This window comes from Winogradskyella aquimaris (assembly GCF_042676105.1).
In the GTDB taxonomy this organism is placed as follows: domain Bacteria; phylum Bacteroidota; class Bacteroidia; order Flavobacteriales; family Flavobacteriaceae; genus Winogradskyella; species Winogradskyella aquimaris.
Genome location: NZ_JBHTJQ010000007.1, coordinates 1 through 57,671, shown reverse-complemented (window position 1 = coordinate 57,671; position 57,671 = coordinate 1). Strand labels below are relative to the sequence as shown.

The window sequence follows — 57,671 nt, the reverse complement described above, 5'->3', positions numbered from 1 at the left end:
GTTAACGATAGTATTACCGTAAAAGGAAAAGCCATTGCTTTTGCTGGCGGCAACATTACGGATGCTAAAGTAGTGTATCGTGTAAAACGCCAAGTACAATACCCAAGTTGGTGGTATTGGAGACGACCAGGCTATTACAATGCTAAAGCCCAAGAAATAACCTTTGGAGAAAGCACAACAAATAATAAAGGTGAGTTTGAAATTACCTTTAAGGCCATACCAGATGAAAGCGTTTCAAAAGACAACCTTCCGATTTTTAATTATGAAGTCACTGCGGATATTACGGATGTCAATGGAGAAACGCGTTCTACATCAACAGTTGTAAACGTAGGGTATCATGCAATGACCTTACAAATTTCTGTTCTAAACCAGATTGAGAAATCTCAAAAGGAAGTAGAACTCACTTTAAATTCCCAAAACCTTAATGGTGAATTTGTTCCTGCACAAGGAACCTTAAAGATTTACAAACTTAGAGCACCAACTAACGTGTTTAGAAACAGACCTTGGAATGCCCCAGATTTTCAGGTAATTTCTAAAGAAGAATTTAAACGTCTATTTCCTCACGACCCATACAACGACGAGCATTTATCCACCAATTGGGATAAAGGCGAAGAAGTTTTCTCAACAGATTTCGATACTGAAAAGGGAAAAACCATCATGTTAAAAAAACTGAAAAAGTGGAACTCTGGTCAGTACATTATGATTGCAGAAAGCAAGGATAAATTCGGAGAAGACGTAAAAGCTGAAGCCTATACAAACCTATTTAGCGATAACGATAAAACCGTTGCCGATAATCAACTTTTTGAAATCTCCTTAGACAAAGACAGTTACAAGATTGGAGACACTGTTAAACTCACCATTGGATCAGCGGCGAATGACATCACAATTACTGTAGAGGTTGAAAAAGACAACCAGGTTGTTTCAACGCAATTGGTAACATTGAACAACGCTAAACAAACCATTAGCATTCCTGTTTTAGAAGGTGATTTAGGTGGTTTTGAAGTCCATACGAGCTTTGCGGCTTACAACAGTTATGTATATCAAAGCTTTAACGTTAATGTCCCTTACCCTAAAACAGACTTAGAGATTGAAACCACAACCTTTAGAGACAAGTTACAACCAGGACAAGATGAAACCTGGAGTTTTAAAATCAAAGGCCCAAAAGGAGATAAAGTCTCTGCTGAACTTTTAGCAAGTATGTACGATGCGTCTTTAGATGAATTTAGAGCACACAACTGGAGTTTCAATCCTATACAGCAACCACATTACTACAGTAGAATAAACAAGAATGGTGGACGCAGTTTTGGCACTATTAACTTTAGATTATTTAATCATTTTAATTATCCAATGTCTTATACGACAAAAAGTTATGACCAATTAAATTGGTTTGGGTTTTATTTTGGGTTTGGCAGAACTAAATATCTTTTAAGAGGCAGAGCATCTGGAATGGAGTTAAATGAACTTGCAAGCAGTGCTTTTGAAGCAGATGACGAATTAGAATCTGTTGTTGTAATGGATTCAACAAACAAAAAAGCTCTTGTTTATAATAGTGTTACAGAGCAAAGTGGAGGAACAATTATTGCTGAAAGAATTGAAAAACAAAAGGAAAATCTAAATTCTAACTCTATCCAAATCCGCAAAAACCTCCACGAAACTGCTTTTTTCTTTCCGCAATTACAAACCAATGAACAGGGCAATGTAAGTTTTAACTTTAAAGCACCTGAAGCGTTGACCAAATGGAAATTGCAATTATTGGCACATACCAAAACCTTAGAAAGTTCGGTAATGCAACTAGAAACGGTTACTCAAAAAGAGTTAATGGTCATTCCAAATGCACCACGTTTTTTACGAGAAGGAGATCAAATTACTATCAGTACTAAAATTGCGAATCTTACGGAGAAAGAACTATCTGGTTTGGCAAGATTGGAATTGACCAATCCTGTTACTGGTGAATTTCTATCACAAATCTTTCAAGGTGAAATAGGCAGAAACTATACCTTAACAAGTGATTTAACCGATAAAGACTTTACAGTTAATGCAAAAGGCAACACGCAAGTGTCTTGGAAACTCAATATTCCAGAGGGTCTACAAGCTGTTCAATATAAAATAATTGCTATTTCAATAGATCCTGAAAACGGTGATCAATTTAGCGATGGTGAGCAAAACGCGTTACCAGTACTATCCAACAGAATGTTGGTAACTGAAACACTACCTATGTGGATTCGCTCTAACGAAACGAAGACGTTTACGTTAGACAAGCTAAAAGACAACACCTCAACAACGTTAACCAATCATAAGTTGACTTTAGAGATGACGTCCAATCCTGCGTGGTATGCTGTACAAGCTTTACCATACCTAATGGAATATCCTTATGATTGCAATGAGCAGACCTTTTCAAGATATTATGCCAATGCTTTGGCGCGGCACATTGTAAAATCCAATCCTAAGATTGAAGCGGTTTTCAATCAATGGAAATCCTCAGATGCATTACTTTCAAATCTTGAAAAAAATCAAGAGTTAAAATCACTTTTACTACAAGAAACTCCTTGGTTGCGTGATGCGCAATCTGAAACGGATCAAAAAAAACGTATTGGCTTGTTATTCGACCTCAACAAAATGAATAATGAGCTCAATTCAGCTTTAAATAAACTAAAACAAAACCAACTACCATCTGGTGCTTGGCCTTGGTTTAATGGTGGCTATGCCAATCGTTTTATCACGCAACATATTATTTCTGGGTTTGGACATTTAAAGCAACTTAATGTCATTCAGAGCGACAGCGAGGAATCTATGATTAAAAACGCCATCCAATACCTAGATACTGAATTCGTTAAAGAATATAAAGACATCAAAAAGTACAATAAGGATGCAGATTTAAGCAAAGACCATTTGTCTTACACGCAGTTGCATTATCTATATGTGCGTAGTTTCTATCCAGAGCTTAAACCATCAAAAGAGGTCGAGGCTATAATGGAGTATTACAAATCCCAAATGCAAACGTATTGGTTAAATCGTTCATTATATGCCAAAGGCTTAATGACCTTAACATTACACCGAATGAATGATGACGGAACAGCAGGAAAAATTTTAAAATCCTTAAAAGAAAATAGCATCACATCAGACGAATTAGGCATGTATTGGAAAGCGAACACGAGTTCTTGGTATTGGCACCAAGCTCCGATAGAAACCCAAGCATTATTGATTGAAGCATTTTCTGAAGTTGGAACTGTCATACAAAGCGAAGCCAAGAAACTAGAAGACATCGACAACCTAAAAATCTGGTTACTCAAAAATAAGCAGACTAATAAATGGGAAACCACCAAAGCCACTACAGAAGCTGTTTATGCCTTATTACTTCAAGGGAGTTCTTGGTTAGACGTCACCGAAATGGTTGATGTAAAAGTTGGTAATGATACTATAAATCCTTCAATATTAGATAATGTTAAGGTTGAAGCCGGAACAGGTTACTACAAGACGTCTTGGACAGGTAATGAAATTACACCAGAACAAGCCAATGTTACCGTTTCCAAGAAAGGAGATGGCATTGCTTGGGGAGCATTATACTGGCAATATTTTGAAGATTTAGACAAGATTACTTCAGCTGAAACGCCTTTAAAGCTGAGTAAAAAACTCTTTTTAAAAAGTAATACTGATAAAGGTGAAGAACTATCAGATATCATCAAAGACACTAAATTAAATGTTGGTGATTTAGTTCGCGTTCGTATCGAATTACGCTCCGATAGAGATATGGAATTTGTACACCTAAAAGATATGCGTGCTGCAGGTTTTGAACCTATCAACGTATTATCGCAATACAAATGGCAAGATGGTTTAGGCTATTACGAAAGTACTAAAGATGCAGCGACCAATTTCTTTATGGATTATTTACCAAAAGGCGTTTATGTGTTTGAATATGATTTACGTGTCAATAATGCTGGCGATATGAGTAACGGGATTAGTACTATTCAATCAATGTATGCACCGGAGTTTAGTAGCCATAGTGAAGGGGTGAGAATAACTATAGAATAAAAAAAGCTTCCGAAATGGAAGCTTCTTAATCTTATTTGCTGCTTGGCGGTGTGGTTGGTCTAACCTCAATTTTACTTGGTAGAGTTCTTGGATTCATTTTTAATAAATCCACAACCAATTCACCTATATCTTCTATCTGAATTTTCCAAGCACCAGCTTCACTTGGCTCATTGCCATTAAAATATGTTGATACTGAACCTGGCATAATAGTACTAACCTTTATACCATATTTACGCAAGTCTAACATTACTGCTTGGGTAAAGCCAGTAACACCAAATTTACTAGCGTTATAAGCAGAACCACCTGCAAAGAAATTGGTTCCTGCTAAACTTGAAATGGTAATATAATAGCCTTTGGATTTTTTTAGCGCCTCTACACTTGCTTTTATTGAGTTAAAAACGCCTGTTAAATTGGTGTCTATAACGGCATTCCATTGTTCTACTGTCAAATCTTCAATACTCCCAAAATGTCCCAATCCTGCATTGGCAACAACCAAGTCCAGTTGACCAAAAGCATCAAGTGTTGCTTTTACTGCCCTTTCTTGACTATCTAAATGTCTAACATCAGCTTCAAGTCCGATTACTGCGTTTTCAGAATTTGTTTTAGAAGCTAATTCTTTTGCCTTGTCTTCTGCGGCTTGTTTAGTTCTGCTCGTAATGGCAACTTTGAAACCTTGGTCAAGTAATGCCACTGCAATTCCATAACCAATACCTTTTGTTCCACCTGTTATAAGAGCGACTTTGCCCTGTAAATTGTTCATCGTTTTGTTGTTCTTTTGAATTCAATCAAAATTACAAAACCGATTCACCAAGATGAAGTTTAAAGTGTTAGGAAAATGATAAAGTTTATTTCTTTGGTGGATACTTGGAAAAAATCTTTTCTATGAGTGCATCAAAATAAGCCTCACGCTTTTCAGGTGACGCATTTTCGCGATAATTACTTTCGCTAACCGCCTGCCAAAATAGACGCTCGTTTTGTTTTTTATCCACAAAATCAATAACTATTTGGCGTGTGTTTTGGTTATTCCCTATTGGAATACCTACGGACACACCTCCAAAGCTACCTCCACCACCACCTCCTGCGCCGACGCCTACTGTAGAGTTATTCATATTCATGATATCTTGACTTAGAATATCTATATAGAAATCAGGATCATCAGAACGTGTTAAACCCATGGTAGCTAACTTGGCATCAATAGATTGAATGATGCGTTTGGTATCTAATTGACTAAGTCCCGTCTGCATATCACCAAAATAATCGTAAGTCTTGTATTGTGTAAAGTCAGTAGATTTCTCGTAATCGTAATTAATCACCGTACCACAAGAAGCCACTAACAAAAAGAGGAAAATATATTTTACAGCTTTCATTTTTTATTTTAAAGGTACTTAAAATAAGATTCTGTATCAAGTATGGTATTACAGAATTTAAACTTTAACTATTCTTCATCAGAATCTGGCTCAACAACTTTGGTAAGTGAAGAAGAAATAATTCCTGTTGGTATCGCCACAATACCTAATCCAATAAGTAATATAAAAAACGTAAAAATTCTTCCACCAACCGTAATCGGATATACATCACCATAACCTACTGTGGTTAAAGTAACAATAGACCACCAAAGACTGTCAAAAATAGAAGAAAAATGCTCTGGCTGCGCTTCGTTTTCGAAATAGTAAATCCCAATAGCTGCAAAATAAATCAACACCAAGGTAACTCCCATGAACAGAATAATTTGTTCTTTAGCCAACATCATAGCTTTTGCAAAATGACTCATGGCTTTATTATATCTCACTAACTTTAAAAGTCTAAACAACCTGAACATTCTCAACACTCTTAAAGAGCGTAAGTCTAATCCAAATGACAAATAAAACGGTAAGATGGCAAACAAATCTATAAGTCCAAAAAAGCTAAAAATAAATTTCAGATTACGATCTGAAACATAAATTCTTGCTAGGTATTCTGCAGTAAACACTATAACACAAAACAATTCTATAGAATTGAGAATAGCTTTAGTTTGTGGTTTTAAGTCTGGTAGTGTTTCTAAGGAAAATGTAATTACAGAAAGAACAATTAAAAACTGAATAAAAAATGCAAAACTCCTACTTAGCCTGTTGTTGTTATATTCTACTATGTTTTTAATAGCCTCTTTCATAACTCAATCAGGTATTCAACATATTCCAAAGTTTATCTTTCAATTCAGTAAGACCTTGTTGGGCTACAGAAGAAATAAACATGTAATCACACTCTAAATCTTTATCCAAAATATTTGCCATTTCAGATTTTAATTCGTCATCTAACATATCCGACTTTGAAATACACACAAAACGTTCTTTATCCAACATTTCAGGATTGTAACGTCTCAATTCATCAACGAGAATTTCGTATTGCTCAACGATATCCTTAGCATCTGCCGGAATTAAGAACAGTAAAATAGAGTTACGTTCTATATGTCTTAAAAAGTAATAGCCCAGTCCTTTCCCTTCAGCCGCACCTTCAATAATTCCAGGAATATCAGCCATAACAAACGATTGGAAATCGCGATACTTTACAATACCCAAATTAGGCTTCAGTGTCGTAAATTCATAATCGGCTATTTTTGGTTTTGCTGAAGTCAACACAGACAGCAACGTAGATTTTCCAGCATTTGGAAAGCCAACCAAGCCGACATCTGCGAGTACTTTTAGTTCTAAGGTAATATCCTTCTCTTCAAGTGGAATACCAGGTTGTGCATAACGTGGTGTTTGATTGGTAGAGCTTTTGAAATGCCAGTTACCGCGTCCACCCTTACCGCCTTCTACCACTATTTTTTCTTCTCCTTCTTCTGTTATTTCAAATAGAATCTTATTTGTTTCGGTATCCCTAACAACGGTTCCTAGTGGGACTTCAATAATGGCATCTTCACCGTCGGCCCCAGTACTTCTGCCAGAACTACCATGCTCTCCATGACCAGCACGAATATGTCGTTTAAATTTTAGGTGCAATAGGGTCCAGAGGTTTTCATTACCTCGGATAATAACATGACCACCACGACCACCATCACCACCATCAGGCCCACCTTTAGCGATATACTTTTCACGATGTAAATGTGCAGAACCTTTACCTCCATTTCCGGAAGCAACATGCATTTTTACGTAGTCTACAAAATTTCCTTCTGTCATAACGGAGTTTAAAGTTCTAAGTTTAAATTTGAGAGTTTAAACTCACTTGTAAGTTTTATAGCTTATCGATTACGGCACTTAAACGCTCCGTAATCTCCTCGATACTGCCAACACCATCCACACCGAAATACTTATTCTGATCAGAGTAGTAATCCTTCAATATGGCAGTTTTGCTGTAATATTCTTTAATTCGGTTTCTAATGATATTCTCATCTGCATCGTCTGCTCTTCCGCTGGTTTCACCTCGTTTTAATAAACGCTCAACTAAAATCTCATCATCTACTTCTAGGGCGACCATAGCATTAATTTGAGAGTCTTTGCTATCCATTAATTCATCCAATGCTTTGGCTTGGGCATTGGTTCTTGGGAAACCATCAAAAATAAATCCTTTGGCATCGGTATTTTTTTCAACTTCTTTGTTCAACATATCAATCGTAACCTGATCAGGTACTAGTTCACCTTTATCCATGTAAGATTTAGCTAACATACCTAAAGCAGTTTCATTTTTGATATTGTATCTAAAGACATCTCCCGTAGAGATGTGTACCAAATCGTATTTTTCCTTTAAAAAATTAGCCTGTGTTCCTTTTCCCGCACCTGGAGGGCCAAATAGCACGATATTTGTCATGTGTTGTGTTGTTTTTAATTGATAGACGTCTGGTAAATCCCTCCCCAATCCATCGTAGTCTAATCCGTAGCCAACAATAAATTTATTCGGAATTTCTTTACCAACATAATGAAGTTTAAAATCCTTATCGTAAGCTTCAGGTTTGTGAAATAAAGTTGCAATAAGTAACTGCTTTACATTTTCATTTTTAAAAATGCGATGCACTTCTTCCAAGGTATTACCTGAGTCTATGATATCTTCTAAAATAACGACGGTCCTTGCTGTTAAATCTTGAGTTAAGCCAATAAGTCTCTGGATATCTTCTGTAGATTTCACCCCTTCGTAAGAAGCTAATTTTATAAATGTAACCTCACATGGTTTGGGATACTTTTTTACAAAGTCACTAACAAACATAAATGACCCATTCATAATCCCTACAAAAACAGGGATTTCATCTTTTATATCTGCAGCAATATCATTGACCATTCGCTGGACGACAACATCAATCTCATCTGCATTTATAAAAGGTTTAAAATATAAATCATGAAGCTTAACAACCATGGTATTATTTTAGAAACGCAAAGATAATGAATTGATTGAGGATTGCCGATTTTTTGAATTATGAATTTAAGGGTATCTGCTATAATTAGCTTATTTTTGCAAAGAATTTATGTTGAATCTTTTAAAAATTTTCCATTTACCTAGGAAGTAAATATGAACTATTTTTCTTCAGACTTTAAACTCGGTATTCTTGGCGGTGGCCAACTTGGCAAAATGATTTTATATCACACACGAAAATACGATATCCACACATGTATAATCGATCCAAGTAAAGATGCACCAGCAAGACTGGCATGTGACGAGTTTTTTGTAGGTGATTTATTAGATTATGACACTGTTATTGATTTCGGAAAAAAAGTGGATGTACTCACTATTGAAATTGAAAACGTTAACGTAGAAGCTTTAGAAACTCTCGAAAAGCAAGGTATAAAAGTATATCCATCGTCAAAAACCTTGCGAACTATACAAAATAAGGCCACTCAAAAATTATTTTACCGCGATCATGATATTCCAACCGCAGATTTCTCGCGATTTGCACACACCTCTGAAATTGAAGATGCCGTTGAGAATGGCGGTTTAAAATATCCTTTTGTTTGGAAGAGCGCTAGGTTTGGGTATGATGGCCAAGGTGTAAAAGTAGTGAGACGTTACACAGATTTGGTAGATTTACCAAATGTTGAATGTATAGCAGAACATTTAATTCCGTTTAAAAATGAGCTTGCCGTTATTGTAGCCAGAAATTCTAAAGGGCATTTAAAAACATATCCAGTCGTTGAGATGGAATTTCACCCTGAAGCCAATCAGGTCGAGTATGTTATTTGTCCGGCAAGAATTCCGAATGACATTGCAAAGAAAGCAGAGCTTGTAGCTCTAAAAACAGCTGCAGCTTTTGAACATGTTGGGCTATTGGCGGTAGAAATGTTTCAAACTAAGGACGATCAAATTCTGGTAAATGAGGTCGCTCCAAGACCGCACAACTCAGGACATTATAGTATAGAGGCAAGTTATACAGACCAGTTTGAGCAACATCTGAGATGTATATTGGGTTTACCCCTTGGTAATACAGACAGTAAAGTTGCGGGTGTTATGGTAAATTTGGTTGGTTCAGAAGGCTACACTGGCAATGTACTATACAGAAACATTGAAGAGATTATGGCAATGGATGGAGTAACGCCACATATTTATGGTAAGAAACAAACACGACCTTTCCGGAAAATGGGTCATGTGACCATCGTAAATAAAGATGTTGACATGGCGCGAGAAATTGCAGAAAATGTAAAACGAACTATTGAAGTAATAAGCGAATAAGATATGAGTAAAGTAGGAGTTATCATGGGAAGTAAAAGCGATTTGCCAGTTATGCAAGACGCTATTGATATTTTAAAGGGATTTGATATTGAGGTTGAGGTTGATATTGTTTCAGCCCACCGTACACCAGATAAACTATTCGATTACGGAAAAAATGCTCATCATAGAGGAATTAAAGTAATTATAGCTGGAGCCGGTGGTGCAGCTCACCTACCAGGTATGGTAGCTTCACTATCACCATTACCAGTAATTGGAGTGCCTGTTAAGAGCAGTAATTCTATTGACGGTTGGGATTCTGTGTTATCAATTTTACAAATGCCAGGAGGTGTACCTGTAGCAACAGTTGCACTCAATGGCGCAAAAAATGCAGGTATCTTGGCTGCTCAAATTTTAGGAAGTGGCGATCAGTGTGTTTTAGATAAGATTAGCGTATACAAAGAAGGATTAAAGGCAAAGGTTATTGAGTCTGCAAAAGACCTATAAAAAAGCCTCAACTTCCGTCAAGGCTTTTTTTGCTATTAACCAATCCTTAAGAACAAAAAGATCTTGTTCGTCAAAGATGGCGCAAAGGTAATTAAACTTATCAAACCCCAAAATAGACCCATCATAAAATACCGTTAAAATTCACATTATCAACAACATACGTAAGAAAAATTAGACGATTAAAATGACTATTCTTAATAAATCTTTTGATACTCAATACAATACAGCCCCTTTTTCGAAAATAAAAAACGAAGATTTTTTACCAGCTATTAAGTTAGCAATAAACAAGGCGAAGAACGAAATTGATGCTATCGTCACAAACACCGAATCACCAACTTTTGAAAACACTATAGAAGCCTTAGACTACTCTGGTCAAGAGCTAGATAGAATATCTAGTATTTTCTTTAATTTAAATTCAGCGGAGACAAATGATGAGATTCAAAAAATTGCTCAAGAAGTTTCACCATTATTGTCTGAGTTCAGTAATGACATTACTCTAAACGAAGATCTGTTTAAACGCGTTAAAGCGGTTTACGATTCTAAATCCAACTTAGACTTAACCACAGAACAAGCCACATTATTAGACAAAAAGTACAAAAGCTTTTCTCGAAACGGAGCTAATCTTTCCAAGGAAAAAAAAGAACGCCTACGTGCAATTGACAAAGAATTAAGTCAGTTAAAACTAAAATTTGGCGAGCACATATTAGCTGAAACCAATAAATTTGAAATGCTTCTTACTGAAGAATCCGAAGTTTCAGGATTACCAGAAGGCGCAAAAGAAGCTGCAAAGCAATTGGCTGAAAGCAAAGGTAAAGACGGTTGGTTAATCACCTTAGACTACCCAAGTTATATTCCGTTTATGACGTATGCAGATGACCGTGCATTACGTGAAAAGTTATCTAAGGCGTTTGGAAGTAAAGGATTTAAAAATGATGATTTGGACAATCAGGACATTGTTCTAAAAATTGCAAATCTTCGTTTTGAGCGTGCCCAACTTTTAGGCTATAAAACCCATGCCCATTTTATATTGGAAGAACGCATGGCACAAACTCCTGAAAAAGTAAACAACTTCCTTAACGAACTTTTAGAAAAGGCAAAACCTGCAGCAGAAAAAGAATTTCAAAAACTTGAAGCCTTTGCCAAAGAACTGGATAAAATAGACGAACTACAAAAATGGGATTCGGCTTACTATTCTGAAAAATTAAAGCAAAAATTATTCAGTTTGGATGACGAGCAATTGAAGCCTTATTTTAAACTGGAAAATGTCATCAATGGTGCATTTACTGTTGCTGGCAAACTATTCGGTCTAAAGTTCGAAGAGATTAATACCATAGATAAATATCATGACGATGTTTTAACATACAAAGTTGTTGATGCAGAAGACAATTTAGTTTCTATCTTTTATGCTGACTTTTTCCCAAGAGCAGGAAAACGAAATGGAGCATGGATGACCTCGTTTAAACCGCAAATGATAAAAAATGGCATAAACGAACGACCACATGTTTCTATTGTTTGTAATTTTACCAAACCCACTAAGAGTAAACCATCATTATTAACCTTTAATGAAGTCACAACCTTGTTCCATGAGTTTGGTCATGCCCTGCATGGTATGTTAGCCAACACCACCTACCCTAGCCTTTCTGGCACAAGCGTGTATTGGGATTTTGTTGAGCTACCGAGTCAGATTTTAGAAAACTGGTGTTACGAAGAAGAAACCTTAAAATTATTTGCTACCCATTATGAAACTGGTGAAGTGATTCCAATGGATCTAATTGAAAAAATAAAAGCTTCAGCAACATTTCATGAGGGCATGCAAACGCTTCGTCAGTTAAGCTTTGGAATGTTAGACATGGCCTGGCATGCTAACGAAAACCTAGAGACAATCACATCTGTTAAACAGCACGAAATAGAGGCTTTTGGCGGAACCCAACTTTATCCTGACGTTGTTGAAAACTGTATGAGCACTGCTTTTGCACATATTTTTCAAGGTGGTTATTCCTCGGGCTATTATAGTTATAAATGGGCGGAAGTTTTGGATGCTGATGCCTTTGAATATTTTAAAGACCAAGGTATTTTTAATAAAACGGTAGCCAATAAATTTAAAACTTATGTTTTATCACAAGGCGGTACAGAAGATCCAATGACGCTTTATAAAAAATTTAGAGGACAAGAGCCAAAACCTGAGGCATTATTGAGACGAGCGGGTCTTATAAAATAAGCTAATTTGTTTTACGTTAGCGTATGCCATGAATTTTCTAAGACTAATAGGCCATCTACTAATAATTATATGCTTAACCATTTTAACGCAGCTTGGCGGATTGATTTGGCTAACAAGTGTTTTTATTTCTAAGCGATGGCAAAAAAAGAAACGCTTTGTTTTTCCAATAGTTTATTTCGTTTGTAACCTACTTATAGTTCCATGGATCGCACCTTATTTTGGAAGAACTCAATTACCGGTTTTTAAAAGTGACCTAAAACCACAGAATATCATATATCCTTTGTGTTTCCGAAACTATGTAGACATCAAACTTCATAACTCATTACAACAATCAACAACCGATTTAGCACATTTAGGGATAAGAACAACCTATTTGGATGCCAATTTTCCTTTTATAGATGGTTTTCCGCTTTTACCTCATCTCAGTCATAATGATGGTAAAAAAATTGATTTAGCATTTATGTATCGTGACAGTAACAATAAAACAGATAAAAAACCTTCTTATTTCGGTTATGGAGCTTATGTTAAAGACTCTAATCCTACATCTAAATATTGTAAAGAAAAGGGCTACTGGCAATATGATATCACAAAATACTTGTCGCCAGATAAAAACAATACTCTTTTACTAGACAAGGAGAATACCAAGACCTTAATTCAAGGACTACTCTACCGAGCAAAAAATTCAAAAATTTTTATAGAACCTTATCTTAAAAATGAACTTAAGCTTAGTAAGTACAACAACATAAGGTTTCATGGTTGCCAAGCGGTTAGACATGATGATCATATCCATCTAGAGATTAAATAAACTTTCAATAATTATTGAAAGTTTAAAATTTATTGTATATTTGCGGTATGATATATCAAGAAGCAAAAGAAAAGTTTATTAGTACATGGGGTAGTTTAGGCACTCTCTGGGGCATAAATAAAGCTATGGCACAGATTCAGGCTTTACTTTTTATTTCTATCAAACCATTATCAATGGAAGAGATTATGGAAGAGCTTAAAATCTCGCGTGGTAATACTAGCATGAACTTGAGACAGCTTATTGATTGGGGAATTGTAACCAAAGTATTAGTATCAGGTGAGCGCAAAGAATTTTTTACAACAGAAAAAGATGTTCAAGAATTAGCGCGTATAATAGCTAAGGAGCGTAGCCGTAGAGAAATAAAACCAGTTATAAAGGTTTTAGAGGATGTATCATCCATTCAAGATGATGGCACAGAAAATACAAAAGAATTAATTAAGCAAACAAAAGCCTTAAAAGATCTGACAGACGAATTAGATACACTGATGAATAAACTAGTAAATCAAAAGCATAACTGGCTAACAAAGTCGGTATTAAAGCTTATGAAATAACTATATTTTTTTACACTATACTTTCAATTTTTTTTGAAAGTTTAAAAACATTTAAATCATGAAAAAGCTTTATCAATTAAACAAAATAGCTCTGGTAATTACAGCAATATTGTACTTAACAATAATATTTGGATTATATGCTCAAATAGTCCTAGGAGGACTTCAGTTGTTAAGCGCTTTAGGTATTTCGTTTTCCTGGAGTAAGATTAATACCAAGCAAAAAAAGCATCTTCTGATCTATTGGGCCATAGTATTGATTTATGGTATCGGATGGTATCTGAAAATAGAAATAAATAACCTATGGTGGATATTGGGGATTATCATTATTCCGATGTCTGTAGCAACTTACTTCGTATGGATACTTAGTAATCTGAAAAGACTATAATTATGAAAACTCTAATTCCTAATTGGTTGATTATTATTGGAGGATGTGGTCAAATATTTACAGCCCTGATTTACCCTTACATTAGACATAACGTATTTGATTGGTATAATGATGTTAAGCAACTAAAACCCTTAAATCAAGAAATTGCTAAAACTTATGGTAGATATATTCAAGGATTAAATTTCTCTTTTGGCTTAATAGCTATCCTTTTACCAAATGACTTGAAAAACGGCACCCATCTGGCAGTCGCTCTTACTGGTTTAATAGCAGTCTATTGGGTAGGCAAAGTCGCAACACAAATTGCTTACTATCCTATTTATCAAATTCCCAAAAAGTTAACTTTTAAAATTGGCGGTTATTTCATGAACTTCCTATTTGTATTGTTTGCAGTTGTTTACACCTGGCTATTCATCTATAACTTTATAATTCATTAATGTATGAAAATCCAATCCATACCTCACAGCAGTTACGAAGAACAAATCCGAATTGAAATGGTAGACTTTTATAATGAAGCTACCGAAGACTATCTATTTTGGAGTAAAGATTACAATATGCATTTTGGTTACTTTATTCCGTTTAAAACCAATCCTTTTAAACGAGATAGCATGCTTAATCAAATGAATAAGCAAGTCATAAAAAGATTAAACATTGGTAAAACAAAGCATAGGCTTGTAGATTTGGGATGTGGTATGGGAGCTACCATGAGATATGCATTAAATGAGTACAATAATGTATTGGCGTACGGAGTAACCATGTCAGACTTTCAAGTCAAAAAGGGTAATGGCTTACTTAAAGGTAAAAACGGAATCATACTAAAGGAAAACTATAATAACACATCATTTCAATCTAATTCGTTTAATTCTGCAGTAGCTATTGAGAGCTTTTGTCATTCAGGTCATAAGTATAATTCGCTCAAAGAAATGCACAGACTCTTAAAACCTGGTGGACGTTTTGTAATGGCAGATGCCTTGCTGAAGAGGGATATGACTCAACTTTGCAAAGGAGGGAAATATGCTTACCACAGACTATGTAGTCACTGGAATTTAGAAAAATTAGAAACCCCTCAATTCATTAAAAAAAGTCTAGAAGATTTGGGATTTAAGAATATTGAAATCGAAAATGTATCGATGAGAGTGGCTCCTTCAGTGCTACACGTCCCGTTCGCTATTTTAGGCTTTATTATCAAGAAATTTTTTGGATTTGACAACCTTAAAAAGGAAAGCTCGCATAATCTAAAAGGCTCTTTCTATGCCCTTTTATCTGGTTTGCATATGAAGAGTTTTGGCTATTATATCATAAGCGCCACCAAACGTTAGGAAAATGTGAACATATATAAAACATCATAATATTTTACCTATTTTTGATTGAGCAATGACAAAAAGTAATGGCCAATCATCAATTAAATCCTAATAACTGGATTGATTTGTATTCAGACTACCTCTTTAACTATACCATCTCAAGAGTTAATGATAGAGTTGTAGCACAAGATTTAGTGTCTGAAACCTTTCTGGCCGGTCTAAAATCGATGGGTAATTTTAAGGGTGAAGCCTCTGAACGTACCTGGTTAGTTTCTATCCTAAAACGTAAAATCATTGATCATTATAGAAAGATAAACTCTAAAAAAGGAAAAGCCGAAGTTAGAATGAACTACAATAGCGATTCAGACACTGAAGGTGACTGGCTGGAGGAGCGTGTAGAAGACACTTTTGAAAAAACGGCTGAAGCAAAATTGGAAAACTCAGAACTTGGTGATGCCATTTACGACTGCATAGCCAAGTTACCTGCAAAACAAGCTGAGGTTTTTAAGATGAAAACAATATTAGGTTATGATACAGAAACCATTTGTAATGAAATGAACATTACTGCGTCTAACTTATGGGTTTTAATACACAGAGCTAGAACAGCATTAGCAAATTGTATGGAAGAAAATTGGTTTTAAAATAAAATGAAAAAACGTTTTTTATTTATAAGCTGCGAAGAGGCAAAGCATATTTGTGACAAATCACAGTATGGTGAGTCGACATTTTGGGAGCGTTTTAAGTTATCTATAAGGCTTTCCTGGTGTCATGTCACAAAATCTTATTCCTCTAAAAACAACAAATTGACTCATTCTATTAAACAAGCAGAAGTTGATTGTTTAAAAAACGATGAACGTAACAAACTAAAACAGCAGTTTGAAAAAGAGTTAGCCAAGCATCAGTAAAATAATCAACCAAACAACAGGAATACTTTCAACCCAAAATGCGCTGTAATATTTTGTTTGTTCTTTGTGGGCAAATACTAAAAAAACAAGGGTAATACTTAATATAATAGTATTTGAAATTAATGCAGTTTCCTTTACTTCGTTCTTAAAAAATTCCAATAAGAAAAAAAATAACAACAGTATAGCACCTATCAACTTAGTATTTTTAACACCTATGCGCTGAGGTATGGTACCCAATTTTAAATTATCATAGATAAGATCTCTAATTTCAAAGGGAAGCATTAAGACAATGACAAAAATAAAATACTGAATTCCAGTTATTACCACATCACCACTTATCGGATAGCCTTTTTCTATTAATGGTAAAAACGCAGTTGTAAAGGCCCATACTAAAGCTATAATGTAAATTTTTAATCCACCTATTTGTCGAAGGTTTTTTTGGCTATCCCTAAAGTATTGCATGGGTAATAAAGGAATGGCATATAGAAAGGTGACAAGCCCAAAAATGGCTAGATAGATAATAGAATCTATGGTCAATTTTAAGGCATAATAACAGGTCCCTAAAAACGCCAAAAACGAAAAAATCTGGATAGTCTTTAACCATGTTGCCAAACTTCTGTGATGAAATTTAGCGACCCCAAAATACTTAACAAAATTATAGCCGGTTATTGTCGCGAAAAAGACAAAAGGTAACACTACGAAATCATGGTTTAGCTGAAATTTAATAAACGTTACCCATGTCATAGCCATAACAGCTAAAGCCACGTGAATACTACTATTGATGTAAAAATTAAATATTTGATTTAAAACACGCATCTAACAAAAATAATCAATGTGTTAATAACCCTCTTTTTCAGTTAAAAACTTTAACCTTCATTAACTAAAAACAATAGCGATTTCCGTATTTTTGCATATCAAAAAAAATAGCGGAATAAAGAATGGATACAACCTCTTTTGCACTTAGGCATATTGGCCCAAGACCAGACGAACAAAAAGCGATGTTAAACACCATTGGTGTGACGAGTATTGAGCAGTTAGTTTCCGAAACTATACCTGCAGGAATTCGACTTAAGAAGGATTTGGATTTAAATCCTGCAATGAGCGAACAAGAGTATTCAAATCACATCAATAAACTCTCTCAGCTTAATAAAGTTTATAAATCTTATATAGGTTTAGGATATCATCCCTCTAATTTACCGGCAGTAATTCAACGCAATATTTTAGAAAATCCAGGATGGTACACTGCATATACTCCTTATCAGGCTGAAATTGCTCAGGGTCGCTTAGAAGCATTATTAAATTTTCAGACTATGGTTATGGATTTAACAGGTATGGAAATCGCTAATGCTTCACTTTTAGATGAAAGTACCGCAGCAGCAGAAGCTATGGGCTTATTATTTGCGATTAGGGATCGTGATCAGAAAAAAGCTGGCGTCAACAAATTCTTTGTATCAGACCAAGTATTACCACAAACCATTGCCTTGTTAGAAACCAGAGCTACTCCAATTGGAATAGTATTAGAAATCGGTAACGAAGCAGAATACAATTTATCCAAAGACTATTTTGGTGCCTTATTACAGTACCCTGGTAAAAATGGGGAAATTACAGATATTAAATCGTTCATCGAAAAAGCCAATGCCGAAAATATAAAAGTTGCGGTTGCGGCTGATATCTTAAGCTTAATCAAATTGGAAGCACCAGGTAAATTTGGTGCAGACGTTGTATTAGGAACAACACAGCGCTTTGGCATTCCTATGGGCTATGGTGGCCCTCATGCCGCTTACTTTGCAACTAAAGAGGCCTATAAACGCCATATACCTGGTCGTATTATTGGTGTGACTAAAGACACCAATGGGAACAGGGCATTGCGTATGGCATTACAGACGAGGGAACAGCATATTAAAAGAGATAAAGCGACATCAAACATTTGTACCGCTCAGGTATTATTAGCTGTTATGGCGGGCATGTATGCCGTATACCATGGCCCAAAAGGCTTAGAATTTATTGCCGATAAGGTTCAGAACACTACGGCAACCCTTGCAGCTGCATTAGAGAAATTGGGCTTAGAACAGGCTAACACACACTACTTTGATACCCTTAGAATAAAAACAGATCCAGTCAAAGTAAAGTACGAAGCCGAAAAAAGAGAAGTCAACTTCTACTATCCAGATAATAATACGGTTACCATTTCTATAAATGAGACCACAACAATTTCAGATCTCAACGAAATTATCTCCATTTTCGAAGATGTTACAGAGTCTAGGATTGAAAAAATCACGTCTATTACAGATGTAAATACCATTCCTGATGCATTAAAACGTCAATCAGAATTTTTAACGGCTGATGTTTTTAATTCTTATCATTCTGAAACAGAGTTAATGAGATACATAAAGAGATTAGAGCGTAAAGATTTAGCTTTAAATCACTCAATGATTTCCCTTGGTTCTTGTACCATGAAGTTAAATGCTGCTTCAGAAATGTTACCTTTAAGTTGGCCAAGCTGGGGAAATATGCATCCTTTTGTTCCTAAAGATCAAGCAGCTGGTTATCAACTGCTTCTTACGGAACTCGAAAATCAACTTACCGAGATTACCGGTTTTGCAGCGACATCTTTACAACCAAATTCTGGTGCCCAAGGTGAATTTGCAGGTCTTATGGTTATTAAAGCCTATCATGAATCACGTGGCGACCATCACAGGAACATTTGCTTAATTCCATCTTCGGCCCACGGTACAAACCCAGCAAGTGCTGTAATGGCAGGTATGAAAGTTGTCGTAACCAAAGCATCGGAAGATGGGAATATTGATGTAGATGACTTAAGGGAGAAAGCCGAATTGTACAAAGACAACCTTTCTGCTTTAATGGTAACTTACCCTTCTACACATGGTGTATATGAGTCAGCCATTAAAGAAATCACAAAGATTATTCACGATAATGGAGGTCAGGTTTACATGGATGGTGCAAATATGAATGCACAGGTCGGTTTAACCAACCCAGGTAATATTGGTGCAGATGTATGTCACCTTAATCTACATAAAACTTTCGCCATTCCTCATGGTGGTGGTGGCCCAGGCGTAGGACCAATTTGTGTTGCCGAACAACTAGTACCATTTTTACCAGGAAACCCTATTGTAAAAACAGGTGGACATCAAGCAATTTCAGCAATTTCAGCTGCACCTTTCGGATCGGCTTTAGCCTGTATCATATCTTATGGTTATATATCCATGCTCGGCGCAAAAGGTCTAAAACAGGCTACTGAGGTTGCCATATTAAATGCCAACTACATCAAAGAACGTTTAGAAGGTTATTACAAAACACTTTATACTGGAGAAAATGGTAGAGCAGCACACGAGATGATTATAGATTGTCGTGATTTTAAAGCCCATGGCATTGAAGTCACTGATATCGCAAAACGTCTTATGGACTACGGATTCCACGCACCTACAGTATCGTTCCCAGTTGCAGGCACTATGATGATAGAACCTACCGAAAGTGAAAGTAAAGCTGAAATGGATCGCTTTTGTGATGCGATGATCTCTATTCGTCAAGAAATAGATAAAGCTTCAAAAGATGAACCTAACAACGTATTGAAAAATGCACCACATACATTAGAAATGCTGACTTCAGACGAATGGCTTTTACCATATACTAGAGAGACAGCCGCGTTCCCGCTGGACTACATCAGAGCTAACAAATTTTGGCCAAGCGTAAGACGTGTGGATGATGCTTATGGAGACAGAAATTTAATTTGTAGCTGTGCTCCAATAGAGGATTATATAGAAGCTTAGTCTTTATGAACATACCAAATTCAAAAAGTACTCATTTAGAGTACTTTTTTTGTAGTATTTTCAAAAGAATTGGAAATAATTAAGAATTTCAAAAAAATAATGTTTTTAAAAGCTTAATTTATTATCATGTTTAAGAGTTTAACTAGTTTAGTAAATTAATAGCAAAATTTGAGGTATGGGAATTAAAATCACAGGAACAGGTAGCTATATTCCAAATAGCATTGAAAAGAATGAAGATTTTCATCAACATCAGTTTTTAAACGCTGACGGATCCAAAATAGACTATCCCAACGAAGTTATTGTAGATAAATTTAAATCCATAACTGGAATTGTAGAACGCCGTTATGCCGATGATCAACTGGTAGCTTCTGACCTTGGTTTCCTAGCAGCTCAAAAAGCCATCGATGATGCAGGTATTAATGCCGAAGAGATTGATTATATTATTTGTGCACATAACTTTGGTGACGTTAAGGCCAATACCATTCAAAGTGATATTTTACCTTGTTTAGCATCTCGTATTAAACACAGGTTACGCATTAAAAACCCAAAATGTGTTGCTTATGACATCTTATTTGGTTGCCCTGGATGGGTGGAAGGTGTTATTCAAGCCCAAGCGTTTATTAAAGCTGGCATGGCTAAACGTTGTCTTGTAATTGGTGCAGAAACCTTATCTCGTGTAGTTGACAAACATGATAGGGATTCTATGATTTATTCAGATGGCGCTGGTGCCAGTATTGTAGAAGCAACCGAAGAGGATGGAGGTATAATAGCTCACGAGTCGGCATCTTTTACTTATGACGAAGCTTATTACTTATACTTCGGTAATTCCAATAATAAGGAACTCTGTCCTGATACACGTTACATAAAAATGCATGGTCGTAAAATCTATGAATTTGCGCTTACCAATGTGGCACAAGCCATGAAAGACTGTCTTGAAAAAAGTGGTATTGATATTTCTGAAGTAAAGAAAGTGCTCATACATCAGGCCAATGAGAAGATGGACGAAGCCATTATTAATCGTTTTTATAGACTATTTAAATCCAAGGCTCCTGAAGGCATTATGCCAATGAGTATTCATAAATTAGGAAACAGCTCGGTGGCTACTGTACCGACGCTTTTCGATTTGATAAGAAACAACAAACTCGAAGATCATCAAATCCATAAAGGAGATGTTATTATATTTGCAAGTGTTGGTGCTGGTATGCATATCAATGCCATAGTATACAGATATTAATAACAAAGGTTTCTCCGATTTCTCGGAAAATAGTATGTACGAGAAGACATATCCCAACAAACGCTTTAAACTTACCTTAGAGTTTTTAAAAAAGCATGTTTCTACATCTGAAACTATTTTAGATCTAGGTGTAAAAAATCCTTTATCTAAAATCATGCTTTCCGAAGGTTACACCATTGAAAACACGAAAGGTGAAGACCTTGATGAAGACCAATCAGCAATTTTAAATTCATCCGCTGATGTTGTGACGGCTTTTGAAATTTTTGAACACCTACTGTCTCCGTATGAAGTTTTAAAATCAATTAAAGCTAAGAAGCTGGTTGTAAGCGTCCCATTACGGTTATGGTTTTCATCGGCCTATAGAAGCAAAACCGACAAATGGGACAGACATTTTCATGAGTTTGAAGATTGGCAACTCGATTGGCTCTTAGAAAAAAGTGGCTGGAAAATTATAGATAGCCAAAAGTGGACCAATCCTGTGAAAAAAATTGGCATAAGACCGCTTTTAAGATGGTTTACAAATCGATATTATATTGTTTATGCTGAGCGAAATTCCAATTAGATTTCATTAGCTTTGAACTTTACTTATTGAGTTTGAACTTTTACATCATCATACCTGCACATAATGAAGGTGCCTTTATTGGCAAAACACTAGAGTCGTTAACCAAGCAAACACTTTTACCTAAAAACCTAGTAGTAGTCAATGATAATTCTACAGACCAAACACAACAAATTATAAAAGAATTTAGTGAACGTTTTAATTGGATAAGCCAGGTAAATTCAAAATCCTCAGATCAACATTTACCTGGTTCTAAAATTATAAATGCCTTTTACAAAGGCTTAGATGCTTTAGACGACGAGTATGATGTACTTTGTAAGTTTGATGCCGATCTTATTTTCCCAGAGAATTACCTAGAGACCTTAGCAGGTCATTTTAAAAACAATCTTAGACTTGGTATGGCTTCTGGGTTTTGTTACATTGAAAAAAATGGCAAATGGTTCTTAGAAAATCTAACCAATAAAGATCATATACGTGGTGCTTTAAAAGCATACAGAAAAGCTTGCTTTGAGCAAATTGGTAAATTAAAACCATCTATGGGTTGGGATACTGTAGATGAACTTTTAGCAAAATATCATGGTTGGGAAATTTTAACCGATAAAACACTTCATGTAAAACACTTAAAACCTACTGGGCAATCTTATAATAAGGCCTCTAAATACCTTCAAGGGGAAGCGATGTTTAAAATGCGCTACGGATTTTGGATTACCTTAATATCTGCCATAAAGCTTTCATCAAAGAAGGGAAGTCTAGGTTTATTTAAAGATTATATGGCTGGCTATTTTAAAGCTTCAAAGATGAAAACCGACTTCTTAGTAACTAAAGACGAAGGTAAATTTATTCGGCAACTTCGTTGGAAAGGGATCTTAAATAAATTTTCCTAATCCAAAACAAAACCTAGAACATTACCGGTAGCACCGTTTGGAAAACTAATACCTAAGAGTGCTGAGATTGTTGGTGCGATGTCAGTAACGACAGTTCTGTTCAAAGTTTCACCCTTTTTGATTCCAACACCACTAAAAATTAAAGGTACGTGAGTGTCATAATTATATCCTGAGTGATGATCTGTTCCTGTTCTATTCCATGACGTATCTTTAAAAACCTCTGGATTAAAGGTAAAAATCACATCACCTGATCGCATTTGATGATGTCCATTAAATAATAACAACTCTTGATAACCAAGTGAGATATTTAAATTATTTAATTCAGATGTAATATAGACATTGGAAATTAAGTCATGCGATTTAACAATTTGAGCGATTTTAATTTTCAACTCTTGAATTGATAAATTATTAGCAACTGCACTTTTATGATCTATATATATTTGATTATTTATTCTACTAAGTGCCAAATTAGGTATACCATAAGATTCCTCAAGGTTTATATTTATCTCCTTAAGTAAGGTATCTAAATCAAAAAATCCCGCTGGAATTTTGAATGAATTTGTATACATAGGTGCATGAGGAGCACCATGATCTGCAGTCAGAAACACCGTATAATGGTCCTTACCCACTCTTTTATCAAGTTCTTTAAACAATCGTTCCAATTCTAAATCTAATCGTATATAGGTATCCTCTACCTCAACAGAGTTTGGAGCAAAATCATGTCCTACCTTGTCTGTGCTAGAATAACTTATCGTAAGGACATCAGTATGGTTGTCTTTACCGAGATTTTCTTGAATTAGAGCTTCAATAACGAAGTCTGTTGTTAAGCTATTTCCATATGGAGAATCAGCTATTACCTTATATCCACCATTTTCATCCTTTAATGAGTTGAGATCATGAGGAAAACCACTGTTAGTTTCACCTTTAAATAAGCGCTCATATTCATTAATATCACTTCCACTTTCAACATAATGGTCAATATTATAATATGTATCCCAAACTTTGAAGTATGAGTCAGCTTTACCCGAATTATTAAAATCAACAACCCATTGTGGTAATTCATTCATGTAATAAGAACTCGTTATCCAGTTACCAGTTCCATTGTGGTCATAATCCCACCAATAAGCGGCATTGGCAGAATGACCTGCGGGTAAAATGGCGCCCCTATGTTTTATAGAAATACCAATGCTTTTACCTCTCATTTCTGTAAATAAACGATTTTCATCTGCAAAGGTAGATGTTAACATTTTGACTGGTGACTTTTTACCATCCTCACTTAGAGTACCTAAAGGCTCAACAGATTCATCCTCAACACAATTTACTTTTTTTCTTAAGTCTAACTGATACCAATCATTACCAATTATGCCATGATATTTAGGTGTCGTTCCTGTAAATATTGATGCATGCCCAGGACCCGTCTTCGTAGGTATATAATTAAAATGATGATTTTTACAATTAAACCCATCATTAATCAATCGCTTAAAACCACCTTCACCAAACTTGGACTCAAAACGGGTTAGATAATCGTATCGCATTTGATCCACAACAATACCAACAACTAATTTTGGTTTGGGGCTAATCTCTTTTTGCGTATTTGCCAAAGTTTTTTCCTTAGTAATTTCTTGTGCTCCACAAGAACAAAATAAGGTCAATAAAACAATTGAAGTGATGATATTTTTCATAATTAAGTAGTCATAATTCTAAAGGTCAAAAATACGGCTTTTGGTATATCTTAATTTAAATTAACATTAATAAACTCATCTTTTTTCATACTTTAGCACTAAGAATTTCATGCATGAAGTACCTTCATAATATTGGCACTTATTTTATAATGATTAAGGATATGTTTCGCAAGCCAACAAAATGGTCTGTGTTAAAAACTTTAATCCTAAAAGATATAGATGATCTTATTATTGGATCACTAGGCATTGTAGCTTTTATTGCATTCTTTGTTGGTGGTGTTGTGGCCATTCAAACCTCATTAAACATAAGCAACCCACTAATTCCAAAATATTTGGTGGGTTTTGCTACAAGACAATCCATTATTTTAGAATTTGCACCAACTTTCATTTCTATAATTATGGCTGGTAAAGTAGGTTCTTTTATAACATCTAGTATTGGTACCATGCGAGTTACAGAACAAATTGATGCCTTGGAGGTCATGGGTATAAATGCTATTAACTACTTGGTGTTCCCTAAATTCATTGCGCTCACACTCTATCCTTTTGTAATTTCAATTGCAATGTTTCTTGGTATTTTAGGAGGTCTAGCAGCATGTGTTTATGGAGGGTATGGGACTTTAGAAGACTATATTGAAGGTGTACAAAACGACTTTATACCTTTTCATATGGCATATGCTTTTATAAAAACCATGGTCTTTGCATTTATACTGGCAACAATTCCATCTTTTTATGGTTATTTTATGAAAGGTGGAGCTCTAGAAGTTGGTAAGGCAAGTACAACCTCTTTTGTTTGGACCAGTGTTGTTATCATTCTGCTCAACTTTTTATTAACCAGTTTATTATTAGGCTAATGATAGAAGTTAAGGACCTACATAAATCATTTGGTGATGCTCATATTTTAAAGGGTATTTCCACTACGTTTGACAAGGGTAAAACCAACCTCATCATTGGTCAGAGCGGCTCGGGAAAAACAGTGTTTTTAAAATGCTTACTTGGACTGTTTGAATATGAACAAGGGTGTATTTCTTATGATGGCAAGGTTTTTAGCAATCTAAGTAGAGATGAAAGAACAGAACTACGTTCTGAAATAGGAATGGTGTTCCAAGGGAGCGCACTTTTTGATTCTATGACCATTGCAGAAAACGTCATGTTTCCCTTGCGTATGTTTACCAAACAAAGTAAGAGCGAAATGGAAGATCGTGTAGACTTTGTGTTGAAACGTGTAAATCTTGATGGGGCACATCATAAAATGCCTAGCGAAGCTTCAGGCGGTATGCAAAAGCGCGTTGCAATTGCCAGAGCTATTGTTAACAACCCAAAGTACTTGTTTTGTGACGAACCCAACTCGGGATTAGACCCGAAAACAGCAATTGTTATAGACAATCTCATTCAAGAAATCACAGACGAATATCAAATGACCACAGTCATCAATTCCCATGATATGAATTCTGTTATGGAAATTGGCGAAAAAATCGTCTTCTTAAAAGATGGTCATAAAGAGTGGGAAGGATCTAATGACACTATTTTTAAAACAGAAAACGAAGCCGTTACAGACTTCGTTTATTCTTCTGAATTATTTAAAAAGGTACGTAAAATGTATTTAGAAGAAAATCAGTAGTTATTCATCCCTTTTTACTTTTACCTTTTCTGTTTTAAGTTCTTTTTTCAACCAAAGTAACAACTCATTCTGTTTAGCTAAAGCTAGACTGTCATTAACATTGGCTTTCCATCTTACACTAGCAACAGTTATTGTATCTACATTTTTAAAATCTTTGGACTCTAGCATTTTAGCATAGCCAAAGGATTCTAAATCCGAAAACCTGATTTTAGCATCTTTTGCCAATAACACGAAAGAGTCATTATCTAAAAGATTACCTTTTTGACCTAATACCGACTTAAGTGTATCCACTTCTGATTGCCTTACCAACAATAAACTATCACGTTTTTCTATCGTAATCAGCGCCTTATTATATAGATCCATCAAGCGTTCTGCACTTACATTCTTATTACCATTAATCACTAAATCAAAATCATTTAAATTTTGATAACTATTAAGCTCCTTTCTCAAATCGCTCTCTGTAGCTTCACTGATTTCACCATTAAAATAAAGTGTAATTCTCTTTTTCTCTGGTTCAATTTTTTGACGCTGCAACCATAAAGACTCATTTTCTTCAATTTCATGTTTTAAAAATTGTTTATAGTCGCTATCCATCTGGCTTTCTCTAAGCACCTTAACAAAGGTGTAAATTGGCCACGCCATAACAAGAATAGCTATTAACAACGCCAATTGTGATATACGCTTACGCTTCTTAGAGTTCGCATATTTCAACATTGGAAAACGAAGCACTTTCAAAACAATAAAGGTAGCAAGAGCGATGAAGATGGTGTTGATTCCAAAAAGGTACATGGCACCACCAAAATAATCCCAATTGCTTTTAGCTAAACCATAACCTGCTGTGCATAATGGAGGCATTAAAGCTGTAGCAATAGCCACACCAAATATTACAGAAGCTATAGTTCCTCTTTTTGTTCGTGCAATAATTAATGCCAAACCACCAAAAAACGCTATGAGCACATCTCTAATATCAGGCTTTGTTCTTCCCAATAATTCTGAAGTATCCTCACTTAACGGAAAAAACTTAAAAAATAACCAAGCCGTTATTAAACTTAATACAATCATTACGGCCAGGTTAATCATAGATTTTCTGAGCGTATCAATATCATTAATGGCAATGGATAAGCCAACACCTAATATTGGACCCATTAATGGGGATATTAACATGGCACCGATTACAACTGCTGTAGAATTCGCATTTAATCCAACAGAAGCCACCATTATAGAACATACTAAAATCCAAGCTGTAGCACCCTTAAATGGTATATCTGCTTTAATAGCTGCTATTGTAGCATCTCTATCCGTATCATCTCTAAAATCTAAAAGCTCACTTAGAAAATTTGAAATACTTGCAAACAGGCCCTGAGCATCCTTTTTTACCGCTTCCTTTTTTTCTTCAACGGCGGCTTCTTTATTCATTTCGTTTGTAACTCTCGAGTTTTCGTCCTCAGAAAAGTTGAATTTATTTTCGTCACTCATCGTTAACCGTATTCTTCTCCAAAATTGGCTTTTATATTTTGGAGTACTTTTTTAATATCTTGTTCTTTTGCTTTAGGAAAGATAAGCAAAACTTCGTCTTTATCTACAATGATATAATCTTTTAGTCCGTCGACAACAACGATTTTATCTTTATTAGAGCGTATCATATTACCAGAAGCATCCTCTGCTAAAACTCTAGCATTAACCACAGCGTTTTCATGAGTATCCTTATCTAACTTGTCATAAAGGCTCCCCCAAGTACCTAGATCATTCCAATCAAATGTTGCTGGTATCACAAATACATTGTCGCTCTTTTCCATTATTGCATAATCTACAGAAATATTTTCTGCCTTGGAATAATTGTTCTTAATAAAATCATCTTCAGCGTCCGTGTTATACTTATCGTAACCGTGTTCAAAGAGCTGATATAATTCTGGTTGATTTCTTTGAAAAGCATCAACAACCGATTTTGCACTCCACATAAATATTCCTGCATTCCAAAGAAAATTACCTTGCGCTAAAAAGGATTTTGCAGTTTTATAATCTGGCTTTTCCCTAAATTGTTTTACCGGTTTTATATCAACATCAGATGATTTATCATATTCGATATAGCCATAACCTGTGTTTGGGAAAGTTGGTTTAATACCCAAAGTCATTAAAGCATCATTAGACTCACAATAATCAAAGGCTGTCTGCACGTTTTTTGAAAACGCTTCTTCATCCTCTATCCAGTGGTCACTTGGCGCTACAATCATTACAGCATTTTCGTTTTCCTTTTGAATTTTTAAAGATGCATACAATATACACGGTGCTGTGTTTCTCATGGCTGGCTCAAGCACAACTTGTCTTTTGGTAATACCAGGCAATTGTTCAAAAACCAAATCATTGTAACGTTCATTTGTAAGAATGAAAATATTCTCCTCTGGTATTAGCTTGGCAAGCCGTTGAAAGGTTTTTTGTATTAAAGTATCCCCAGTTCCTAGCATATCGTGAAACTGCTTAGGAAAGTTTTGTGTACTTACTGGCCAGAATCGTGAACCTACTCCACCAGCCATTAATATGGCGTAATAATTTTGATTTTTCATTAGTCTAATATTTCTACTTCAGCATTAGGGTTAAACAAATATAGTTTACCGGTTTTTACCTCAATACATTCTATACGTTTTCTTCTGGTACTCCCTTTTGTAAAAACTCTACCATTATATAACTTAAAGGATTTTCCCAAAGGTACTTCAAAAACATAGGTTTTATCTTCACCTTCGTCGAATTGCTTCAATGCTAAGGCGAGTTGCGTATCAGTGTCGCTAGATGCTTTTGGATTTTTAAAGTGTTTGGCAAGTAATGGCAACAATTCTAAAGGAAAAACTTCTGGTCTTAGAAATGGTAACATTAAATGCTGAAAAGTTAGTTTCCATTCTTTGCCATGAGGTTTTATAAATCGACCAAATTTAGTGTAAGCTTCAAAGTGTGCAATTTCATGAATGAGCGTAATTAAAAACCGATATGGATTAAGGTTTGCATTAACCGTTATTTGATGTATATCATTTGACAGTTGCCTGTAATCTCCATGTTTAGTTTTGCGCTCCTGTTTTACTTTGATGACTAAATTATCTTTTGCCAGCAAAGCTTTTATTTGGGAATGAGCTTGCTCAGGTATAAAGTTTAAGACTTGATTCTGCATTGATGCAAAAATAGATGATTTTAAGAGTTTAATCCTTAATCACTATCATTTTACTCTTATTATTAACTCTAAGTAAATAGAGACCTGTAGCAGCAACATTGAGTTTTAAGGTTGTCGTTGCGTTTACCTCTTCGAACGTTTTATTTAGAATATCAATTTGCCTACCGCTCATATCAAATATTTCGATGATTTCGGTTCCGTTGGTATTACTTAAAAATACATTACCATTTGTCACTGGGTTAGGATAAATTACAATACCCTCCTGATTGTCATCGATACTTAACGAACCGTTAAAATACGGTATCGCAAAATTAAAGGTGTCTTCTGCAACTTGATGTCCTATAAATCGACCTGGTATATCGTCAGCAGGTGGATGAATACCACCCCAAATTCTACTTAAACTTGTTTGGTCTGACGCATCTTTATAAGTAGCCCATTGCAACACTACATCCACTGATGGTCCTTCTTCAAACTCTAAAAACTCATTAGCTTTGGCTACAAACTCCCCTAAACCGCCAGGAAAATACTCGCTACCTGTCATCATGGTCATTAACTCTGATGCTGCTCTGGAAAACGTCGAATGACCAGACACATAGCCTGCAAAGGGAGGCGTTACAAATGTTGGTCTTTGATACGGATACCAGTCTTCGGCCAATATCCAACCTACACCTGCCTGATCAGTTTCGGTATCATCAACAAAATCATGCCCTTTCCATGTATATAGTTTAATCTTACCTACGTGCTGATTTGCAAATCCGGCGAGTGGATCTCCTTCTTCCACAACTTCAATATAACCATCAATCAATTGAATACCTCCTACGTGATAATTGTCTAAAGTGTTATCCGTGCTTTGGCCACGCTCCGCCATAGAACGTATCGCGGAAATAGGTCTAATATAATCGTACCATCCCTTTACACTCCACGCAACAACAGCTGAATCATGCATACCACCACCGAGTATAAAATAGGCTTTAACGTCCCATTCTAGTGCATCTAATACTTCTCCTTGGCCTTGAAATCGTCTTTCGAATAAAGGATGATCATTGACATAATTTAATATTGAAAACCAATGCCCAGGTGGTGTTTCAGAATCTGGACCGTCGGCCCAGAACTCAGCAAGAACTCTGGCGTAGTCCCCTCTAGGAACCAAATTAACCTCGTAAGGCTGACCTGTGACTGGGTTTATAGTGTAACCATCACCTATAATGGCACCACCATCAAAGAAATCGTAAAAGTTAGGATAGTCAGCATAATCGGTCGGAAACGTACTTATATCTACATTCCCTATAGAATTAGGGGAAATATCCCAAATAATTCCATCTGATTGGTCTAAGTGTGATTGCCAAACGGAAACCATTGAAAATCCCCATTTATAAGCATCACTTGCCGCATTATCCTCAGTTAAACTAATATAAGGTGGGTCAGAAGGATCATGAAAAACATGATAGTTATTCCCACTTCTTTGATAGGTCACTTTATCTTCTTCACTAAGTGCAAAAGCATAAACATTACCCCATTCTGGACTTAAAAATGGCGGTACGTTTCCATCAACAAGATTACCTCCTTGATCTATAAATATATCTAACCCCAGTGGTTGCCAACGGTTAGGATCGTTAATAGGTGGGTTATCATTGGCATCTAACGCTAAGGCTTGGTTAACGGGTTCATAATAGGCATTGTCATATCCAGTCGCTTCTCTTGAGCCATCTTGCAAACCATAATCTATAATGGTTTGGGCGATATAATTACCTAAAGCTGCCGCATCACCATCTTCATACATTAATGATGTGTTGGAAACATCATAACCTAACCTGTCCATAAGCAAGTTAAACCTTGCTTGGGTTTCATCAAGGCCTGGTGAATTTTGAAATCGATGTGTCAATAATCGATACATGGCATAGCTGATGGTTTTACTTAAGGAAGTATTTAAATCTTCATTTGGAACAAAATCTTCTAAGGTTGAAGAAAAATCATTGACGGTGTTACCCATTAAATATGGTGTCGCTATATCATCATAAATTGCCCAGGCATCATACATGGCAACACTAGTATGAAATAAGTTTCTTGCGTGTACTGTAGGTCTAGCAAAATCATCCCTAATAGCTTCTAACAAAGCTTCATTCCATAACCTTGCAATAGATATATTTTCAGGTAAGCTATCTGTACCTAAGTCTACTGCTACTGATACTTCCTGACTAGAGCACACATCATCTGTCTCTATTACAGCTACAATACCAGACTCTTCAATATGCCATTTTACAGCAATTTCACTAGTCCCTTGTCCGCTCAAAATCTCACCTCCACTGACTACCCAATTGGCAGTGGATCCTTCTGCTACTGTATAACTATAAACCTCAGTACTTAAAAATGAAGTGCTTGTATTTCCTTCTATAGTTTGTGAAGGAAGGTAAACACAAGACCCATCATCTAAGGTTGCATTAGGATTATAATTACAAGATGTAGCATCTGTACATCCATAAATCTTTTGACTAGGAGGAATATTTAAAATTTCTAATCCACTCCCTTCGGTGAGCTTCACCGTCGTATTTGCAGCTATATTATTATAATTCTCAACTAATCCTGAAGGCCATTTTACTTCTAATGTTAGTACCTCATTAGCATCGCTAAGACCGAAATGTACCGCTTGCAGACTCTGGCTCAAAAATCCCACACCAGTATAATAACGTTTAAAGGTGCCATTTGCAGTGGTAATTGTTAACGTAGTTCCTATGGCATTTCTGTTAGACACAGTACCTTGAAGTTGAATCTTAAACCAATTCAACGTTGTTTCAGTATCATCAAAGTTTAAAGTTTTATTCTCATAAAAAATAACAGAGCCATCACCATTAGTAATCAACACGTCTATATCTCCATCATTGTCGTAATCGAAATCTACAACCTCAACACTTTCAGTATTATCATTAACACCCAATTCCACTGAAGCATCTTCAAATATTGCTTGTCCTTGACTATGAAGGTTCCTGTAATAAACATTTTGTTCTGGTCCCCTGGCTTCAAAATCGTAACCATTAACAATAAATAAATCCTCATCACCATCTAGATCAAAATCAGAGAATCGCGTTCCCCATGCCCAACCTGTTCCTGTTATTCCAAAGGCACTAGCAGCATCCGTAAAAACATTAAAACCACTATTTTGCAGAAGCACATTTTCATCAATCCCTGTATGAAAGAAATCAAAATCACCGTCATTATCAAAATCGCCGATGGCCAATCCCATATCATCAATCATATTGTTTAATCCATAAGCAGCTGCATTCTCTGTAAACGAAGTACCACTTTGATTAAGGTATAAATAATTGGGATCCTCCAAATCGTTAGTGACTATTAAATCCATCCAACCATCATCGTTGACATCAAAAGGAAAGGGAGTATAACTATATTTAGACTCAGTTTCTGTAAGCCCTAATTCCGCAGTAACATCTGTGAAAGTGTTATTTCCGTTGTTTCTATATAATGAGTTCGAGTCGCACCTACTCCAATCTGTAATGTAAATATCCAAGAAACCGTCATTGTTATAATCAAACCAAGTGGCCCCTATATTTAAGCAATCATTTGTAGCGCTAAATCCAGAAATTTCAGTAACATTAGCAAATGTGCCATTACCTAGGTTTCTCCACAATTGAACTTTTAAAGAATAGGTTAAAAAGAGATCTGGAAAACCATCGTTATTATAGTCGCCCCAAGATGCACTGAATTTATACCCTTGTTGTGCTAAGGTAAGTTGTACATCTTCATCAGACGTTAGTAACTCAACCAAACCAGATGCTTCTGTTACATCCGTAAAAGATCCGTCATTATTATTTCTGTACAAACGACTGAAACTTGAAATATCTTCTGGGTTTTCTACAGCATTAGCAACAACAAAAATGTCTAAGTCATTGTCACCATCATAATCCGCTACAGCAACACCATTATTATGGGCAAGATTCTCTAAACCGACAATATTTTCTACTCGATCGAAGGTTTGAGATAGAACAACCTCAGCACTGAATATGACAAAAAGAAAAGTTAGTAAGTATATGTTCTTACAGTTGTGTAATTTTTTAACCATAAGTTTTTTTTAAATATAGAAATTACTTTATAAATCTAATAATTCTGGTAATAATTTCATATCGCTAAAGGTTTTAGTCGCTTTTTTATGCAATTCATCCTTATAATCATGGGCTGTAAAACCAAAAACATCAAATCCTCCTCTTATAGCAGCTTCAACTCCGATTAGACTATCCTCTATAACCAAGCACTCATGACTTCTATATCCCATAGTTTGCGATGCCCATATAAATACAGCTGGATCCGGTTTCCATTTTTCAATGGTGTAGCAACTAAAAATACGGTCTTGAAAGAAAGGCAGTAATCCTGTAAGTTCTAAGTTGAGCTTTATTTTATTAATAGGTCCACTTGAAGCTACACAAAACGGTATTTTTAAATTTTCAAGTAATACACTAACTCCATTTATTGGTTTTATCTCATTCTTAAATAGCTCAAAAGACTTCTGTCTGTATTGTTTTTCAAAATCAACGGGTAAGTCTTGATGAATCAACTTCGAAATTTTTGCAGCACAATCATTAAAACTATTGCCTTTAAAGTGCCGATAGGCATACTCTAAATCAATCTTTGCACCCAGTTGATTTGCCAAGTCTACCATGACCTGATTACTCAATGGTTCACTATCGACTAAGACACCGTCACAGTCAAAAATTATGCACTTATATCTTTTTGATTCAAGGTTCATTCAATTAATTCCACATTACACTTAAATGCTGACAATGGTCACATTTAAATTCAAAAATAATCTTTAAATTTAATGTCAAAGGATATCAAAATTAGAAGATTTCAAACTGAGGCTATGGCATTTATCGATTATTATAAAATCTTGGGCGTTGACAAGAGTGCCACTGAAGGCGAAATTAAAAAAGCCTATAGAAAATTGGCAAGAAAGTACCATCCTGATCTCAATCCAAACGACAGGGAAGCCGAGCTAAAATTTAAGCAACTTAACGAGGCCAATGAGGTATTGAGTAACCCTGAGTTTAGAAAAAAATACGATAAATATGGTGAGCACTGGAAAGATGGTGAAGCTTATGAAAAAGCAAGGCAACAACAGCAGCAGTCACAAAGACAATATCAACGTACTTCTGGGTTTGAAGGATTTGGTGACGGTGCGGAATATTCAGACTTTTTTGAGTCCATGTTTGGTGGAAATTTCTCAGGCGGAAATCGTGGACGGCATGTGAAATTTAGAGGTCAAGATTTTAATGCACAATTACATTTAAATTTAAAGGATGTTTATACCACTCAAAAACATGTGTTGACCGTAAATGGAAAAAACATAAGACTAGCAATTCCAGCCGGCGTTACTAACGGTCAAATTATAAAAATTAAAGGTAAAGGTGGCAAGGGCGTTAATGGTGGACCTAATGGCGATTTGTATATTGAATTTATTATCGAGAACAATACTGCATTTAAACGAGACGCTGCTAATCTTTATAAAACAGTTGATTTAGATTTATACACTGCCGTTCTAGGTGGTGAGATAACTATTGAAACATTTAATGGAAAAGCGAAACTAAAAGTAAAACCTCACACACAAAATGGCACACAAGTGAAACTAAGAGGACAAGGCTTTCCAAAATATAAAAAGGAAAATGAATATGGCGATTTGTATATTACCTATAATGTAAAACTACCCAATAAACTTAGCTCCAAAGAGAAAACACTTTTTGAAGAGTTGGCAAAATTACAATAGCAAATGAAAACAACCCAATACATAGCATTACCAGAACTTTGCACCCATTACAGAATGGAAATGTCCTTTTTTAATGGTTTGAGGGATTATGGACTAATTGAGATAATCTCCGTAGAAAAAACGCACTGTATCCATAAGGACTACATCGCTGATTTGGAAAAAATGATTAGGCTGCATAAGGACCTTAAACTTAATTTTGAAGGTATTGACACCGTCTTAAATCTCTTAAACAAAATTGATTTATTACAGAAAGAACTCAACTCTACCAAAAACAGACTTCAAAGGTTTGAAGATTTATGAAGTTTCTATGGCGTAGAATTTGAAACCTGAAGGACTTTACCATTGTAATACTTATTGCCTTTGAGCGAAAAATCATAAATATACTCCGCCATTTCAATAGCATTGATAGGCGCCTGATAATCCGGAAAAGCCTCATTAAGCATCTCAGTTTGTACGGCTCCAAGCGCTAAAACATTAAATTGTGGCCCTGTTTCTTTGTATTCTTCTGCGAGTAACTCAGACAAGGTTATTACTGCTCCTTTACTAGAACTGTAAGCGGACAAACCTGGAAATTTCATACTTCCTTGTATACCACCCATACTACTGACTGTTACCACATGACCATTCCGTTTCATATAAGGAAGTACCACTCTGGTCATTTCTGAAACACCAAAAACATTGGTTCTGTAGACCTGTTCGAAATCCTGAAAAGTGGTTTCTGAAAATGGCTTATTTAAAAGCGTTCCTGCATTATTGATAAGAACATCTACTTGATTCCATTCCGCCGCTATAAATTCTTCAACCTTTTTATAATCGTTATTATTACATAAGTCAAAAGCAATAGTTTTAACATTTTTTAATTTCAGTTTATTAACTGGTTCTGCATTTCTAGATAAAGCCAGTACGTGGTGACCTTTGTTGGCAAAAAGTTGGACCAATTCAAAACCAATACCTCTACTTGTTCCTGTAATAATAATATTTTTACTCTTCATTTAATACAACTTCTTTAGTTGGTAAATTCATCATACCCTCTAAAGCAGGTATCAATTTATTAACAAAACTTGCCATGTGTTTGTAATCCATTTTATCCGCTTCATCATCCACATGATGATAGTAATCATAATTGGTAAAATCAAACGTTGAAATAGCATGTGCAGGTATATTAAACTCCTTAAAGAATGGATAATTGTCAGATCTATAAAAGAGCTGAAATTCTTTGGCCTTTGGAAAGAAACCTACAATTTCTTCACCTGCATATTTGTTAAGCGTTGATGCAAAATTAGATCGATTGAAGCCACTCATATAGGCCATGGCTTTATCTTCTGCCCTAGGCACACCAATCATTTCAAAATTTATCATTGTGTAGGGATCCAAGCCAGTTTCTTTTAAACGCTTGGCGAGGTGAGCAGAGCCTTTCAATCCCATTTCCTCGGCTGAATAAAGAGTAATTAATATACTACGTTTGTTGGTTTTTGATTTAGCAAAGTATCTTCCAAACTCCATAGCAGCTATTGTCCCAGAAGCATCATCGTTTGCACCATTTGCAATACTATCACTCTCTACTATTTTACCTTTCCCTATGTGATCGTAATGACCACCTAAAATTATAAATTCATTTTTTAGCTCATCATCAGTACCCTCAATCATACCTACAACGTTATAACCAACGATGTCGCCTAACATAAAGGAATCTCTATACGTTTCGAAATAGGGTTTTATTCCATTTTTCTTAAAATAATCCTCAATAAAAACGGCGGCCATTTCAATACCCTTACTTCCTGTTGCTCTACCCTGCAATTCATCCGATGCTAGATATTCCATGCTTGTTTTAATGTCCTGAGCATCAATTGTTATCTTCTCAGAACTTTTACCTTTTGCACCATCATTACCTTTTTGTTTAATTGCGCATGATACAATAAGTATTATAATTAAAATTGAAAATAGTTTTTTCATATTGATGTAAGACATTTAAGGCTTAAAGATAAAAAACCTGACTTGAATCCAATCAAATCAGGTTTTAAATTTATTTTGAAACTCTGAAGCTATCTTTCTAATAAAATCATCAGTGTAATAAGATCGCCAAATTAGTTTACACTAACATTGTTACAGGGTTTTCAATATACCCCTTTAAGGTTTGTAAAAATTGTGCTCCTGTAGCACCATCCACTGTTCTATGATCACAAGCCATCGTTAACTTCATGGTATTTCCTGGTACGACCTTACCATTCTTAACAACTGGTTTTGAAACGATAGCACCTACAGACAAAATTGCCGAGTTTGGCTGATTAATAATAGAGGTGAAACTCTCTATTCCAAACATCCCTAAGTTAGAAATAGTAAAGGTACTTCCTTCCATTTCATCGAGAGTGAGTTTTTTGTTTCTTGCCTTACCAGCAAAATCCTTGACAGCAGCTCCGATTTGGGTTAAACTTTGTTCATTCGCAAACTTCACTACTGGAACGACCAATCCATCTGGTACAGCTACGGCCACACCTATATGCACATGATTGTTCATTTTCATCCTGTCATCAAACCACTGAGAGTTGACCTGCGGATGTTGTTTTAAAGCTAGAGCACAAGCTTTAACAATCATATCATTAAAAGAAATCTTTGTATCTGGCAATGAATTGTATTGTTCTCTAAAAGCAATTGCATTATCCATATCAAACTCCACATTAAGATAATAGTGTGGTGCTGTAAATTTAGATTTTGCCAAGTTTTTAGCGATAGCCTTTCGCATATTAGAATTTGGCACCTCATCGTAATCCTCTGTACCTGTAGGCACAAATTTACCAACTGTACTAGAGGCCTGTGATGGCGTAAAGTTTTCAATATCACGCTTCACAATTCTACCATTCTCCCCAGAACCTTTTACTTGGGAGAGATTAATACCTTTTTCTTCGGCCATTTTCTTAGCTAAAGGAGATACGAATATTCTTCCGCCAGAAGTAGATGCTGAAGTTTCATTAGTCTTAGATTGTGAAGGTTTTGATGCTTCTTTTTTCGGCTCTTCTTTCTTTTCTTCATTAGGAGCTGCTTTTGACTCCGTTTTAGGTTCCGATTCAGGCGCTGAACCTCCTGCCTTGAAATTTTTGGCAACACCAGACACGTCTGTACCAGCAGGACCAATAATGGCCAACAGCGCATCTACTTTAGCAGATTCTCCTTCTTGCAAACCTATGTGCAGTAAAGTCCCTGATTGAAAAGATTCAAATTCCATAGTGGCTTTATCCGTTTCTATTTCAGCAAGGATATCACCTTCTTCTACTTCGTCTCCAACGCTTTTTAACCACGTTGCCACTGTTCCCTCTTCCATTGTATCACTTAATCGCGGCATAGTCACAACGGTAACACCTTCTGGAAGTTCTTCAGAACTATCAGATGAGCTATCAACTTCTTCAGTCTCTTCTGCATTATCTTCTTTTTTTTCTTCGGATTTTATTTTTTCGTCGTCTGATGAAGTACCATTTAATAAATCCGATATATCTTCTCCTTCTTCACCAATTATAGCTAAAAGCGAATCTACTTTGGCCGTTTCACCCTCTTGAATACCGATGTGAAGCAAGGTACCTTCATTAAAGGACTCAAATTCCATGGTTGCTTTATCCGTTTCAATTTCAGCTAAAATGTCACCCTCTTCAACCTTGTCGCCCACTTTTTTTAACCATGTGGCTACGGTTCCCTCTTCCATTGTATCGCTTAAACGCGGCATGTTTATTACTTCTGCCATAGCTTATAATTTATGTGGTATAAATGGATAATCTTCTTGCTCATATACAGCGTCGTACATCACGCTCTTTTCTGGATATGGAGATTCTTCTGCGAACTTCTCACATTCAGAAACGCGTTTCTTAACACGTTTATCAATTGCTTTAATATCATCCTCTGTTGCGTATTTCTTTTCTAAAATAATATCCTTGACCTGAGTTATAGGATCTATCTTTTTGTACTCCTCTACCTCCTCTTTGGTTCTATAATGTTGGGCGTCTGACATGGAGTGTCCTCTGTAACGGTATGTTTTAACTTCGAGGAATGAAGGACCTCCACCTTTTCTTGCTCTTTGGATGGCTTCATCAAATGCTTCTGCAACTTTAATAGGGTTCATACCATCAACAGGACCAGAAGGCATTTCATAACCCAAACCTAATTTCCAAATATCTGTGTGGTTTGCCGTACGTTCTACAGAAGTTCCCATCGCATAACCATTGTTTTCACAAACAAAGACTACTGGTAAATTCCATAACATTGCCAGGTTAAATGTTTCGTGCAATGAACCTTGTCTTGCAGCACCATCCCCAAAACAGCATATGGTTACAGCGTCACTGCCATGGTATTTATCACCAAAGGCAATACCAGCTCCTAGTGGAATCTGACCACCAACAATACCATGACCACCGTAAAAACGATGTTCTTTTGAGAATATATGCATAGAACCTCCTAAACCTTGAGAGGTACCAGTACCTTTTCCATACAACTCAGCCATAACACGTTTTGGGTCAACACCCATTCCTATGGGTTGAACATGATTACGATAGGCTGTAATCATTTTGTCTTTAGTTAGGTCCATAGCGTGTAAAGCACCTGCTAGTACGGCTTCCTGACCATTATATAAGTGAAGAAATCCTCTTACTTTTTGTTGTATGTAAACAGCGGCAAGTTTATCTTCAAACTTTCGCCAAAACAGCATATCCTCATACCATTTCAGGTATACCTCCTTAGTGATTTTTTGCATTTTTCGATTCGTTCTTTTAATCCGAATAACAAAAATAACATATTAGTTAGTAACCAAAAAACCGAAAATTGTAAAATTTGCTACGAAAACGTTATAGAAAACTTCTATCGAAACCAAGTGGTAATAAATTTGCTAAAGAGTTTGATTTTACAACCTTACCAATAGCTCCCATAAAATAGATTTCAATAGGCTGCTCTTGTTTTATTTCGTATTCGGAAATAGATTGTCTACATGCACCACATGGGGGAATTGGTGCGTCCGTAACTTGATTTTGAGATGAGGCTGTCAGCGCCATTTTTAAAATCTTTGCATTAGGATATTTGGCTCCTGCATAATAGATGGCCGTACGCTCTGCGCAAAGACCGGAAGGATAGGAAGCATTTTCTTGATTGCTACCAATGACAATCTCATTATTGTCTAAAAGGATAGCTGCACCCACTTTAAATTTTGAATAGGGCGCATAAGCATTTTCCCTAGCCTTAATTGCTGCATCTATTAACTGCTGAATATCATGAGGAAGTTCACTCAAACCATCGTAAACGTTCAATACTGTTTCTAACTTTACTTCCTTCATAGTCAATTCTTTTTTAGACAAAAAAACTATTGCTTTTAAACAATAGTTTTATGGATTCTAAATTATTTAATCATTCTAATATTCATCATACTCACCATCGCCAAAATTAAACGTTAGCGAAAAACGCAAGGTATTTTCCAATGGGCTCTGAACACGAGAAGCCGAGAATAAATACGATAAATCAATATTAATAGTCGTATATTTAAATCCTGCGCCTATGGCAAAAAACTTACGAGCTCCCTTATCTTCAGCCTCGTTAAAATAACCTGCTCTAAATGCAAAATTTTCTTGATAGGTGTATTCAGCACCTAAAGCCCATGTAAACTCTCTTAACTCTTCACTAAAACCTCCTGGTGCATCACCAAAGGATTGAAAAATCCCGCTTAAAAAGCTAACGTCATTATCTTGTCCTTGAGTAATAATTGTTGGTTCGCTTTCGTCAATATCCGGTGTGCTAGGATCATCATCTGTTTGCACTCCATCACCATTAGTATCAACAAATCCAAATTTTGGAGGTGTTGGCACTAAAAGCTTCGATACCTCAGCAGTTACGCCCAATTTACTATATTCATCAAAAATGAAATCAAAACCAGCACCTAATCTTAAGTTTGTAGGTTGAAAGTTTTCTCTACCGCCATCATCATACTTAAACTTTGGTCCTAAATTCTGTATGGCGAAGCCTGCTCTCCATCGACCATTAAAATCATTATAGGCTTCCTCTTCACTCTGGTAATACCCTGTAATATCTGCCCCAAATGTACTTGCTGCATCTGCGTTAGGATCTACTTGGTCTATTCTTAGGTCTGACCTCATATAACGTACAGCAACTGCCATGGCAAACTGGTCAGCTAATCTTAAGGTGTAAGCCACATCTGCCGTGAATTCATTAGGTTTTACATTGACACCTGGATCATTTTCACCTTGCGTTAAGGTGATCTCACCTAAACTAAAATATTTAAAACTCGCTGAAACTGCACTAAACTCATTCAACCTATTAAAATAGGTAGCGTAGCTTATTGAGATGTCGTTGACCAATCTGCTTAAATAAGGGGTGTAACTTAAACTTACACCAGATTTAGCCTCTGAAAAGACATATTTTGCTGGATTCCATTGTTGAGAAAACCCATCTACGGATGTCGCTACACCCATATCTCCCATAGCTGCAGACCTTGCATCTGGTGCTATAAGCATAAACGGAACACCTGTAGTTATTACAGAAGACTGATCTGGGAATGTTATAGTCTCTTGCGCAAAGGAAAAACAAATTGTTACAAAAGCTAAAAAGGTTATTGTGTATTTCTTCATGTTCATTATTAGATTATTAGTGCCACCATTAACTTGCACTATATCGTTAGCAAATATAATTTATTCTTAGAGTATGACAAGTTTTTGAATTTTTTCAACTTGTTTATTTAAACGGCTAGATCTTACTTTTAGTTTATAGATATAGACTCCTTTGCCAATTTTATCACCAAAGTCATCTCTACCATCCCAAACCATACTTCGTGATAAGGAAGAAGATCCATTAAAACACAACTCATCTGCACTTGTTTGCCCATTTAAGGTTCTTACAAGTTTACCTGAAACTGTAAATATCTGAACGGATATATCTAAAGGATCAGGACTATTGTGATTGAACCAAAATTCGGTGTAATCAACAAATGGGTTAGGATAGTTAAGGACATTATCAATGACCAGCTCTTCGTCCTTATCGTAAACCGTAAATTGAATTTCGGCGGTGGACGAATTATTATAAGTATCCCATGCTTTCAATGTTAGCGTGTGAAGACCAGGTTCTAAATCACGAAATGGGTAAGTAACCGACCCATTGGCATAGTCATCTACATTGGCTTGGTAATAATCATTAAGGACAATAGGATTGGTTTCATCGCCGTCGATGATTGCTGTAATATCATGACCTATTCCACTTGCCGTATTTATACCATTATCATCTTGTAGTTTTGCAATTAAATTTGGAGATTCATTTGTAATACCACCAGAGACAAAATTTTCGTCATTCATAAACAAATTAATCACTGGACCAATATTATCCTCAGGAGCATTTTCATTTATACCACCAACCAAGATATCGAAATTAGCCCCTGCTTGATCCGATAAAGGATTATTAGTTTGAGCATAAAAACTTACTTTTCCATTTCCAACTGGAATACCAATGTCTCTCGGTACAATAAAATCAAACTCAAATTGACCGTTTTCAATAGTTGCCTGTCCTTTAAAAATGATTTCCCCTAGTGTGGTAAAATTTAAAAAAATAGTACCATTATTATCAGTAGTACCATCATTTGCTAGGGTTTGACGTTCTATTCTTTTATCAAAAACCGTTGCTGTTAATGTCCCATTATAATTAGATAATAGATTACCATTAGTATCAGTAACCTCACCAGCCAATTTTGTATAACTAAGAGCTTTTAATGTATCTATCGGCTGTGTTATTTCCACATCATTCACCTTAGTTAACTTTATATCTGGTTTAGGAAATGCCAATTTCATAGCAGGATCACCAATTAAAAACACTAATCTTTTTTGGGTAATACCGGCTATATTATTGTCTGTTTTAGTTAGTCTTAGTACTTCTCCAATGGATGGATAATCATTGGAACCATAGGCAAATAAGTAATCATCCAAGACCTCGTTAAAACTTTCACCAACAGTTACAAAGATTTGTCTCGTAGTGGTCATTAAACCAATAGCACCACCTGTTTTATTCCAGTAGGTAAACTCACCAGCAGTTTCTCTGCCGGGATCATCAAATTTGGTATACTCACAAGTAACCGTAATAAACAGATTGTATTTACAAACATTATTTATTTCTTGCGCATCAAACTTATCAAAAATTCGTTCTTTGGCTAATCCGTCTTCACCCCCATGACCAAAGTAGTTTACTACAATGGCTCCAACCTCAATGGCATCTTTGAAAGCTTCATTAACTTGTGGGTATCGATTTCCTGCTGCAGATGATTCTTGCTCGTAGGCATCTGCGTGAATTTTTACAACATTAAAAAAAGGCTTATCCGTCTCAATATTCGTTCCTAGACCATCTGTGGTTTCCTGTAATGTTCTTTCCCAGCCAACATCAACATCATCGGACACCAACAAAACGTTGTTTCTCCAGCTCCCATAAGCAGCTTCGTTATAGTAAGCTTCGATTTTATCTACCAGTTCTCTAGCTTGCTGTAAATCTCTTGCTAATATTCTACCTACTGCCACATCCATCCTGTCTGCACTACCCATACCACCTTCATTATCATCTAACATTGCAAAAAAGTCATCTGATACAAAGGAGTTAGTTAAGCTAAAGCTATCTGTTGAATACCATGAAGGCACTAGATTAGTATTATTATTAACTCTGTCTTTATAATCATAAGAACCTTCCCCAAACAAACACACATACTTTAATCTGTTGTTAGGTGAACTTGCATTATCATATACATATTTTATAAAGTTTCTAATTGCAGCTATATCCTGACTTCCTGTACTAAACTCATTATAAATAGTTTGAAGCTCAACAACTTTAATGTTAAGGTTGTACTGGTTTCTATTTATTTGAGCCAACCGTTGTGCTTGAGATAGCAATTGGGTAGGTGTTAAAATAATATAGTCTATGTCCTGAAATGCACCTTGATCGTTATTAAATATCGTTCCTTTTAAGTTTTGGTTAGACAATGTTGACCTAGAATCCTTTTTAGGCTGTAATAGATTTGAGGAAGAAAAAGCCAAATAAGTACGTTCTTCACCAGAAATCGCTTTGAAGTTAATTGCACTTAAGGCTTCAGGATTTAAAATATTTGTTACATTAAACCGATCGGTTATATCCCATACTTCTTGAACACCCGAAGCATTTGATAGATTATACTCCACAATACCAGGTGTGGAGACAACCTCTCTATTCTTAAATACTAATTGATCACCGTTATAAATTAAATCTCTGGTTGCTTCGATGTTGATATAATCTAAATAGGCATTTGCAGAAGGATTACCGTTATTGTTATAATCTAGTGTTACTGTTATGGCATCTGATGAGATATTAATATCGTCACCATAAGCATTTGCTGTCGCAAGAACAGACCCTGGACTAATAACACCTAAATTTAGGTTGGACACAAAATTACCGTTAATAGTTATGCCCATAGTAGTGCCATCGGTCTCAGAAACAGAACCAACGGCGATATCAAACCGAACTGGTTCATTTGTTACCAAATTGGGAAATTGGAAATTATAAACACGTTGATTTTCTATATCAAATTCATCACCAAACCATCTTCTACCTAGTTTGGCAAGATTAAACTCATCTACTTCATAAAACTGATAATCTTGAAATGTGTTAATTTGAATATCTGCAACTCCATCTATATTTGGCATCTGCTGTATCCTTTTACCATTCCCAGGACTCACATTAATATAATAGTATGTCTTATCGGTATATAAATTAAGATTGGTTTGACTTTCTTCATTATATGTTTTGGGACCTTCACCATAAAATAAAATATAGTCTCCATTATCAAAACTCCCATCTGCTTCACCAACAAATTTCACAGCATTTTCAACTACATCATAAGGATAGTTTGCTGAATTTAATAATGGTAACATTCTACCACCATTACCATAAATCTTTATAGTTCTCGGATCTACAGAATTCGTGTTGATTCCCAAACTGTTTAAAAACCCTTTAGTTAGTTGAAAAACACCCGATTCCTCAATATAAAACCTATACCATTCGCCTGTACTCAATACAGAATTTGATATTGTGGTCCTTAAAGAAGTTTGAGATCTATTAGCCGTTATATTATAATTAACTATAAAGGAGGTAATCCTTTTGTAAACACCCCTATCGTTTATAATCGGACTAATTTCAAAATAATACCCACGCTTGTTGCGTGCATTGGTATTATAGAAATTAAATTTTAAGGATTTGGGAATAAGATTAACGTTTAAGTCTTTTAAACTTGACTCACTTATGATTTCATAGGATACGTTAGAAAGACTGACCGAGGTTTCATCTACAATACCACTGTTATTGTTCCATTGCGCAAAAAACATCAACCCACTTTCTTCATCGTAACTAAAATGTTTTTCATCAAAAGCAGGAACAGTAATTTTTCCATAGGCTGTTTCCAGTAACTTATCACCTTCCCATTCTATATTAAATTGTTTTTGTTGTCCAAAAACGAACAAACTCAGCATCGTTAAAACAAAAACAGAGCAATTTTTCATTTAAATTTTTTTGATTTTAAAACCTTAGTTCGGTGCAAATCAATCATCACCAAACCGATATTATTTAAAATACAGTAAAATAACGACTAATTCTAAGGCTTATTATAGTATAGCAATTTTTATTTCAAAAATACAACAATAATTTATTTTAGTCACCGTTATTAAAGGGCAAAATACACCGTAAAATCGACCAAAAATCCGTTATTCGGTTCAAAAAAAGGGATGAAATGCATATTTTTTTGAATTTTAAGACAAAAAAAAGTTGTCGGTTTACCTTTAATTGTTATATTGCGGAACTAAAAATTTAACGAGCTTACTTAAATATATGGATATGAAAAATGTCTCAAACCTAAAATTTTTAATTGCCCTTGCGCTTTTAACTAGCATAGTTAGTTGTAAACGCTCATCTAACTCCAGCAATGTTGATAGTGCAACTGGTTGGAAAATCAACGATAAAAACGGTGGTTTTCAATACAATACCAGTTTCAAAGAACAAGAAACACCTCCTGGTACTGCATTTATAGAAGGTGGTACATTTACCATGGGTAAAGTACAAGATGATCCAATGCACGATTGGAATAATACTCCAACTCAACAGCATATTCAGTCATTTTATATGGATGAGACTGAGGTTACAAACCTTAATTATTTGTTTTACCTAGACTACCTAAAGAGAGTTTACCCACCAGACGATCCAAATTATGCATTAATTTACAAAGGTGCACTTCCTGACACTCTAGTATGGAGAAACCGCCTTGGTTATAACGAGATGATGACCGAAAATTACCTTCGTCATCCTGGTTATGCAAATTATCCTGTTGTTGGTGTTAGTTGGATACAAGCTGTTGAATATGCCAATTGGAGATCTAACCGTGTAGCAGAAATGTCTTTACAAGAAGCTGGTTATATTAAAAGAGATGCACAATACACCGACTTAAGTGCTGAAAGTACTTTTGATGTTGACACGTATATTAACGCACCTACCGAAACTTACGGAGGTAACTCAGAGGTTTTAGAAGGTGGAAAAAGAAGACAGCAAACAGATGCTGATGGAAACCCTATAAATGTATACGCAAACAGAGAATCAGGTCTGATTCCTGTAAAATACAGACTACCAACCGAAGCAGAATGGGAATATGCTGCACTAGGTATGAGTGAGTTAAGAAGTTATAATGTCTACAGAGGTCGTAAAAAATACCCATGGGATGGACAATATACAAGATCAGGTAAGCGTGTTAATCGCGGTGATCAGTTAGCTAACTTTAAACAAGGCAAAGGAGATTACGGTGGAATTGCAGGATGGTCTGATGATGGTGCTGATATTACCGCTGAGGTTAAGTCCTACCAACCTAATGATTACGGTCTTTATGATATGGCTGGTAATGTTGCTGAGTGGGTAGCTGATGTTTATCGTCCAATTGTTGATGATGAATTTAATGACTTTAACTATTACAGAGGTAATGTTTACACTAAAAATGCCTTGAATGAAGACGGTACAGTAAAAATTGTGACTGTTGACGAAATAGTATATGACACTCTAAGTAATGGTAAAATCATTGCTCGAAACCTTCCTGGCGAAATTGCTAAAGTTCCTGTTGATGAAGAAGACACTTATTTAAGAACTCAATTCGATAAGAGCGATAACAGAAACTTTAGAGATGGTGACAAACGTTCGTCACGTTATTACAGAGAAAGTTTTGATGAAGGTGATGATAGAGTCAATACAACAAGAAAAATGTATAATTCACCAGATCACAAAGTTGAAGTAGATTCTACAGAAGGTAAACTTATCAGAGAGTACGATAAATCAAACAACAGAACCTCTCTCATTAATGATGAAGTTAGAGTTTATAAGGGTGGGTCATGGAGAGACAGAGCATATTGGATAGATCCTGCTCAACGTCGTTACTTCCCACAAGATATGGCAACTGACTATATTGGCTTCAGATGTGCGGTATCTAGAGTAGGCTCTAAATCTGTAAAGTCACAAAAGAAACGTAACTAATTATTAGTAAAATAATATTAAAAAAGTCCTGATAATTTTATCAGGACTTTTTTATTTTTAGTCCTATGGAAATAGAATCGATTTATGAGAAATTCGAAGCTTGTGCTTCGGTTTCTACAGATACCCGAAAAATCAAAAAAGACGACATATACTTTGCTTTAAAAGGAGAGCAATTTGACGGAAATCAATTTGTTGAACAAGCCTTTGAAAAAGGTGCAAAATACTGTGTCGTAGATGATAAGGATGCCGTCATAAATTCACAATGTATTTTGGTCGCTGATGTATTAACAACACTACAAAACTTGGCGACCCATCATAGAAATAAAATCGGCGTACCAATCATAGCACTTACTGGTAGTAATGGTAAAACAACCACCAAAGAATTGATCAATGCAGTCTTATCAACAACCTACAATGTTAAAGCGACCAACGGTAATCTTAACAACCACATTGGAGTACCATTGACATTATTATCGTTTACAAAATCCTTGGATTTTGGTATTGTAGAGATGGGCGCCAATCATCAAAAAGAGATTGAGTTTTTGAGCCTTATTGCACAACCTGATTATGGCCTCATTACCAATTTTGGTAAAGCCCATCTTGAAGGGTTTGGTGGTGTAGAAGGTGTAATAAAAGGGAAATCGGAATTATATGATTTTATTAAATCACATCAAAAAAAGGCATTTATTAACACAGATGACTCCAAACAAATTAAACAAATAGGTGACTATAAGAACATCATAACATTTGGTGAAGACTCAGATAATGAATGTGTGGTTCACTTTAAAGAAGCCAATCCTTTCGTAACACTAGAGTATGATGACACGCTTATTAAAAGTCAACTGATAGGTGACTATAATTATGTTAATATCGCTGTTGCCGTAGCTATAGGTCAGTATTTTAGGGTGGATACCAAAAATATAAAAACTGCTATTGAATTATATCGATCAAACAACAATCGCTCTGAAGTAATTGAAAAGGGCTCTGTCAAAATTATCTTAGATGCTTACAATGCTAACCCCACTAGTATGTTAGCAGCACTTAAAAATCTAAAGCAATTAACAGCTCCGAAGAAATTTTTGTTTTTAGGTGATATGTTTGAACTTGGAGAAGTGGCAAAAAAAGAACACCAAACTATTGTTCAATTTGCAGAAGAAAATTTTAAGGATAATATTTACTTAATTGGCGAGAATTTTTATCTGACCACCACAAAAACAACGACTCAAAAATTCAAAACGTTCGAAGATTTAAAATTGGTTTTGAAAAACTTGGACTTAAACAACGCTACAGTTTTAATTAAAGGGTCAAGAGGAATGGCACTAGAACGTCTATTGGAACACATCTAGAACAAAAAAAGTCCAAACTCACGTTTGGACTTTTTTTGTGGGTCATACTGGATTCGAACCAGTGACTTCTACCCTGTCAAGGTAACACTCTAAACCAACTGAGTTAATGACCCTTATTGATATAAAAAAAGCTCACATTTCTGTGAACTTTTGTGGGCGCGAAGGGATTCGAACCCCTGACCCCTTGGGTGTAAACCAAGTGCTCTGAACCAACTGAGCTACGCGCCCTAATTATTAGGACTGCAAATATAGATTAGTTTTTAAAATCTCAAAAGGTTTTTATTAAAAAAATCAAATTATTTCCGCTACCACAAATGTACTGCCACCAACATAAATTAAATCATCTTTAGCTGCTGCTTTTTTAGCCTGTTTAAAAGCGTCTTTAACATTAGCATAAGCATTTCCCATTAATCCGTTTTTAACAAATACCGCTTTTAAGACTTTAGCATCAAATCCTCTCTGCACATTTGGTTTACAAAAATAATAAGTTGCCTTTTTAGGCAATATTGGAATGATTCCAGCTAAATCCTTGTCACTGACCACACCAAAAACGATATGCAAATTGCTATAGTTTTCAGTCGCCAATTGATCCATGGTATAACCTAAGCCTTCTTTGTTATGTGCTGTATCACATATAACCCTAGGGTTTTGTTGAATAATCTGCCAACGCCCTTGAAGCCCCGTATTTTTATAAACGTTTAGCAAACCTTTTTTTAAATCTGAATTTAAAATCTTGTATCCTAATTTTTTTAATACTTCAATTGACTGAATAACGGTCTTAATATTATGTGTTTGATAGCTTCCTTTTAAGTCACTATTATAGATATCTTTGACTAGCTTATCAGCAAAATAAATGTCCGAATTTGTAATCGCTGCTTTATTCTTAAAAACATCTTCTGTTTCTTTTTGAGTTTGCCCAATGACGACAGGAATGTTTTCCTTTATAATACCTGCTTTTTCACCAGCAATCTTCTCGAGCGTATCACCTAAAAACTGCATATGGTCAAAACCAATATTGGTAATAATAGAAAGCTCTGGTGTAATGATATTAGTTGAATCTAAGCGACCACCCAACCCAACTTCTATAACAGCAATATCAACCTTATGTTTTGAAAAATAATCGAAAGCCATACCAACAGTCATTTCAAAAAAAGACAAATTGTTAGACTCTAAAAATGCTTTATTTCGTTTTATAAAACCAATGACAAATTGTTTTGAAACAACCTTTCCGTTAATCCTTATGCGCTCTCTAAAATCTTTTAAATGAGGTGACGTATAAAGTCCAACCTTATAACCTGCTTCCTGAAGTATTGATGCCAGCATATGGCTTGTTGATCCTTTACCATTGGTACCACCAACGTGAATGGATTTGAATTTTTGTTCTGGATGTTTAAGGTGTACTGAAAGCCTTAGTGTATTGGATAAATCTTTTTTAAATGCAGATTTACCCTTGTTTTGATACATTGGTAATTGTTGAAACATCCAATGAACTGTACCATTATAATTCATTGGTTACTGACCTATATCAAAATTAATACTTACAAATCCTATTTGAGTAGAAGGCGCATTAGAATCCGCAGGCCATTTGTGAGATAATGCTATTTTTTTTGCAGGCTCTAATAAACAAGGGTGCGTATTTTGAGTTCCTTTTACACCAGGTGTTGCTTTAATCACTTTACCTTGGCGGTTAACTTCAATTCTCACAACGACTAATCCATATTCATTACAATCTTGTTTGTATATTTCTCGCGATGGTTTTCCTCTCCCACCAAGACCATAACCTACGCCTCCTTTACCTGGTCCCGAACCTCCAAAATAACTTGGTGCATATGGGTCACCATCTAATTGCCCTTTATTACCTGATTTATCATCATCTCCTTCTCCACCATCGTCATTACCTTTAGAGTTTTTTACTCCGCCTATGAGATTATCTAAACTTTTCTTTTTTGCTTCCTCTTCTTGACGTTTTTTTGCTTCAGCCTCACGTTTCTCGCGTGCTATACGCTCAGCCTCAATTTTTGCTTTAGCCTCTGCTTCTTTTTGTTTTTTTATAGCCAACGCTTCAGCGTTTTCTTGTGTTAAAACATCTTCGGTCTTTTGGGTAGATGTTGTTGGCTCAGATACTGAGGGTTCTGGTTGAGACTCTTTAACAATCGTTTCTTCAACAGCTTCTCTTGGCTGTGCCAATGGTTTGCTACCACTACCAAAATCTGTAGTTCCAAAATTAACAGCAACCCCATATTCTTCTGGCGGATCCAAATAGTGCGGACCAACAAAAAATAATAACAAAAATAACAAGAGTGCAATAAGTAATGTCAGTCTTGCAGCATTACGTTGATGTATGGTCTCAAAATATTTCACTTCAATTCAACTTTTTCAACAATTCAGTTTCAAAAACAGTGCCGCTTTAATTAGGTTGAACAGCCAAAATTACTTTAAACTTATTTCTATTAGCTATGTCCATTACCTTAACGACATTCTCTACTGGAACAGATTTTTCAGCGCGTAAAACTATAGTTGGTTGCTCTTGAGAAGAAAGAATCTTTACCAATTCGTTTTCTAAAACACTTTCACCAACTCGTTTTTGGTCAATATAATAGGTTAAATCTTGCTTGATACTTACTGCAGTTGATTTTTTATTTTCGGTTTTACCACTAGCTTTTGGTAAAATAATATCAATAGCGTTAGTGGTAACCAATGTTGAAGCAATCATAAAAAAGATCAATAACAAGAACACAATATCGGTCATTGATGCCATATTGAATTCCGGTGTTACCTTATTTCGTCCTCTAATATTCATATTAGATAGGTTCGTTTAAGTGATCTAAAAACTCTACGGAATTAGCTTCCATTTGATAAACCACCTTATTGGTCTTTACTACAATGTGGTTATAGGCTACATAGGCAATAATACCAACTATAAGTCCGCCTACGGTTGTTGTCATTGCTGTATAAAGACCACTGGCCAATACATCCATTTGAATCGTTCCGCCTGCATTGGCTAACTCAAAAATGGAAAGAATCATACCAACCACCGTTCCTAAGAAACCAATCATTGGTGCTACACCAGAAATAGTAGCTAAAACACTTACATTTTTTTCTAAACTATAGATTTCTAGTCTTCCTGCATTTTCAATGGCCGTGTTAATATCCTCAAGCGGTTTACCTATTCTTGTAATACCTTTTGCAATAAGTCTAGATACTGGCGAATTTTGCTGGGCACATAGCATTTGTGCGGAATCTATCTTACCATTACTCACGTGGTCTTTGATCTGATTCATAAAGTTAGAATCAACTTTAGACGCTGCTTTTATAGCAAAAATTCTCTCAAAATAAATATATGTTGCTACAATCAATAGTAAAAATAATATCAGAATAATGACCATTCCTGAAGTTCCGCCACTAGTGATTAACTCAATAATGGATAGGGTTTTCTCAACTTGTTCACTATCAGTCAATACTTCTGTACCTTCTTGAATATTACTTAGTAATATCATATGAAAAGATTTAGTTTAAATGTTTCTGTAAGTTATAACGCTAAGTTTTTAACTTAAGTATATTAGAAAATAGCTCTTGTGACCATAAAGGCTGCCGCCCCTGCAATAAAGCCAATAAGAGCTAGCCAGGATATTTTCTTCAAGTACCAGAAAAAGTCGATTTTTTCCATACCCATAGCTACAACGCCTGCTGCCGATCCTATTATTAACATACTACCTCCAGTACCTGCTGAATATGCAATAAAGTGCCATAATTCATTATCCATAGGCTCTGAGAACATTCCTAAACTGGCTGCTACTAATGGGACATTATCAATGACCGCAGACCCAACCCCTAGTAATAATACCACGAGATCAGAAACACCTTCACCATGTAATTCAGTACCCATCATAGGCATGTTTTGTTGTAAAGTATCAGCGAATCCAAAAAGAATACCTAAGGACTCTAAAGCAGCAACCGCCATTAATATTCCTAAGAAGAATAGAATACTTGGTAATTCAATCTTAGACAAAGAATAATGCACAGGACTATGACTTGCATGCTCTTCATGCTCACCCAAGCCCGACGCTGAAATTGCGAATTTCGAATTACTGTAGACTTCTGCAAAAATAGCCACTACACCTAAAGATAACATCATACCAACATAAGGTGGTAAATGGGTTATGACCTTAAAAACAGGAACAAAAATTATAGCACCTAAACCTAAAAAGAGCATCGTAGAACTGAATTTACTCTTAGGCTTATTATCTTCATCCTGCAACGCTACTGTCCCTTTAAATATTGGTAGCATTGAAGCGATAAAAGTCGGTACTGCCATACATATAACAGATGGTATAAAAAGATAGGAGAATAGTTTTCCTGTTGATACCTTATCACCAATCCATAACATGGTTGTGGTCACATCACCTATCGGAGACCATGCACCACCTGCATTGGCAGCAATAATAATCAAACCTGCAAACCAAATTCTTACATCCCTATCCTTAACAATTTTTTGAAGTATTGATATCAATACGATAGTAGCCGTAAGGTTATCTATTATAGCGGATAATACAAATGCCAAAATAGAAAACATCCAAAGTAATTTCTTTCTGCTGTTAAAATTTACAGCAGACTTAATAGTTGAAAAACCATCAAAATAATCAATGATTTCTACTATAGTCATCGCTCCAAGAAGAAATACTAAAATCTCAGCCGTTTTGCCTAAATGATGAAGTAGGGTTTCTTCCATAAGGTGCATTTTTTCCTCATGGTTAAGTAGACCAAAGTTTTCCATTAAGTTATGTTTTGCAGAATCAAACCACTGCGAAAAATCATCTATACCTAATGAAATTAATGCCCAGCTAATGGCCATCATTACAAGAGCTGGAATTAACTTATCAATTTTAATATTATGTTCTAGTGTAATGGCTAAATAACCAAAAACAAATACGAGAATTATTACGGTTTCCATATATTAAGGGATATTTTATATTAATTGTCTGAGTGCAATCTCAAACGCTGTTTCACTAATGCCAACCTTCTTCGGATTATTCTTTTTTACTTCTCTTAAGGCCTTTTTAATGACTTTCGATGTGTCATTAAATATTGCTTCGTCAGTCATTTGTACCTTACGTTCCATAAAATACGCAAATACTCTTGCCATACCACAATTTGAAATAAAATCTGGTATTAAGCTCACTTTTTGATCAGTATACTCCATAATTGGCCCAAAGAAAATTTCTTTATCAGCAAAAGGAACATTGGCTCCACAACTAATTACTTCTAAGCCTGTATCAATCATCTGATTGATTTGTTCCTTTGTAATTAATCTAGAGGCCGCACATGGTGCAAACACTTCAGTTTCTAAAGACCATATTTTTTGATTAATCTCGTCAAATGGTATAAGGTTTTCGGCCACAAGTGTATTACCACTTTTATTTAAATACAAATCTGAAATCTCCTTAAAAGTAAAGCCTTTGGAATTTATTAATCCGCCAACAATGTCAATAATTCCCACAACTTTAGCACCCATTTGGGAAAAATAAAAAGCAGCAGCAGCTCCAACATTACCAAAACCTTGTACAACAACTCGCTTTCCTTTTATTGTACCACCATTTAACGCATAGAAATGTTTTGCAGCCACAGCGACACCATAACCTGTTATCATATCAGCTACGGTATACTTTCTTGATACATCAGGGGAGTATTTTTGGTTTTCAATAACTTTGATAACTCCTTGTCGTAATTGCCCAATTCTATTGATTTTATCTGCCTGTGTTGGTTTAAAATGACCTTCGAAAACACCTTCTTGCGGGTGCCATACTCCACTCTCTTCAGTAATTGGTATTACCTCGTGAATCTCATCAACGTTTAAATCACCACCAGTGCCATAGTAACTCTTAAGTAATGGTGATACTGCAGCATACCAACGTTCTAAAACCCCTTTTTTTCTTGGGTCATGGGGATCAAAATTTATTCCAGATTTAGCACCTCCTATTGCAGGTCCAGAAACTGTAAATTTCACTTCCATGGTTTTTGCCAATGACAGCACTTCATTCCTGTCTAAACCTTTTCGCATTCTAGTACCACCACCTGCGGCACCACCTCTTAAAGAATTGATTACCGTCCATCCTTCTGCATCTGTTTCAGGATCCTTCCAATGAAATACTATTTCTGGTGTTTTATTTTCGTACTTGTGAAGTAATTCCTTTATCAACTTAATAAAATTAGTTAGTAGCAACAAATATAAAAAACTCTAATGCCTGAAAAGTGAATTAATTATTAATTTTGAGATTTAGGAAACAAAATTTTTCCAGAGGAATGATCTCTCCTCGCACCAGTAACACTCCTCAAGGAATTGATTTCCTTTCTATCTTTCAAAACTCCTAATAAACCAAATACCAAAGCCTCCTTAAACTCAATGATCTCCTTACTCGGAATTATAATTGTTGAGGCCGATTTTGACCTAAGCCTTTCAATTAAAAAATCATTATAAGCGCCACCTCCAGTGACTAATGTTTTTGAATCTTTAACCTTTAAAACTTTACTTATTTGAATGGCAATATGTTCCGTAAAAGTTCTTAAAATATCTTCCGTTTCAAGTTTAAACAAATCTATTAATGGGATAACATGAGTTCTTACCCATTCTAATCCTAATGATTTTGGTGCTGGCTTTTCATAAAACTCCAATTGATTCAGTTTATTCAATAAATCATTGTGCAACTTCCCTCTTGAAGCTATTTGACCTTTATTGTCATATTCTAAATTAAGTTTTGAAACATAATGATTAAGTACAATGTTTACTGGACAAATATCAAAAGCTATACGCTCATTAATATCTTCAAAGGACACATTTGCAAATCCACCAAAATTTAAACAATAATCGTAATCATGAAAAAGTAATCTATCGCCAATCGGGACCAATGGGGCGCCTTGCCCACCATAATCAACATCTTGTACCCTAAAATCACATATGACTTTACAATCTAAAATATTGGCAAAAGATTGCTCATTTCCAATTTGGTATGTTAGTCCTCTATCTGGTTGATGAAGAGCCGTATGACCGTGAGATGACACAAAATCCAAGTCTTTTATTTGGTATTTTTTCATAAAGCTCAACACTTTATTCGCTAAATATTCAGAATATTTAAAATCAATTTCCTTCAAATCGTCTATCGATTTATCGACAAGTTGACTTAAGGTCTCCTTCCAATAAGATGAGTACTTAAGTGTTTCAGAATTACAAATTTCAAAACTCCAAAATCCCTTATAATCAAAAGTTGTGTAGATAACATCTATTCCGTCTAAGGACGTGCCAGACATAACCGCTATTACTTTATAACGAGATTTTATCATATTAGTAAAAATAATATTACTTATTGAAAATACAGCAAGAAAGCGTTATCTTTGCGTGAAATTTTTAAGAAATCAACAATCAATTTAATTTATGGATTATAGCTTAACCGAAGAACATTTAATGATTCGAGATGCAGCAAGAGATTTTGCTCAAACCGAGTTACTTCCTGGCGTTATAGAACGTGATAATACTCAAACATTTCCGAACGATTTAGTTCGTAAAATGGGTGAATTGGGATTTATGGGAATAATGGTAGATCCAAAATATGGAGGAAGTGGTATGGATACCATTTCTTATGTTTTAATTATGGAGGAATTATCCAAGGTAGATGCCTCTGCATCGGTAATGGTTTCGGTAAATAACTCATTGGTTTGTTATGGTCTTGAAGCTTATGGCTCAGAGGAACAAAAACAAAAATATCTTACCAAACTTGCAACCGGTGAACAAATAGGTGCGTTTTGTTTAAGTGAGCCTGAAGCTGGCAGTGATGCTACGTCTCAAAAAACTACGGCAATTGATATGGGTGACCATTATATCATTAATGGTACAAAAAATTGGATTACTAATGGAGGTCGCAGTGATGTCTATTTAGTAATTGCTCAGACAGATAGAGAAAAAGGTCATAAAGGTATTAATGCTTTTATTGTTGAAAAAGGAACACCTGGTTTTGATATTGGCCCTAAAGAAGATAAATTAGGTATTAGGGGAAGTGATACACATACACTGCAATTTAACGATGTTAAAGTACCTAAAGAAAATAGAATTGGTGAAGATGGGTTTGGCTTTAAATTCGCGATGAAAACACTTTCTGGTGGACGAATTGGTATTGCTGCTCAAGCTTTAGGTATTGCTGCTGGAGCTTATGAATTAGCTTTAAAGTACAGTAAAGAACGTAAAGCTTTTGGTACAGAGATTTCAAATCACCAAGCTATAGCTTTCAAGTTAGCAGATATGCATACTGAAATAGAAGCAGCACGAATGTTAGTAATGAAAGCAGCTTGGGATAAAGATCAAGGTAACAATTACGACATGTCAAGTGCCATGGCCAAACTTTATGCTAGTAAAGTCGCAATGGAACAAACTGTAGAAGCGGTTCAAATACACGGCGGAAATGGTTTTGTAAAAGAATACCATGTAGAGCGTTTAATGCGTGATGCAAAAATCACTCAGATTTATGAAGGTACTTCTGAAATACAAAAAATTGTAATTTCTAGAGGAGTTTTAAGAGATTAGAATTTCTAACATTATCGATAATAAAAAAGTCAGCAATAATTTGCTGACTTTTTTTATTCAATCGATATTTCATAATTCCTATACCCCTAAAAGCAAAAAACCCCTACCTGTTTAGGTAAGGGTTTTCAAAAAAGGCGGCGACCTACTCTTCCACAGATGCAGTACCATCGGCGCAAACGGGCTTAACTTCTCTGTTCGGAATGGTAAGAGGTGAGCCCC

The 57,671-nt window shown here is 35.5% G+C and carries 47 protein-coding genes, 2 tRNA genes and 1 rRNA gene (1 of these 50 running past the window's edge); 21 read left to right on the top strand and 29 right to left on the bottom strand.

Annotated elements, in window-relative coordinates:
* On the top strand, window positions 1–4,029 hold the 3' portion of the coding sequence (locus ACFQ1K_RS05945; protein ID WP_320555822.1) for an alpha-2-macroglobulin family protein. Its footprint begins 2,088 nt before the window's first position; the window shows 4,029 of its 6,117 coding nt (coding positions 2,089–6,117); its start codon lies beyond the left edge, outside the window; the stop codon is at window positions 4,027–4,029.
* A gap of 31 nt (window positions 4,030–4,060) precedes the next feature.
* On the opposite strand, the gene ACFQ1K_RS05940 is transcribed toward ACFQ1K_RS05945, so the two are convergent.
* The 5 genes from ACFQ1K_RS05940 to ACFQ1K_RS05920 form a co-directional block, all read right to left on the bottom strand.
* Window positions 4,061–4,789, bottom strand: coding sequence for an SDR family oxidoreductase (locus ACFQ1K_RS05940; protein ID WP_320555821.1), 729 nt, complete (start codon window positions 4,787–4,789; stop codon window positions 4,061–4,063).
* 85 nt (window positions 4,790–4,874) lie between these two features.
* Window positions 4,875–5,396, bottom strand: coding sequence for a DUF4136 domain-containing protein (locus ACFQ1K_RS05935; protein WP_320555820.1), 522 nt, complete (start codon window positions 5,394–5,396; stop codon window positions 4,875–4,877).
* A gap of 68 nt (window positions 5,397–5,464) precedes the next feature.
* A complete protein-coding gene (locus tag ACFQ1K_RS05930) occupies window positions 5,465–6,178 on the bottom strand; it encodes an ion transporter (RefSeq protein WP_320555819.1) in 714 nt (237 codons plus the stop codon).
* 7 nt (window positions 6,179–6,185) lie between these two features.
* A complete protein-coding gene (gene obgE / locus ACFQ1K_RS05925; RefSeq protein ID WP_320555818.1) occupies window positions 6,186–7,184 on the bottom strand; it encodes a GTPase ObgE in 999 nt (332 codons plus the stop codon).
* 55 nt (window positions 7,185–7,239) lie between these two features.
* Entirely contained in the window at window positions 7,240–8,352 is a 1,113-nt protein-coding gene (locus ACFQ1K_RS05920; RefSeq protein WP_320555817.1) for an adenylate kinase, read from the bottom strand.
* Between the two features lie 153 nt (window positions 8,353–8,505).
* On the opposite strand from ACFQ1K_RS05920, the gene ACFQ1K_RS05915 reads away from it, so the two are divergent.
* The 9 genes from ACFQ1K_RS05915 (at window position 8,506) to ACFQ1K_RS05875 (ending at window position 16,305) form a co-directional block, all read left to right on the top strand.
* Window positions 8,506–9,660 carry a 5-(carboxyamino)imidazole ribonucleotide synthase gene (locus tag ACFQ1K_RS05915; protein WP_320555816.1) on the top strand — a complete coding sequence of 385 codons (1,155 nt, stop codon included), beginning with the start codon at window positions 8,506–8,508 and terminating at the stop codon, window positions 9,658–9,660.
* Window positions 9,661–9,663: 3 nt separating this feature from the next.
* Entirely contained in the window at window positions 9,664–10,143 is a 480-nt protein-coding gene (purE, locus tag ACFQ1K_RS05910) for a 5-(carboxyamino)imidazole ribonucleotide mutase (RefSeq protein ID WP_320555815.1), read from the top strand.
* Between the two features lie 184 nt (window positions 10,144–10,327).
* The gene (locus ACFQ1K_RS05905) at window positions 10,328–12,361 is read left to right on the top strand and encodes a M3 family metallopeptidase (protein ID WP_320555814.1); all 2,034 of its coding nucleotides are present in this window, start codon (window positions 10,328–10,330) and stop codon (window positions 12,359–12,361) included.
* Window positions 12,362–12,389: 28 nt separating this feature from the next.
* On the top strand, window positions 12,390–13,166 hold the full coding sequence (locus ACFQ1K_RS05900) for a hypothetical protein (RefSeq protein ID WP_320555813.1): 777 nt from the start codon (window positions 12,390–12,392) through the stop codon (window positions 13,164–13,166).
* 47 nt (window positions 13,167–13,213) lie between these two features.
* A complete protein-coding gene (locus tag ACFQ1K_RS05895; protein ID WP_320555812.1) occupies window positions 13,214–13,717 on the top strand; it encodes a GbsR/MarR family transcriptional regulator in 504 nt (167 codons plus the stop codon).
* Window positions 13,718–14,104: 387 nt separating this feature from the next.
* Complete coding sequence (locus ACFQ1K_RS05890; protein WP_320555811.1) at window positions 14,105–14,536, top strand: hypothetical protein; 432 nt, start codon at window positions 14,105–14,107, stop codon at window positions 14,534–14,536.
* 3 nt (window positions 14,537–14,539) lie between these two features.
* Complete coding sequence (locus ACFQ1K_RS05885; protein ID WP_320555810.1) at window positions 14,540–15,418, top strand: SAM-dependent methyltransferase; 879 nt, start codon at window positions 14,540–14,542, stop codon at window positions 15,416–15,418.
* Window positions 15,419–15,486: 68 nt separating this feature from the next.
* Window positions 15,487–16,041, top strand: a complete 555-nt coding sequence (locus tag ACFQ1K_RS05880) for a sigma-70 family RNA polymerase sigma factor (protein WP_320555809.1) — start codon at window positions 15,487–15,489, stop codon at window positions 16,039–16,041.
* A 6-nt stretch (window positions 16,042–16,047) separates the two neighbouring features.
* Window positions 16,048–16,305 carry a hypothetical protein gene (locus ACFQ1K_RS05875; protein ID WP_320555808.1) on the top strand — a complete coding sequence of 86 codons (258 nt, stop codon included), beginning with the start codon at window positions 16,048–16,050 and terminating at the stop codon, window positions 16,303–16,305.
* Here the strand turns inward: ACFQ1K_RS05875 and ACFQ1K_RS05870 are convergent.
* The gene (locus ACFQ1K_RS05870) at window positions 16,288–17,121 is read right to left on the bottom strand and encodes a hypothetical protein (RefSeq protein ID WP_320555807.1); all 834 of its coding nucleotides are present in this window, start codon (window positions 17,119–17,121) and stop codon (window positions 16,288–16,290) included. The genes ACFQ1K_RS05875 and ACFQ1K_RS05870 overlap by 18 nt on opposite strands.
* 122 nt (window positions 17,122–17,243) lie before the next feature.
* Between ACFQ1K_RS05870 and gcvP the strand changes: the two genes are divergently transcribed.
* From gcvP to ACFQ1K_RS05850, 4 genes are all read left to right on the top strand, one after another.
* Window positions 17,244–20,093: an aminomethyl-transferring glycine dehydrogenase gene (gene gcvP, locus ACFQ1K_RS05865; RefSeq protein WP_320555806.1), complete on the top strand. Its 2,850-nt coding sequence runs from the start codon at window positions 17,244–17,246 to the stop codon at window positions 20,091–20,093.
* A gap of 175 nt (window positions 20,094–20,268) precedes the next feature.
* Window positions 20,269–21,327: a 3-oxoacyl-ACP synthase III family protein gene (locus tag ACFQ1K_RS05860; protein ID WP_320555805.1), complete on the top strand. Its 1,059-nt coding sequence runs from the start codon at window positions 20,269–20,271 to the stop codon at window positions 21,325–21,327.
* A gap of 34 nt (window positions 21,328–21,361) precedes the next feature.
* Entirely contained in the window at window positions 21,362–21,889 is a 528-nt protein-coding gene (locus ACFQ1K_RS05855; protein ID WP_320555804.1) for a methyltransferase, read from the top strand.
* 32 nt (window positions 21,890–21,921) lie between these two features.
* On the top strand, window positions 21,922–22,770 hold the full coding sequence (locus ACFQ1K_RS05850) for a glycosyltransferase family 2 protein (protein WP_320555925.1): 849 nt from the start codon (window positions 21,922–21,924) through the stop codon (window positions 22,768–22,770).
* Here the strand turns inward: ACFQ1K_RS05850 and pafA are convergent.
* Window positions 22,767–24,452: an alkaline phosphatase PafA gene (pafA, locus tag ACFQ1K_RS05845; protein ID WP_320555803.1), complete on the bottom strand. Its 1,686-nt coding sequence runs from the start codon at window positions 24,450–24,452 to the stop codon at window positions 22,767–22,769. The two genes, ACFQ1K_RS05850 and pafA, sit on opposite strands and share 4 nt — an antisense overlap.
* A gap of 113 nt (window positions 24,453–24,565) precedes the next feature.
* On the opposite strand from pafA, the gene ACFQ1K_RS05840 reads away from it, so the two are divergent.
* Together ACFQ1K_RS05840 and ACFQ1K_RS05835 are read left to right on the top strand one after the other, a co-directional pair.
* Window positions 24,566–25,303, top strand: coding sequence for an MlaE family ABC transporter permease (locus tag ACFQ1K_RS05840; RefSeq protein ID WP_320555802.1), 738 nt, complete (start codon window positions 24,566–24,568; stop codon window positions 25,301–25,303).
* Complete coding sequence (locus tag ACFQ1K_RS05835) at window positions 25,303–26,070, top strand: ABC transporter ATP-binding protein (protein ID WP_320555801.1); 768 nt, start codon at window positions 25,303–25,305, stop codon at window positions 26,068–26,070. The genes ACFQ1K_RS05840 and ACFQ1K_RS05835 overlap by 1 nt, the downstream gene beginning before the upstream one ends.
* On the opposite strand, the gene ACFQ1K_RS05830 is transcribed toward ACFQ1K_RS05835, so the two are convergent.
* From ACFQ1K_RS05830 to ACFQ1K_RS05810, 5 genes are read right to left on the bottom strand one after another with little or no spacing between them, the layout of a single operon-like run.
* Entirely contained in the window at window positions 26,071–27,546 is a 1,476-nt protein-coding gene (locus ACFQ1K_RS05830) for a DUF389 domain-containing protein (RefSeq protein ID WP_320555800.1), read from the bottom strand.
* 2 nt (window positions 27,547–27,548) lie between these two features.
* Window positions 27,549–28,631 carry a mannose-1-phosphate guanylyltransferase gene (locus ACFQ1K_RS05825; RefSeq protein WP_320555799.1) on the bottom strand — a complete coding sequence of 361 codons (1,083 nt, stop codon included), beginning with the start codon at window positions 28,629–28,631 and terminating at the stop codon, window positions 27,549–27,551.
* Window positions 28,631–29,227: a SprT-like domain-containing protein gene (locus ACFQ1K_RS05820; RefSeq protein WP_320555798.1), complete on the bottom strand. Its 597-nt coding sequence runs from the start codon at window positions 29,225–29,227 to the stop codon at window positions 28,631–28,633. Before ACFQ1K_RS05820 ends, ACFQ1K_RS05825 begins: the two co-directional genes overlap by 1 nt.
* 28 nt (window positions 29,228–29,255) lie before the next feature.
* Window positions 29,256–33,299: an FG-GAP-like repeat-containing protein gene (locus ACFQ1K_RS05815; RefSeq protein WP_320555797.1), complete on the bottom strand. Its 4,044-nt coding sequence runs from the start codon at window positions 33,297–33,299 to the stop codon at window positions 29,256–29,258.
* 27 nt (window positions 33,300–33,326) lie between these two features.
* Window positions 33,327–33,980 (bottom strand): HAD-IA family hydrolase, encoded by a 654-nt coding sequence (locus ACFQ1K_RS05810; protein ID WP_320555796.1) that lies wholly within the window; start codon window positions 33,978–33,980, stop codon window positions 33,327–33,329.
* A 114-nt stretch (window positions 33,981–34,094) separates the two neighbouring features.
* On the opposite strand from ACFQ1K_RS05810, the gene ACFQ1K_RS05805 reads away from it, so the two are divergent.
* Window positions 34,095–34,994 carry a J domain-containing protein gene (locus ACFQ1K_RS05805; protein ID WP_320555924.1) on the top strand — a complete coding sequence of 300 codons (900 nt, stop codon included), beginning with the start codon at window positions 34,095–34,097 and terminating at the stop codon, window positions 34,992–34,994.
* 3 nt (window positions 34,995–34,997) lie between these two features.
* Window positions 34,998–35,294: a chaperone modulator CbpM gene (locus ACFQ1K_RS05800; RefSeq protein ID WP_320555795.1), complete on the top strand. Its 297-nt coding sequence runs from the start codon at window positions 34,998–35,000 to the stop codon at window positions 35,292–35,294.
* Between the two features lie 5 nt (window positions 35,295–35,299).
* On the opposite strand, the gene ACFQ1K_RS05795 is transcribed toward ACFQ1K_RS05800, so the two are convergent.
* The 7 genes from ACFQ1K_RS05795 to porU form a co-directional block, all read right to left on the bottom strand.
* Window positions 35,300–35,986 carry an SDR family NAD(P)-dependent oxidoreductase gene (locus tag ACFQ1K_RS05795; protein WP_320555794.1) on the bottom strand — a complete coding sequence of 229 codons (687 nt, stop codon included), beginning with the start codon at window positions 35,984–35,986 and terminating at the stop codon, window positions 35,300–35,302.
* On the bottom strand, window positions 35,976–36,947 hold the full coding sequence (locus tag ACFQ1K_RS05790) for a M28 family metallopeptidase (RefSeq protein ID WP_320555793.1): 972 nt from the start codon (window positions 36,945–36,947) through the stop codon (window positions 35,976–35,978). The genes ACFQ1K_RS05795 and ACFQ1K_RS05790 overlap by 11 nt, the downstream gene beginning before the upstream one ends.
* A gap of 136 nt (window positions 36,948–37,083) precedes the next feature.
* A complete protein-coding gene (locus ACFQ1K_RS05785; protein WP_320555792.1) occupies window positions 37,084–38,724 on the bottom strand; it encodes a pyruvate dehydrogenase complex dihydrolipoamide acetyltransferase in 1,641 nt (546 codons plus the stop codon).
* Between the two features lie 3 nt (window positions 38,725–38,727).
* Window positions 38,728–39,726 (bottom strand): pyruvate dehydrogenase (acetyl-transferring) E1 component subunit alpha, encoded by a 999-nt coding sequence (gene pdhA / locus ACFQ1K_RS05780; protein ID WP_320555791.1) that lies wholly within the window; start codon window positions 39,724–39,726, stop codon window positions 38,728–38,730.
* 91 nt (window positions 39,727–39,817) lie between these two features.
* Window positions 39,818–40,300 carry a cytidine deaminase gene (gene cdd, locus ACFQ1K_RS05775; RefSeq protein WP_320555790.1) on the bottom strand — a complete coding sequence of 161 codons (483 nt, stop codon included), beginning with the start codon at window positions 40,298–40,300 and terminating at the stop codon, window positions 39,818–39,820.
* 75 nt (window positions 40,301–40,375) lie between these two features.
* Window positions 40,376–41,605, bottom strand: coding sequence for a type IX secretion system outer membrane channel protein PorV (porV, locus tag ACFQ1K_RS05770; RefSeq protein WP_320555789.1), 1,230 nt, complete (start codon window positions 41,603–41,605; stop codon window positions 40,376–40,378).
* Window positions 41,606–41,671: 66 nt separating this feature from the next.
* Window positions 41,672–45,532: a type IX secretion system sortase PorU gene (gene porU / locus ACFQ1K_RS05765; protein WP_320555788.1), complete on the bottom strand. Its 3,861-nt coding sequence runs from the start codon at window positions 45,530–45,532 to the stop codon at window positions 41,672–41,674.
* Window positions 45,533–45,857: 325 nt separating this feature from the next.
* Between porU and gldJ the strand changes: the two genes are divergently transcribed.
* Together gldJ and ACFQ1K_RS05755 are read left to right on the top strand one after the other, a co-directional pair.
* On the top strand, window positions 45,858–47,537 hold the full coding sequence (gldJ, locus tag ACFQ1K_RS05760; RefSeq protein WP_320555787.1) for a gliding motility lipoprotein GldJ: 1,680 nt from the start codon (window positions 45,858–45,860) through the stop codon (window positions 47,535–47,537).
* A gap of 65 nt (window positions 47,538–47,602) precedes the next feature.
* Window positions 47,603–48,883 carry a UDP-N-acetylmuramoyl-tripeptide--D-alanyl-D-alanine ligase gene (locus tag ACFQ1K_RS05755; RefSeq protein WP_320555786.1) on the top strand — a complete coding sequence of 427 codons (1,281 nt, stop codon included), beginning with the start codon at window positions 47,603–47,605 and terminating at the stop codon, window positions 48,881–48,883.
* 38 nt (window positions 48,884–48,921) lie between these two features.
* Here ACFQ1K_RS05755 and ACFQ1K_RS05750 read toward each other — a convergent pair.
* From ACFQ1K_RS05750 to ACFQ1K_RS05710, 9 genes are all read right to left on the bottom strand, one after another.
* Window positions 48,922–48,996, bottom strand: a tRNA-Val gene (locus ACFQ1K_RS05750).
* 40 nt (window positions 48,997–49,036) lie between these two features.
* Window positions 49,037–49,111, bottom strand: a tRNA-Val gene (locus ACFQ1K_RS05745).
* Window positions 49,112–49,174: 63 nt separating this feature from the next.
* Window positions 49,175–50,392, bottom strand: a complete 1,218-nt coding sequence (locus ACFQ1K_RS05740) for a bifunctional folylpolyglutamate synthase/dihydrofolate synthase (RefSeq protein ID WP_320555785.1) — start codon at window positions 50,390–50,392, stop codon at window positions 49,175–49,177.
* A gap of 3 nt (window positions 50,393–50,395) precedes the next feature.
* Window positions 50,396–51,244, bottom strand: coding sequence for an energy transducer TonB (locus tag ACFQ1K_RS05735; protein ID WP_320555784.1), 849 nt, complete (start codon window positions 51,242–51,244; stop codon window positions 50,396–50,398).
* A gap of 46 nt (window positions 51,245–51,290) precedes the next feature.
* Window positions 51,291–51,683: an ExbD/TolR family protein gene (locus tag ACFQ1K_RS05730; RefSeq protein ID WP_320555783.1), complete on the bottom strand. Its 393-nt coding sequence runs from the start codon at window positions 51,681–51,683 to the stop codon at window positions 51,291–51,293.
* Between the two features lies 1 nt (window position 51,684).
* On the bottom strand, window positions 51,685–52,380 hold the full coding sequence (locus ACFQ1K_RS05725; RefSeq protein WP_320555782.1) for a MotA/TolQ/ExbB proton channel family protein: 696 nt from the start codon (window positions 52,378–52,380) through the stop codon (window positions 51,685–51,687).
* Window positions 52,381–52,442: 62 nt separating this feature from the next.
* On the bottom strand, window positions 52,443–53,834 hold the full coding sequence (gene nhaD, locus ACFQ1K_RS05720) for a sodium:proton antiporter NhaD (protein ID WP_320555781.1): 1,392 nt from the start codon (window positions 53,832–53,834) through the stop codon (window positions 52,443–52,445).
* A 15-nt stretch (window positions 53,835–53,849) separates the two neighbouring features.
* Window positions 53,850–55,076, bottom strand: a complete 1,227-nt coding sequence (locus tag ACFQ1K_RS05715) for a Glu/Leu/Phe/Val dehydrogenase dimerization domain-containing protein (protein ID WP_320555923.1) — start codon at window positions 55,074–55,076, stop codon at window positions 53,850–53,852.
* A gap of 68 nt (window positions 55,077–55,144) precedes the next feature.
* A complete protein-coding gene (locus tag ACFQ1K_RS05710; RefSeq protein WP_320555780.1) occupies window positions 55,145–56,218 on the bottom strand; it encodes an anhydro-N-acetylmuramic acid kinase in 1,074 nt (357 codons plus the stop codon).
* Between the two features lie 91 nt (window positions 56,219–56,309).
* On the opposite strand from ACFQ1K_RS05710, the gene ACFQ1K_RS05705 reads away from it, so the two are divergent.
* Window positions 56,310–57,452, top strand: coding sequence for an acyl-CoA dehydrogenase (locus ACFQ1K_RS05705; RefSeq protein ID WP_320555779.1), 1,143 nt, complete (start codon window positions 56,310–56,312; stop codon window positions 57,450–57,452).
* Window positions 57,453–57,581: 129 nt separating this feature from the next.
* On the opposite strand, the gene rrf is transcribed toward ACFQ1K_RS05705, so the two are convergent.
* Window positions 57,582–57,671 (bottom strand): 5S ribosomal RNA (rrf, locus tag ACFQ1K_RS05700); the annotation flags it as partial.

What these genes read in the sequence shown, in the direction of transcription:
- ACFQ1K_RS05730 (WP_320555783.1), bottom strand. Translation starts at nt 51,683, where the DNA reads ATGAATATTAGAGGACGAAATAAGGTAACACCGGAATTCAATATGGCA.
- nhaD (WP_320555781.1), bottom strand. Translation starts at nt 53,834, where the DNA reads ATGGAAACCGTAATAATTCTCGTATTTGTTTTTGGTTATTTAGCCATT.
- ACFQ1K_RS05740 (WP_320555785.1), bottom strand. Translation starts at nt 50,392, where the DNA reads ATGAATTATAATGGTACAGTTCATTGGATGTTTCAACAATTACCAATG.
- ACFQ1K_RS05940 (WP_320555821.1), bottom strand. Translation starts at nt 4,789, where the DNA reads ATGAACAATTTACAGGGCAAAGTCGCTCTTATAACAGGTGGAACAAAA.
- ACFQ1K_RS05805 (WP_320555924.1), top strand. Translation starts at nt 34,095, where the DNA reads ATGGCATTTATCGATTATTATAAAATCTTGGGCGTTGACAAGAGTGCC.
- ACFQ1K_RS05860 (WP_320555805.1), top strand. Translation starts at nt 20,269, where the DNA reads ATGGGAATTAAAATCACAGGAACAGGTAGCTATATTCCAAATAGCATT.
- ACFQ1K_RS05705 (WP_320555779.1), top strand. Translation starts at nt 56,310, where the DNA reads ATGGATTATAGCTTAACCGAAGAACATTTAATGATTCGAGATGCAGCA.
- ACFQ1K_RS05905 (WP_320555814.1), top strand. Translation starts at nt 10,328, where the DNA reads ATGACTATTCTTAATAAATCTTTTGATACTCAATACAATACAGCCCCT.
- pafA (WP_320555803.1), bottom strand. Translation starts at nt 24,452, where the DNA reads ATGAAAAATATCATCACTTCAATTGTTTTATTGACCTTATTTTGTTCT.
- porV (WP_320555789.1), bottom strand. Translation starts at nt 41,605, where the DNA reads ATGAAGAAATACACAATAACCTTTTTAGCTTTTGTAACAATTTGTTTT.
- ACFQ1K_RS05890 (WP_320555811.1), top strand. Translation starts at nt 14,105, where the DNA reads ATGAAAACTCTAATTCCTAATTGGTTGATTATTATTGGAGGATGTGGT.
- ACFQ1K_RS05755 (WP_320555786.1), top strand. Translation starts at nt 47,603, where the DNA reads ATGGAAATAGAATCGATTTATGAGAAATTCGAAGCTTGTGCTTCGGTT.
- ACFQ1K_RS05820 (WP_320555798.1), bottom strand. Translation starts at nt 29,227, where the DNA reads ATGCAGAATCAAGTCTTAAACTTTATACCTGAGCAAGCTCATTCCCAA.
- cdd (WP_320555790.1), bottom strand. Translation starts at nt 40,300, where the DNA reads ATGAAGGAAGTAAAGTTAGAAACAGTATTGAACGTTTACGATGGTTTG.
- ACFQ1K_RS05725 (WP_320555782.1), bottom strand. Translation starts at nt 52,380, where the DNA reads ATGATATTACTAAGTAATATTCAAGAAGGTACAGAAGTATTGACTGAT.
- ACFQ1K_RS05920 (WP_320555817.1), bottom strand. Translation starts at nt 8,352, where the DNA reads ATGGTTGTTAAGCTTCATGATTTATATTTTAAACCTTTTATAAATGCA.
- ACFQ1K_RS05815 (WP_320555797.1), bottom strand. Translation starts at nt 33,299, where the DNA reads ATGGTTAAAAAATTACACAACTGTAAGAACATATACTTACTAACTTTT.
- ACFQ1K_RS05830 (WP_320555800.1), bottom strand. Translation starts at nt 27,546, where the DNA reads ATGAGTGACGAAAATAAATTCAACTTTTCTGAGGACGAAAACTCGAGA.
- ACFQ1K_RS05915 (WP_320555816.1), top strand. Translation starts at nt 8,506, where the DNA reads ATGAACTATTTTTCTTCAGACTTTAAACTCGGTATTCTTGGCGGTGGC.
- ACFQ1K_RS05825 (WP_320555799.1), bottom strand. Translation starts at nt 28,631, where the DNA reads ATGAAAAATCAAAATTATTACGCCATATTAATGGCTGGTGGAGTAGGT.
- gldJ (WP_320555787.1), top strand. Translation starts at nt 45,858, where the DNA reads ATGGATATGAAAAATGTCTCAAACCTAAAATTTTTAATTGCCCTTGCG.
- ACFQ1K_RS05930 (WP_320555819.1), bottom strand. Translation starts at nt 6,178, where the DNA reads ATGAAAGAGGCTATTAAAAACATAGTAGAATATAACAACAACAGGCTA.
- ACFQ1K_RS05710 (WP_320555780.1), bottom strand. Translation starts at nt 56,218, where the DNA reads ATGATAAAATCTCGTTATAAAGTAATAGCGGTTATGTCTGGCACGTCC.
- gcvP (WP_320555806.1), top strand. Translation starts at nt 17,244, where the DNA reads ATGGATACAACCTCTTTTGCACTTAGGCATATTGGCCCAAGACCAGAC.
- ACFQ1K_RS05795 (WP_320555794.1), bottom strand. Translation starts at nt 35,986, where the DNA reads ATGAAGAGTAAAAATATTATTATTACAGGAACAAGTAGAGGTATTGGT.
- porU (WP_320555788.1), bottom strand. Translation starts at nt 45,532, where the DNA reads ATGAAAAATTGCTCTGTTTTTGTTTTAACGATGCTGAGTTTGTTCGTT.
- pdhA (WP_320555791.1), bottom strand. Translation starts at nt 39,726, where the DNA reads ATGCAAAAAATCACTAAGGAGGTATACCTGAAATGGTATGAGGATATG.
- ACFQ1K_RS05785 (WP_320555792.1), bottom strand. Translation starts at nt 38,724, where the DNA reads ATGGCAGAAGTAATAAACATGCCGCGTTTAAGCGATACAATGGAAGAG.
- ACFQ1K_RS05790 (WP_320555793.1), bottom strand. Translation starts at nt 36,947, where the DNA reads ATGAAAAAACTATTTTCAATTTTAATTATAATACTTATTGTATCATGC.
- obgE (WP_320555818.1), bottom strand. Translation starts at nt 7,184, where the DNA reads ATGACAGAAGGAAATTTTGTAGACTACGTAAAAATGCATGTTGCTTCC.
- ACFQ1K_RS05875 (WP_320555808.1), top strand. Translation starts at nt 16,048, where the DNA reads ATGAAAAAACGTTTTTTATTTATAAGCTGCGAAGAGGCAAAGCATATT.
- ACFQ1K_RS05835 (WP_320555801.1), top strand. Translation starts at nt 25,303, where the DNA reads ATGATAGAAGTTAAGGACCTACATAAATCATTTGGTGATGCTCATATT.
- ACFQ1K_RS05895 (WP_320555812.1), top strand. Translation starts at nt 13,214, where the DNA reads ATGATATATCAAGAAGCAAAAGAAAAGTTTATTAGTACATGGGGTAGT.
- ACFQ1K_RS05840 (WP_320555802.1), top strand. Translation starts at nt 24,566, where the DNA reads ATGAAGTACCTTCATAATATTGGCACTTATTTTATAATGATTAAGGAT.
- purE (WP_320555815.1), top strand. Translation starts at nt 9,664, where the DNA reads ATGAGTAAAGTAGGAGTTATCATGGGAAGTAAAAGCGATTTGCCAGTT.
- ACFQ1K_RS05880 (WP_320555809.1), top strand. Translation starts at nt 15,487, where the DNA reads ATGGCCAATCATCAATTAAATCCTAATAACTGGATTGATTTGTATTCA.
- ACFQ1K_RS05900 (WP_320555813.1), top strand. Translation starts at nt 12,390, where the DNA reads ATGAATTTTCTAAGACTAATAGGCCATCTACTAATAATTATATGCTTA.
- ACFQ1K_RS05810 (WP_320555796.1), bottom strand. Translation starts at nt 33,980, where the DNA reads ATGAACCTTGAATCAAAAAGATATAAGTGCATAATTTTTGACTGTGAC.
- ACFQ1K_RS05870 (WP_320555807.1), bottom strand. Translation starts at nt 17,121, where the DNA reads ATGCGTGTTTTAAATCAAATATTTAATTTTTACATCAATAGTAGTATT.
- ACFQ1K_RS05885 (WP_320555810.1), top strand. Translation starts at nt 14,540, where the DNA reads ATGAAAATCCAATCCATACCTCACAGCAGTTACGAAGAACAAATCCGA.
- ACFQ1K_RS05855 (WP_320555804.1), top strand. Translation starts at nt 21,362, where the DNA reads ATGTACGAGAAGACATATCCCAACAAACGCTTTAAACTTACCTTAGAG.
- ACFQ1K_RS05935 (WP_320555820.1), bottom strand. Translation starts at nt 5,396, where the DNA reads ATGAAAGCTGTAAAATATATTTTCCTCTTTTTGTTAGTGGCTTCTTGT.
- ACFQ1K_RS05800 (WP_320555795.1), top strand. Translation starts at nt 34,998, where the DNA reads ATGAAAACAACCCAATACATAGCATTACCAGAACTTTGCACCCATTAC.